The following is a 43,111-nucleotide window of genomic DNA, read 5'->3' as shown; positions in this document are numbered from 1 at the left end:
GGGGTTGGCTAGGGTGGCCTGGAGGGGTGGGCGGCTTCATCGCCCAGTCGCGTAGCGACCAAGGGAGCGTAAGCGACCGCGCTCCGTAATGGGCATCCCGGTTTTTTCGCGTCCGCGAAAAAAAGCCCCGGATGTTGCTCTTAAGACCTTGGGGTCTTGGGTCTTGGGCTGCTGCTGGTCTACGCCTGAGCAAAATCGAAATTTGACAAACGTTACGGTAAAATGATCTGTCCTGCTCTCTGGCGGCAGTAACTTAAAAAAACAATCAAAATGGGCCTGAACAAGCAAGAAATATTGGTTATCGCCGAAACCAACCGGGGAAACTATTCGGTTGAAATTAAATCCGTCAACACGGGACTTTGGCAAGTCGGCATCAAGATCGGGAATCCTGACAGGTATTTCGACGTATTTACCAGTCGTGGCGATTTGAAAACATGGCGCAATCTTGCCGATGCAGTGAACTTTGTCCAAGAGACATGTCCCGACTGCATGAATGTAGACATCTCTGTCCAACACTGGACCTTTTCCCGCAGAAGTTAATCCATGACTGAAATCAACTTTAGTTGCCCTCATTGCGAGCATCATTATTTCGGTGAGACATCAGTTTCTGATGCCGGTAACTTGCATGATGTGCAATGTGAATCATGCGACAACTTGTTGTATTTTTTGATACAAGAGTGCCCTAGGTGTACTGCTGAGACTGTGTTCCGGTGGAAGGTACGGCCCACATGGGAGGCGGTGGCACTGTTGGCTTGCGGTTCTTGTGGCAACTCATTTAATAACCTCGAAGCCCTGGAAGAGGACGATTGATATCCGATAGCCTCATTGATTATCCACATCTAGTCCGATGAAAGTTTTTTCGTAAAACATTATTTTGCCTCCTGGAGGAACCGTACCTATAAAACCTTTTCTGCTCGTTAAGCCAATGCAAAAGAAACTCTACATAGTCTCGTAAGGCAAGACGGCGGATGTGAAAGGATTACCTATGGGTATCATCCGTGACGTCCATGATGTAATGGACACCATTGGGGAATTAGCGTACTGCACAACGGAAATCGAAGCAGCCGTGCTAGTCAAGGACGTGGTAGCTATGCTGGGCGCGCACTGGTTCGTCTACACCACATTGCTGCCTACCGTCTTTGACGAAGTGAACGAAAGCTTTCGATACTTCATCGGTTGCAGCCCCGAACTTTGCAAGTTATACAAGAAGCGTATGTGGATCATGAACGATCCATTTTTCGAGTACGCGAGGTCGAACAGTGCACCGATTTTAGGGTCTAAGATCAAAGTGCAAACCAGCGGGCAAGCAGAAATGATGCGTGCCTCGGCCGACATGGGATTCCTCAGCGGTTTCGTGATACCCACGCATACGTCGATGGGTTCTGGCAAGCGCATGGGTTTGCTGTACGTGGGTTCCGAGGAACCCGAGGATGTCGCGGAGCCGCAGTTCATGCGTAAGCGCGTCCAATACGGCGCACTGGGATCGGAACTTTTATTGTGGTGGAATGCACGCTTACGGCAGCAAGCCATGCGCAAGTATAGCTTGCTTGAAATTGATGTTGAAATGCTATCGCTTTCCCGCAAGGGAAAAGTTGCTTGCGAGATAGCGGCAATCTACGATATAAAGGTCGCTGCTGTTTATAAAAGACTCAACACGATCAAGGAAAAATTCGACGTTGAGAAGATAGATCAAGCGGTCAGACACGCCGAAGCAGAAGGAATACTCGAATAGGTGGGGGTGGCTGCACCAGCCAACGAGACAACGGAAATATTCTATGGCTATGCGCAGCAGGAACATCAAGAACGCAGGGTACTTGTTGGCGTTACTGCCGCAGCTCCTATTTGTCATTGGCGTTCTGATAGGCTTCCCGTGGCTGGCCGTGCTGTTTTTCTTCGCCTTGCTGCCAGTAGTGCGCCTGTTTGTCGGAAACGACGAGTCGCCACCAAATGCGACGCCCTCCCCTCGGTTGCTATTTTTTTTGCGCGGCGTGCCGCGCCTTTACTTCGGGGCCTGGCTGTTTCTCTTACCATGGACTATGTGGATGCTCGGCAGCAGCACCTTCACTCCGCTTGGATACGCCGGGATCGGCGTATCTTTCTGGATAGTGGTGTCGCTCAATACCGCCGTGGCCCATGAACTGAGCCACGCAAGCACGCGCTTGGACCGCACGCTCGGCGTGCTGCTCGATGCGACGGTCGGATACTTCCACTTCCTGGAGGAACACGCCAACCATCATGCCAGGACAGGCCATTACATCGGCGGCGACGCCGCCAAGCCGGGGCTGTCGGTGTACCGCTACGCGGTGATACGCTACGCTCATTCGTTTGTTAACGCTTGGGAGTACGAGACTGGACGATTGAAGCATTTACGTTTGTCCTGGGTGTCCAACCGGCTGCTGTGTCGCCTTTTCATCCCGGCCGCCATAGCGGCGGGATTCTACTACTTCGCCGGCTGGCAAGGATTGGTGTTCTACACGGCTGAAATCGTCGGAGCCGCCTTTTCAATACAGGCGATCACGTACTTGCAGCACTGGGGGTTATCGCAGCGCTACACACCGGAATTGCAGGACTTCGGTTTCGCGTGGGAGGATGGCTGTTGGATGCAAGCATGCGTCACCCTCAACCATGCCTACCATGGCCAACACCACCTGAACCAGCGCCAGCCGTTCTACAAACTCGCTTTGCCGAAGGGGGCGCTCACCCTCCCCGCGTCGTACCCAGTCATGTTTGTATTGGCCCTGTTCCCCCCAGCCTTCGACCGTGTTATGGCGGCACGGCTGAGCAAATGGCGCACCGATTACCAAGCGCAAGAGGAACTGATACATGACAGCGACTGTATCGGTGCGGCGCGTATAGCGCGTCTGCTGCGCAAGGGTTGATATTTTCGCGTCCGCGAAAATCTTGGTGACAAACCGCAGCTGCCTGGCGCGCGGATCTGTCACCAATGTCCCGCAATTATCTAGCGGGTAGTCATTACGCCAATGCTAATAGTCAGTGGCATCCGCATCGAACCGACGTACCAGACATGTTTGCTTATGCCGTTGTGTGCAATTAACCGCTAATGAACATGCATGTTCGATCAGTACACCGGCTTCTTCATCCCCAATACCCGATATACCCTGGAACACAGTCCGAGTAAGCCATACTTGACTACCAGTTGGGGGGCATAGGAATAATTTCTTTGATTTTGACATGATTGCCACTCCGTGATGATGAAGTAGCTACCTTAAAATCACGACTCGACTGAAGGTGAGGAACTTTGCAATTGATTGCAAAGTTCCTCACCGCTCAATCCTCTTCCTGCTCGTCGCCCTTGGGTTGTTCTTTGGTCGTTTCCAAGTCATCGGCGCCGACCTCAATAAGCCGAGTCATCAGTGCTTGGTATGCCATGTCCCGAGGAAGATTATCGCGTTCGTAGATGGAGGCAATCACCTTGATCGGATTGTAGATCAACACATACTGCATATCGCTTGCTAGTCCACCCCGTACATCGATGAAACCCAAAGCCTGTAATTTGCGCATGCGGGCCCGCCAAGTTGCCTCTCCTCGACCACCACTGAAGCCTGATTCAAAAGCCAGCTCTTTATTGGTACGAATCTCGACAAACCCCTCGTCGAATACCCTGCACCACAGTGCCAAGTATGTGCCAAATAACGGCGTACCTTTACCGGCGAGTTGATCCATGATGCGGCCGATGAGACTCATAGTGCGTGGGATAGTGGTGAATCCAACCCTCCCCTTGCGCAACCACAATGAGTCATCCGAAATTTCGGGCCAAAAATTGTTGCGCAAGGCGAGGCGTTTTCCGTCTGCGGACCTTACTTTTTTGTTGTTCAGAGCGACCATATTTACATCCGTAAATGGGCAAAATCGGGAAATTTGCGGTTTTCATGACTAGACCACATCATCACATGTAGTCGGGGAATGCTCTAATGGTACACTATATGATGTAGAAGGTCACTTTATAATCATGGGCTTAGGGCCGAATGCGTACTCTATGTACTCAATGTTTTCCTTGTTATCAATATAGTGCTCCCAGTGAGTCGGACGGGCGTTGACAAAAGGGCGTATTGCGAAACGGGAATACATCGGCGACACTACAAATCGTGGTAGCAAAAAAAAGACCCAACCGGCTCTAACCGGAAGGGTCCAAGGTTTACGCTATGAGTAGTTTCGTCAACAGCGTGACTAATGCAATTGCCACTACAGTGACGAGGTTCAGCTCGAACGCAAACTCACCAAATTTTATCTTCAGTTTCATTTATAAGTCCTCCATTTCTGGGGTTCTTACTGAACGAAACGGCTCCCGTTAAACTTCTCAGGGTACAACGGGGGCCGTTTGGTTCGACACCCCATTCGCATTGTGATGCCTTGCAAAAATTTTCACAAGGCAAATTGTGCTTTGCATACCATAAATATTTGCCACAAGGGGCTTGATTTCTTCAAACCCCTTTGTTTGCTGTTGGTATCGCTTTTTCAAGCGTTGTATTTACACAACGTGGCATAGTCCACTCAAAAAGTGGCCATAGATAGGATGCACATCCTACTGTCGGCCCATGATTGTCACTTCAACAGACACCGTAATCCGCATATGGCCAGTGGCACCAATATCATTTGGTGGCACCAGGTAGTCGCCGGCGTTACGATCGTGTCACCAATCCTCTTCCTATTCCAATTTTTCGCGTCCGCGAAAATCCTTTGTTTTATCAAGTTTTTGGCAACCTAACGCAGCGCATCGGGCGAGACCGGCAAGTTGGCGATGTCAGGGTAGTTTCGCAGCACCGAGCGCCAGTAAGCCGAATCGTAGTGTTTTACCCATCTATAAATATCGGGTCGTCCTCGAAGTGCCGGTAAATTTCACACCGATTCGCTAGGCACCCTTTTTGCCCATGTGGCGAAGCGTCCTGACCTCCGCGTATTCATCATTGTTCATGACCGGCGTATTACTCGCGCCGTGTACGTCATCCACCGCATATTCGCGCTCCAACCAAGCATCGATCACCAGATCGCAAGGCTTTCTCATACTCAACTCTTGCATAGTGGCATTTTTACCAATCTTGCAAATAAAAAAACCTTCCATCGTATATCAGCCTCGGCTGTTCCGCCTAATATTTTGCCCCCTTTGGAGTTGCATAAGTGGCAACCAACAATACAGCACTAGCACGATACGGGCGGAAAAAATACAAATCTAACTTTTTTCAAACAAAATCGCGTTTTGTTTATTTTTTCGTATAAACTACAACAAATTCACGAATTGCCAAGATTATGAACGATCTGCCAAAGCAGCAATACCGGATGACGCGGTTGACCAAGCAATACCTTGCCATCCTCGCCACCGCCATGACAGGCGGTTACGTGGTCACGGTGCACGAAGCGGGAGCGGGTGTATGGGCGGTAGCGGTGCAGTTCGAGGGCCAGGAGACGCAGCAGATCGCGACATCACGCGGGGAGTTGAAGGTGTGGCGGAACTTGATCGGCGCGATCACTTTTGTGCAAGACAACTGCGCAGCGGCAAGCAATGTGTTCATCGAGGTAGGCGGTTGGCGGCTTTGCCGTTTGCCAGTCGCAGAACTGACAGGAGGCTGAAATGGCGGACTACTTGCCACCGAACGATTGCATGCGCTACGCCGCAGCGCCCATCGAGCGTGCTCTGGTGGCCGTGGAATCGTCCTTCAACCCCTATGCCATCGGTGTCGTGGGCGGCCGACTCGACCGCCAGCCGCGCAACAAACAAGAGGCGGTGGCTACAGCGCTAAGCCTCAAATCGCTCGGCTACAACTACAGCATGGGTTGCCGCCAAGTCAATCAGGCCAACCTCGCCAAGTACGGCCTGACGCATGAAACCGTGTTCGACCCGCAGAAAAACGCGCTCGCTGGGTCATCGATTTTTGACGAGTGCCATAACCGGGCCGTCGCCAAGCTGGGCGATGGCATTTCAGCAACCAAGGCCGCGCTGTCCTGCTACTACAGCGGCAACTTCAGTACCGGCCAAGCAAAGGAGGGCAACAAACCTAGCTACGTTGACAAGGTGCTGGCGCACCTCGAACCGGACGGTTTCAAGGCTGTAGTCCAGCCGGTGCCGGTCGCCGCGAAGACTGCGCGGAAAACGCCACCGCAGGGAGGACCAGCGGCAAAACAGTCTGACGCAGTATCGAATCCCGCAGTAAACGAAGGGCCGCGTACCGCGACCTGGGATGTGTTCCAAGAGTTTTAAACCCAACCACTACTTAAAGGTGTTCCCATGAAAAAATATCAATTCGCTATCGCTATGGCCGCAATCACCGTTTCGACCTACGCCAGTGCAGCCGGCGGCCTGACTACCGGCCAGACCGCCATCGAAGATTTCAAGGTTTGGTTCTTTACCATCCTCGGCATTCTGGCGGCGATCTACCTCGGCGCGAAGGGTTCGCAGCTCGCCACGGACAAAATCCAGTGGGGTGACTTCGGCCAATCCGTCATGAAAACCGCCGTGGTCGGAGCTGGCGTCACGCTGGCCGCCTGGGCCTACGCGCTCTGGGCATAAGCATGGAAAGGCCTCCTGAAAAACAAGCGGTGTACCCCTCGTTTAACGCGCTTTCGCGGGTTGCGATGGTGTGGGGCATTCCGCTTGTAGCTCTGATTCTGGTGGCGTTGGCGAGCATGGTTTTAGCCGTCATCGCCGCCGCGATCATCGGGGTAGGGGGCATTTTCTTCGCGGTCGTCGGCGTGCCTGTCCTGCTATTCATCAAGCAGATCAGCGCGAACGACGACCAAGCGCTTCGCATCGCCGTACTTGAATTCCGGTGCCGCTTGTCGCGAAGAAACGCCAAGCTTTTTGGCAATACCTTCACCCTCTCACCTATGCGATTCGGACGGAGAAAACATGTCTACAAGCGCCATCCTAAATAACCAACCGGCAGTGGAAGACCGTCTGCCGAAGATCGAACGGCATGTGAAGCGCCATGTTGTCAGCTACACCGACGACAAGGCGCTGATGGTCATTAAACTGACCGGCATGCCGTTCGAGTCGCTGGCGGACGACGTGATTGTCAACCGCTTCGACACCCGCAACCGCATCCTCGCGTCGATGGGGAAGGAAAAGGGCAACCGGCTCGCGATCTGGACCACCCTGAAGCGGGAGAAAGTCACTTTCGAGAGCAAGTTCAAGTTCAAGTCGGCATTCATGCGCGAGTTCTCCAAGCGCTACCTGAAACGCTTTGATAGCGACAGCTATTACGAGAACAACTTCTATATCTCGCTGCTGTTGAAGCATGACGACATCGAGGAAGGCGTGCAGGAGCTGGAGGAACTGGGGGAGCAGGTCATCAAGGGCTTGAGCGCCTACGATCCCGAATACCTGATCACGTATGAATCCAACAACGTGTTGTTCTCGCATAACTTCGAATTCCTCGGCTCCTTGATTAACGGGTTCAAGGAACAGCAGCCGGTATTTTCCGATCCGGCGCACGAAACCATTCCCAGTTCGTGGCACCACTGGGGCTATGACCTGCAGGAAATTCGTGGCTCCAATGAAACCCGGTACGCGACCAATTACGACTTGAAAGGGTTCCCCGACGAGACCAAGTGGGGCATGTTCGACAAGGTGCTGTCGCTGCCCGCAGAATTCATCCTCACGCAGTCGTTCCAATGCATGGGCGTGGTGCAAGCGCAAAAGGCCATCAACGCCCAAATCAACAAGCTACAGTCGGTCAAGGACAAGGCCACGCACCAGCTCGAAGAATTGCAAACCGCGCTCGGATATCTGAGTTCCGGCGAACTGGCTTTCGGTGAATACCATTGCGCGTTGACGGTGTTCGGCCCGACCAAGACCAAGGCGGTGGATAACGGCACGATGGTGACATCGACCATGCTGGGCGATTGCGGCGCGAAGTTCCTGAAAGCCGCCCTGTCGGCACCGTACACTTATCTGAGCCACGTACCGGGAGCCAAGTACAAACCCCGGCCGATGTTGAAGTCCACGCGCAACCTGGCTGCGGGCTTCGGCATGCACAATTTCTCGACCGGCAAATCGGAAGGCAACCCGATCGGTGATGGCTCGGCGGTCATTCCGCTCCAATCGATATCGTCATCGTTGTACAGCTTCAACTTCCACCACACGAAGGATGGCGAGAACAATTTAGGAGAGAAAATTGCCGGACACACGCTAATCTTGGGCGCGACCGGCGCCGGTAAGACGACCGTCGAAACGACGCTGATTGGCTTCATGGAGCGCTTTGACACCAAGATTTTCGCCTTGGACAAAGACGAGGGCTTGAAGATTTTCATTGCAGCGCTCGGCGGCATCTACTTCTCGCTCAAGGCGGGAGAGAGCACCGGCTTGGCTCCGTTCCAGTTGCCGGACACGCCCGCAAACCGCCAGTTCCTCTACGGTTTGGTGCGTACCTGTGCCGAGGACCAAGACGGCAAGGTCACGGACGAAGAGGGCAACCAGATCAAGGTGGCCGTCGATGCCGTCATGAGTCTCGATATCCAGCATCGCCGTTTCAGCCGCTTGCTGGAAAACATCCCATCTGGTGGCGGCAATTCGCTACCGCAGCGGCTTGCCAAGTGGTGCGAAGCGTCCGATGGTGAGTTTGCATGGGCGCTCGATAACGTCGCCGACAACATGGGCCTCATCAACGAACGCATGGTGGGCTTCGACGTGTCGGACTTCCTGCGGGAGAAATACAAGCCGACCGAACCGGTTCTGGCTTACCTGTTCCACCTCAAGAACATGATGCAGAAGCAGGGCGGGTTGCTCGCCACTGTCATCGAAGAATTCTATGTGCCAGCGTCGTATCCCAGCACGCAAAAAATGATGTTCGATGTGCTCAAAACCGGCCGCAAGCGTGATGAATTTATGGTGATGGCGTCGCAATCGCCCGAAGACGCGATCAACTCGCCAATCTTCGCGGCGATCCGCGACCAGACTCCGACCAAGCTGCTTTTGCCCAATCCATCGGCCGAGTTCGAGAGCTATCAGCGCGTGGGTTTGACCCGCAAGGAATTCGACAAGCTGAAAGCGCTCGATGTCGATTCGCGCACGTTCCTTATTAAGCAGGGAAATCAAAGCTGTTTCGCAAAGCTCGATCTGTATGGCATGGATGACCAGATTTCCGTCCTGTCGAGCAACACCGAGAACATCGCCATCTTCAACGAGATCGTGTCGCGGGTGGGCACCGACCCGGAAGCGTGGATGCCCGAGTTCCAGGCGCAGCGCAAGGGCAAAAAGCAAGCCCTCGAAACTGCGTAACCCAGTCAGGCGACGGGACCGATTATTTTCGCGTCCGCGAAAAAATACCCAGTACCCGCCGCCGTTCACAAATTTTCGCGGACGCGAAAAACCAAAGGAGTCTCAACTATGAAAATTTTTAAACTGGCGAGGGCAGGGGTGGTATTGCTGTTCGCCGCTTCCGCCCCCGCCTTCGCGGGGATACCTGTTTCTGTGCTGATCGATGTACCTGCCATCGCCAATCAAGTCCAGACGATTGCTCAATGGTCCAAGCAGTATCAGCAAATGGTGTCGCAAATTCAGGGGCTGCAAAAGCAGTACAGCGCTATGACAGGTTTGCGCAGCCTCGGGCAAATCATGAACAACCCTGCGCTGCGCAGTTACCTGCCCGAAGAATGGGCCGGTATCTACAGCCAACTGCAAACCGGCTCCTACCCCAGCATCACCGGCCGGGCGAGCACCATTTATTCGAATGAAGGCTTCGATAGCTCCGCTGTCGGTGGCCGCAAGCGTCAGCAAGACGTGATGGTTGCCAACAAGGCGATGACGATGGAAGCCTACAAGGCGACCGAAGCCCGCCTTGCCAACATCAACGCGTTGATGGTGCAAGCCGATGCCCAGCAGGACGCCAAGGGCGCCGCCGATCTGGCAAATCGTATGGCGGCGGAGCAAGCGATGATCCAGAACGAACAGGTCCGCCTGAACCTGCTCGTTCAATTGCAAGCGGCTGAAAAGCAGCTTGCGGATCAACAACGGGCGCGTGAATTCGATACAGCATTCGCGCAATAAGTAGAACCGGGCGGGCGGCGATGCCCGCCCCGCCCGATCAACCTAATAAGCAAGAACGGAGCGGGACACCAGTCCCATCACTATGGCCATCACACCATTTACCTACGTCTATAACTATTTCGACACAGCCGTAACCGCTGTTCTGGTGAGCGGTACGGCGAAAATGATCGCGCTCATAACGCCGCTCGTGACAACCGCTTTCGGCCTGTACGTGCTGCTCATCGTCTATTCGTATATGCGCGGTAACGCCGACATCATCGATGACATGGAGGACTGGTTTTACCGCATGATCGGCTGGGCGGCGATCATCACTTACGGTCTGAATATCGGCACCTATCAGCTGTATGTCGCCCCCTTCGTGATCGGCCTCGGTGACGATCTGGCTTCAGTGGCTAGTCCGCCGGGGTTCAATGCGGCGGCGTCGCTGGACACGATGGCGAACGCCTTCATCAGCGCCTTCATCGATATGTACAACGCCGCAGACGGCATCAAGCAAAGCCTGTTCGCGCTGATGGCGATACTCTGCGTTGCCGTGTTCGGTGGTGTCTTCATGGCTATCGCCATCGCCTACATCATCCTTGCCAAAGTCGCCCTGGGCGTGCTTGTGGCAATCGGCCCGCTGTTTATAGCAGCCGCCTTGTTCCCCGCCACGCGGGATTTGTTCAAGAACTGGACCGCTCAGGTTCTCAACTACTCGTTCTTGGTCCTGCTGTTCGCGTTCGGCGCGCAGATCGAGATAGCGCTGATGACCACGCAGATACCGACCGGGCTGACGATTTCTTCCGTATTCAACATATCGCTGCTGTCGTTCGTGATGATCTTCGTGTCGCTCAACTTCCCGGCAATCGCCGCAGCACTGGCGGGCGGTATTGGCATCTCCACGATGGTGCGCAAGATTCCCGGCTTGCCGAAAATGCCCAGCTTCAAGGGCAAGTCACCGCCAGCGGGCGGAAGCGTAACCCCTAAAGATTCGCCGCAAGGCGGCTCTGTAACCCCTGAGAAAAAGTGAGACCACCATGCAAAAACTATTCGCAATCCTCGCCTGTGTAGTCATTGCTACCGGGTGCAGCAGCTCGCCGCCCAAACCGCCACAGCCGAAAGGCGAATGGACGCCTGTTAATCAACCATCGACGCAAAAGGGGCAATAACCATGCTAGCAGTCTTAAAAAATCTGGGTGCTCGCAAAGCGGGCAATAAAGTGGCACCCCGCGAGGACAAGGGCGCGATGACGATGGACCAGCTAAGCGAGTGGTACTTGGAACAAGCGCTGGCTTTCGAGAAGTCCAAGCGCGTTGCCGAACGCGACTCGAAGAAAATCGCGTGGCGTGTGGCGGCAGGTGCCATGGTGCTGGCCGGTGTCGCCATCGCGGCGGCGGGCGTCAACATGTTCACGCACAAGCCAAATCCTCCGGTGGTATGGATGATAAAGGAAAATGTTGGTGAAATCGTTCAGCTCCGAGCGCTGAGCGACGGCAAAATCTCATTGCCGAAAGCTACCGACCTGTACTACCTGAAGCAGTACATCCACTACCGTGAATCCTACGACTGGCAGACGCTGCAAGACTTCTACAACGCGACGATAGAGCTATCGTCGGCTGAAGAGGGCAAGCGCTACAAGGAATTCATGGACCCGAGCGCCGCGAACGCCAAGTCGCCGGTGAACAAATACAAGAACAATTACCGGGTGATCGCCACAGCCGGCACGATTTCGTGGGTTGGCGATGTGGCGCTCGTTTCCTACGAGAAGAAATTTATCCCGTTGACTGGGCCTGAAAAGCCCCACACCGAATACTTCCAAGCAACTATCGCCCGCGAGTATGAGGATGCGCCGAAGGACGACAAGGACCGTGGCATCAACGTCCCAGGGTTTAAAGTCACCAGCTTTACGCCAGAGCGTGACGTAACGAAAAACTCGGCGATGGATAACGCCGCAGCCGCTGCGGAGGTGGTGCAATGAACCGCCATTTCTTATCAGCGCTGGCCTTTGCACTGGTGGCCGGTCAAGCGGTGGCGGCGTCCCAGGGCGATCCGCGTATCCGCGTTGAGCGGTATGACTTCTTCCGCGTGGTGCCGATCTATACCCGCGTCGGTGAACCCACACTCATCCAGTTCGAGGACGATGAACGGATCGTGGACACGCCGGAAGGGATGATGGGCATGGGCGATGCCAAGGCATGGTCAATCGGCCCTAAGGGCAGCAACATCATGCTCAAGCCCAAGAGCGAGAACCCCGATACCAAGCTGCTGGTGGTGACGACCAAGCGCACCTACGCTTTCGAGATTATCTCGGTTCCAGCCAAGTCCGGCGCGGCTGTGACCAATATCCTGCGCTTCGACTATCCAGATACCGCCCAAAAAGTAGCTGAAGAAGCGGCGCAGCGCGCCAAGCTGGTCAACGAGCGCCTACAAAAAATCGAGGCGGCGGTGATAGCGGCCGGTCCACTGCAAGCGCGCAACCGCAAATATATGAAGCAGGGCGACGAATCGTTAGCGCCAAGCTCAGTCGAGGATGACGGCCGCTTCACTTACATGCGCTTCGATTCGGCGCGGCCGTTGCCCACGGTGTTCAAAGTGCTGCCCGATGGTCAAGAGGCCATGACCAATTTCCACATGGACCCGCAGACGGCCACCCTGATTGTCCACGATGTGGCGGCCAGTTTCGTGCTGCGCTACGGCGCTGCCGTCATGGCAATCCGCAATGACGGCTTTAACCCCGATGGAAAAATTAACGTGCTTGGCACATCCGTGCCAAACGCCGTCCGCATGCAAAAGGACCCTCTATGAACACGATCACCAATACCCCGTCCGATGAGCCTATCGACCGTGACATTCCCGATCTCTCGGTCGGCAAAAAAAAGAACAACGTCACCCGCCTTATCACGGCGGGGGTGCTGTTGTTGGCGATTGTTATCGCCGTGGTCGGACTGTCGATGTTCATGAAGCAGCTTGAAAAAAATAAGCGCGAATCAGTGGCGGAAAAGGCCAAGGCTCGCCCGAAAGCTGCGGCCCTGACATCAGTAGCATCTACCGATATCCGCGCAGCCCAAACGCGTATAGAGAAGCAGGAGCAGGCAGATGAAACGGCTGCCGCCCAAGCCTCGGCGCAGGCTGCTGCGACGTCACCGGCCAAAGGCACACCGGGCCAACTGGCGATGCCAGCCGACGCCATTGGCGTCACGCCGACTGGTGCCAAAGCTGCGGCCGGGGCACGGCAGGGCCAAGGTGCTGGCAACGCCGCACAAGGTGCGCCCAGCTCTGCCGCAACTGGTGGTGCCCCGGCCGCACCACATATGTCGCGGGCACAACGCCAGATGGACGGCGATGTTCTGGTGACAGGAGGAAGCGGCGGCGCCAGCGCGTTGGGCGACGACGGCAGCCGCCGTGCAGCCTCTCCTTCAGCCGCAGCCGGGCCCGTTCGTACCGTTGCTGCAGGGGCGGCAGACGTAGCCCGCAATGGTTTGGACGACAAGGTGAAACCCTCCGCGCTGTTGGCTGGTAAAGCGGGCCAGCGGACGGACTTGACCATGCTGCTGCAACGTGGCACATCGATTCCCTGTGGGGACATTTCCGCGATCAGCAGCGAACAACCGGGAATGGTGATGTGCCTTGTGTCGAACGATGTCTGGTCCTCGGACGGCAAGGTAGTGTTGATCGAAAAAGGCAGCAAGGCCTTTGGCGAGCGGCGCGAGGCTATGTTGCGAGGACAAAAACGTATCGGGGCTGTCTGGACCCGCATCGACACTCCCTACGGTGTCTTCGCCGATGTCAATTCTCTTGCGACCGACCCTCTCGGGCGCGCTGGCATTCCGGCTGACGTGGATAACCATCTGAGTGAACGCTTCGGCGGTGCTATTTTGCTCAGCCTGATTGGCGATGCCGGGCAGGCTTTGGCGAACCGCGCCAATAACGGCGGCGGCACCATCCAGTTCAGCAATACGGCAACGGCTGGGCAAGACCTTGCGACCAAGACCCTGGAAAACACGATCAACATACCGCCGACCGGCTATGTGAATCAGGGTGAGGTCAATACCATTTTTGTGCTGCGCGATATGGATTTCAGGGGGGTATATGAACTCGCCCGTAAGTAACCTGAACGGCAACGCCCAATTGGCGGAAGGCCAGCCGCAGGGCTGTGTTGCCGGCTCCCAGCAACGCGCTGCCCTGGAACTGGCGGCCGACCGTCCACATGTTTTCGCGGACGCGAAAATCGGTACGCTCGCCAAGGCGCGGTCGCCGATTACTCCATCGGAACGCGCACTTGAGTCGAAGGGTAAATTCGACCGTAGCGTGACCGTCAGGGAAAAGCTTAAACAGTGTGGCTTGCAGCGTTTTTTTGACATGCCCGGCATCACCGATGTGCGTGTCAATCAGCCTGGGACGATCATTACCGAATCGTCCGAAGGCTGGAAAGCCTATCCGGTGCCAGAATGCAACCTGCAAATTTTGCGCGAGCTGGCTAACGCCGCCTCGATCTTCAACGGTGGCACTGCACTGGATGAACAGTCGCCCATCAAGAGTGTACGCATGCCCGATGGGCAGCGCGGGCAAATTGTGATTCATCCAGGTTGCGAACGTGACACGGTCGCCATGGTGTTTCGTATAGCTAGCAGCCAGCGTTTCAGTATCGATGACTACGTCCGCACCAACCGTCTCAAGAACTTCCATGACGTTTCCACGTTCAAGGAAGTGCCCGACAACGTGCACCTGCAACCCTTCGAACTTGATCTGTTGTCGGCCAAGAACACCCGCGACATGCGGCGGTTTTTCGAGCTGTGCATCGAGCACAAGTTGAACATTTGTATGTCTGGTGGCGTCGGCAGCGGCAAGACAACGTTCATGAAGGCCCTCGCGGATTTGGTGCCAGCTAATACCTGCATCATCACCATTGAGGACACCCACGAACTCGATTTGCCTCTTCATTGGAACAAGGTGCATCTGTTCTACGGTGACTTCGTTACGCCCAAGCAGCAATTGAAAAATTGCATGCGGATGAAGCCTGACCGCATTTTCTTGACCGAACTACGGGGTGACGAGGCGTTCGACTACATCGCCGCCCTCAATACCGGCCATCCCGGCTCATTGACGACCGCCCATGCCAATGACCCCATCGGGACTTTTCAGCGTATCGCCACGCTTATCAAGCAATCCGAAGTGGGCCTTCGGCTGGACTGGGACCACATCGTGCGCGATGTGACTTGCTCCCTCGATGTCGTCTGCCAGTTCGAACACACCAAGATGACGCAACTCTATTTTGATCCGGTTCGCAAGGCAAAAATGATGAGGGGAGATAAAGATGTCTAACACTCGCAAGTACATGATTATGGCCGCCATCGGGTTGGTGTTCCTCGTTGGCCTGAGCGTGGCCGGGCTGTATGTCGGCGGCCGCTTGTTCGCGCACTTCCAGAAGATCCCGCCCGAGACGGTCACGCTGACGACCCTCCCCGATTACTGGGACGCCTTCCACCACATCCAGAAGGTGAAAAGGGCGCTGGTAGGCGGCATCGCCGCCGCCGTCGCCGTGCCTGTGGTGCCGATTGGTTTGTTCATGTTCATCCTGTTCAGCGGCCCCGCTGTCGCGCTGCACGGCAATCAACGCTGGGCGAACTCGGGGGAGATTCGCCGTTCGGGCCTGACCGGCAAGCCCAGCAGTCAGTGGCCCGCCCTTGTGCTGGCGAAGAAGGGCGGCCAGTTCCTGCTCTATTGGGGTAAGGAGTTTGTGAGCCTCGCGTCGGCGACCCAAGGCGGCAAGGGGGTGGGGTTCGTGATTCCCAACCTGCTGTTCTATGCCCACTCGGTCATCAACCTGGACCTGAAACTTGAGAACTGGCGCATCACGGCCGGTTTCCGCGCTCTGTGGGGTCAGGCTTGCTATCTGTTCGCTCCTGGACAGGAAAACTTCGAGTCGCACCGCTTCAACCCCCTATTTTACGTGCGCGATGAATATGAATACCGCATCAGCGACCTGCAAAATCAGGCGGTGATGTGGTTCCCCATCAAGAGCGAGAAAGACCGCTTCTTTACCGGTAACGCCCAAACCCTGTTCTTGGGCTTGGGCTTGTACATGATGGAGACACCGGACGAAGAATTTACCATGCCGAACCTGCTGCGGCTGGCGACGCCAGCGAGCGGCGAAGGGCTCAGCAAATGGATCGAATCGACCATCCGCGCACGCGAGGACAGCGCAAGCCCGCACCCGCGCCTGTCGGTGGAATGCGTCGATGCGCTGCGCGGTTACTCCACTCTGTCGGAGAAGGCGCAGGGTGACATCCTGGGCACCTTCATGGAGCCGCTGAAAATCTTCCGCGACCCGGTGCTGTCGGCCGCCACCAGCGGCAATGATTTCGATTTGCGCGATGTGCGCCGGAAAAAAATGTCGATCTATATCGGCATGACCGCCGAAGACTTGGTGCGCTACTCGGTGCTGATGAATATTTTCTTCTCGCTGGCGATCAACCTCAACACCAAGACGCTGCCGGAAGACGACCCGACCCTGAAATATCAATGTCTGCTGCTGCTGGACGAATTCACGGCGCTGGGCCGGATCACCATTATCCGCAAGGCGATTGCGATTATGGCGGGCTTCAACATGCGGCTGGCCTTGGTGTACCAAAACAATTCTCAGATCGCCGGGGACGAAGACGGCTACGGCAGGGAAGGGGCGGACACGCTGCTGAGCAACTGCACGACCAAGCTGCTGTACCAGCCCGACGACCTCAAGGACGCGAAGGAATATTCCGAGCTGCTGGGCTACTACACGCTCAGAAACAAGAGCCGGTCGCGCCAGCCGGGCAAGGCCGGACTGGGCACCAACGAGTCGGATCAAAAACGGGCGCTCATGCTGCCGCAGGAGCTGCGCGAGCTTGGCTTCGGCAAGGTCATCGTCCTCAAGAAAAACACCAAGCCCATCTTGGCCGACAAGGTCATTTACTACAACGACCCGGCGTTTGCTGAGCGCATGAATCTGCCGACGCCGAAAGTACCGGTCCTGAGCATCGTCAGGACCGTCCACCGTGATCGGGCCTTGACGCCCGATGAACTTGCAACGACCGACGCCGACGACATCGTCAATAGCAAAGAGATTCTTGACGCTATTGCAGACGCCATCGGCTTCGACTTTGCGGCATTTGAAGCAAAAGCAGCACACGACGAAGAAAACACTATGGCGAGAGCCGCTTAAACGAAGGAGTCACCATGAACAGCATTGAAGTAACACGTAGTGCCAAAGAGGTTGACCAGTTGGTGAAGGATTTCGAGAAGGACCGAGGCCGGAAGGATTTACCGGCGCTGTCCGACGCTCTGATGCAAAACAAACTGGACATCGCTCAAGCGTTGATTGACCGGAAAGCCGATGTGAACGAGTACGCCAAGAAGCCCGCAGGTGAGCGCGGGATGGCTCCGATCCATTTCGCGCAGTCGCCGGAAGCTGTCAAGATGCTGGCGGCCGCTGGCGCGGTGATCGACGCCCCGTACAAGGAAGTCGATCACGCTTGGGGCATGCGCGGCGAAACCAAGCTGCAATCCCTGGCACTGACCGGCCGGGCCAAGGATGTGCCGGTGATTGACGCCTTGCTGCAAGCCGGTGCCGACAGCAACCGCGCCTTTGGCAAGGAGTTCGACTATGGCAAAAATTCGACGCTGGCCGCCAGCGACAGGATCGAGCGCGAGGGTGCCACGATGTCGACGCGGTTGACATTGATCCGCGAGAACACCAAACCGCACACGGTGATGCAGTTGTCCACCAAGGCATCGGACGAGAAGGCGTACACGCTGAGCTATGAAGGTGCCGACTTCCAGAAAATCATGACGGATGCCAGTAAGCTGCAAGCGAACGGCACCGACATTCTGGTGAACGAGAAAGCCAATCCACACGTGGTCCACGCCAAAACCAATCTCGACAAGAACGTCGATATCGGCCGCGTGATCCAGCCCGTCACGGCCCCGGACGGCACCTACGTGAAAGGACTCGGCGAAATGGTACTGCCAAGTTTCTATGACAAGCTGCCCATCGACACCAAGGCTTACGATGCGCGCCAACAGACGGCGGCGAAGCCAGAAGGGCCGCAGGAACCCGCAAAACAGGCCACAAGCGCGCCCAAGGATGTCACCGACACTACCCCGGCCGAGCCGGGCAAAAAGACCGCGTCAGAGGCTTCCAAGCAGCCATTGGCCGCCGACAAGCAGGAGCAGGGCGCAGACAGCGCGTCAGCCGTGGACGAGAAGGGCCGCAAGATCATCCTGACCAAGACCGACTACGCTCTGCCGGAAACGGTGGTGGGTAGCTACAAGGTTCAAAACGGCAAGTTCATGGATAAGTCCACCGACGCGCTGCGCTTTGAAGATCACGGCAAAAAACTTTCGACGCCAGTCGAAGACCGGGTGGTGATTGCCGACATGATCGCGGTGGCGGCCGCCAAAAACTGGGGCACGCTGGAATTGAAGGGGACCGAGAATTTCAAGCAGCTCGCATGGCTGGAAGCCTCGGCGCGCGGTATGGAGACCAAGGGCTACAAGCCAAACGAACGCGACCTGGAACAGCTCGATCATCTGAAACGCGAACGAGGCGTCACCAGCGACAAGCCAGCCCTTGCGGGTGCATCTGACAAGACACTGGGCAACAGCGTTGAGGTCGTCGTAGGGCGCGAGCGCGCCATGCAGGAAGTCGCGGCGGACCAGCCGCAGCAACCGGCTGCTGTGAAAGCCGTACCGAACCCCGCTGTCTCGACCGCAGCAGCACCGGAACCGGTTCTCGACACGGTGCGCGAAGACCGCCAAACCGGCAAGCTGCTGGAACACGGCCCGGCCAAGTATCACTTCAACCCAAAGGAGAACGACAACTATTACGTCAAACTCGAAACCCTCACAGGGGAGAAAGTCATCTGGGGTAAAGACCTCGAACGGGCGATCAGCGACGCGGCAGTCAAGCCCGGCGAAGCTGTCACCTTGTCCCGCAAGGGTAGCGAAGATGTGGTTGTTGACCGCAATAAGCTCGATGAAAAGGGCCATGTCGTCGGCAGGGAACCCATCGAAGCCTACCGCAATAAGTGGGAAGTCAAGCCGGTGGAACTGAAAGTGGATCGCGTACTTTCGGCCGAAGATAAATTGAAGGTGGACGGCATTGCCAAGGTGATGGGCAAGGAGCTGGCCAAGTACGCGCCGAAGGATCGCGAAGCCCTCATCGCCAAGCTAACGGATGGCCTCAACAATGGCACTGTGGATTTGCAGAAGGTGCCGACGCCAAAGGTAGCGGTTCGGTCCATCGATAAACCAGCACCCGAGCAAACGCGTGATCGGGGCGCGAAACAGGAGCAAGCCCGGTCCCGATAATTTCGCGGACGCGAAATATTGGTGACACCGCGGCCGCTACCTGGCGCAGCCGGCGTCACCAACCATCAACCCTTTTTGGAACTTATGACCATGAAACCGAAACGTATCATCGCCGCGCTCGCGGTAGTTGCTTCGACCTTCGCCGTACAGTCGGCCAACGCGCAGGACTTGAGCGCATTGGCCGCGCTTGCGTGTGAGGCCACCTTGTGCCTATCGACGGGACAGCCGCCGACCGAATGCACGCCGTCGCTGAACAAATACTTCAGCATCGCATTTAAACAGCCTTGGAAAACAATACAGGCTCGCGGCAATTTTCTGAAGCTTTGCCCCGATGTTCAGGGGGGGCAAGCCCAGAAGATGGCCGAACAATCCGTGTCGCAGAGTGAACGCGACGAGGCGGGCAAGGATCAAGCGGAACAAGGCGAAGCAGGGGACCCGCAATCGGGCGCGGCAACTGCTCAGCCGCCGAAGGAACAGATTAAGGCCGCGCTCGACTCCCTAACGCCGCTCTATGACGCCCAGGCGCAACAAAGCGTGGCGGCCCGCCAAGTACTGGAAAGCTGCATCGCCCAGCAAGGCGCGATAGAAACCGGCCATTGCCAAGCGGAGAAAGCCGACTTCGACGCCAAGCGTGCGCCCGCCATCACCTTGCGCGCCGAGATAACTCGGCTCGAAACCATGTTGGGCAGCGCCCAATAACCCCTTGGTGACACGATCGCGGCGCCGGCGCGGCGATCGTGTCACCAATCCAACGGCCAAGGACGAACCATGCTCGATAAACTTATAGGTGTGGCTCTCGCCACCCTGATAGCGGCCAAGCCATCAGCGGCGGCCGATTTGACCGTACCGTATCCACCCGCACAAGCGCAGGAACGGATAATCAAGGCTGTGGGCCAGCTTGCGCCCGGCCATCCCGACCACCGCCGCTACCGCATCGCGACCCCTTACGGCGCGGCGCTGTTTCCTCCCGATAGCGATTTCAATGATCGCACTGGCGGCCAGCCGCTGGCGAGTTGGCTTGCTCTGCCGCCAGCACAGCGCCAATATGACGTGCTGATTACGCCTGACGTGGATTTCTACTGGCCCGCTGACGGCATGATGTTCACATGCAAATTCATCGTGCATATCGATCCTGCCGGGGCCGGCGAAGCACGTCTCTCGATATTGCAAGTGGACCCAACGAAGTATCTCGGCAAGAAGTTTCACCCGCTGGGCCGCACTGGCCCCCACTTCTACATGGAGCTGAAACCCGCGCCGCAGTCGCCACAAGCCACGACGGCGCTCCGCACGCTGCTGGCCGCCGTGCTGGACGCGGGAAGTCCGCAACCCACGCAGGAGGCAAAATGAAAGCAGGGGATTCCATCTACTTTTTGATCGACCGCTTCACGGAGGAAATCGGTACGGTCGTCTCGTTCGATGAAATTACCGGCCGCGTGGTGGTGCGCGCCGATGACGATGGCAAGATTTTCAGTGGGTACGAGGATCAAACACGATCTGACGACGACGATTATAGGAGGTGCAAATGGCAACAGTAATCATCGAAGTAACTGATGATGGCAACGGAGGAATTACGAGCAAGTTGTTTGGCGATCTATCAGGCGCATTTTCGGCAGCACGAACAGCGGCGATCTTCGTCAAACAGCAGTTGGACCAGACAGGTGTCACGCCTTGCCCGTATTGTCATGCCGAGGAACTCAAATGTACCGAGTGTGGTGGCACTGGATACGCGCTGCTGGAGCCAGGTGAAGGTGCGCGGCACTTAATGTCCGAGATTGTGCAGGACGCCCAGCAGCTTGCTGCTGGTGATATAAACGCACCTTGATGGCCGCGAAAATCAGGGATGGTGACACCGGCCGCGCACCAGGTCAGCGCCGGCGTCACCAAAAACATCGCTTGCATGCCCCTTCTTTGGTGATTGACCAGTTCCTGCAGGACCGGCCGCGTGTACCCAAAACCTACCGCTCCCGATCCTGTTTCTTGCCCGGTTCATCCTTCATGGAGCCGCGTTCAGGCTTGGGCGAAGCAGGGCGCTTGACTGGCGCGTCTGGTACTGGCGACGGCGCTGCGGGTGGCTGATATTCCCGCCCCAATTTGCGATGGTGGGCTTGCTGTGCGCGCTCCGATGCGATGGTCTGCGCCCTCTGTTCCCTGATTTGCTCCAGCCCCTTGTCTTGGAATGTGACCTTGAGTCCGGCCTCGGCGGCCACTATCGCTGAACGCTCCCTGAATTCCTTCGGTCCCGATACAATCATGATGCTGCCAAATTTCGCTTCGGCCAGCCTCAAACCAGCTTCAACGGCAAAACGGTCGGTCTGCAACATCACCAGCTTGGAACCGCGATCCTCGATGATGGCCCTGCCGCCCAGCGTGTACACCACGTCGCCGTTGATGTGGACACGGAATTTCACATCGCGGCCACGGTAGAAAATGCCGTTTTCCTCACGGTGGCCCTCGGCCGCCGAAATCGATCCGCCCGTGACCGGTTCCCGTGCTGCGGGATACTTCGCCATGCGCCGCAGCTCGGCCAGCGCCGGGCCATGCCCTGTTTCGGCCAGATCGCGAAGGAATTCCCGATATTGTTCTGTCACCGGTTTGGCGAGCTGTTTGCGCTCGATGCGTATGGAGGCTTCCAGATTGCGCTCGGCGGCCACGTAAGTCATTTTCGCAACCGAGTCCTGGGCTTTGCGCTGCATCGGCGCTCCCAGGGCGTTGGTGTGCTTCCTGTGGTCGCGTTCGTGTTTGAGGGCGTCCCGGCGTGATTTCTCGCTGGCGAACTGCTTCGTCCACAGAGCGCGCTGGCCGCCAAGACGCTTGCGCTCGTTCTGGAACTGCCGCCACAGCGCGGACGACGGCGCCAGCCGTGCCCCCCGCACCGGCTCCATGCTCTCCTGTCGGCCGTAGGAGTCGCGCAGGATCGCAGCCGCGTCGTTCCACGACAGGCGCATTTCCCGCGTCAGGAAGTCCGAAACGTTCAATTTGCGGTTGCCGCAGACGATCCGTGCGCTGCCATCGGGCGCTTTGATGACTTCGTACTTGTCCAAGAGGACGCCGTGGGACTGCGACAGGTCCGCCAGCAGTCGGTGGGCGTCGAGGGTCATCCTGATCCGTCGAAACTCCTCGATTTCGTTGCTGACATCGAACTGGTCGCGCTCGCGCAGGTCTCGGCCGTGCTGGCTGAGCCGGGAATCGGTCAAACGCCCGGTCGGCCTTAAGACTCCGCTGCCGCGCTCGCTATCGCGATGCCGTCGCAATCCGTCAGCTCCACCGGATCGTTGGTGGACCAGCTGACGAGGTGCATGATCCGGCAATAACATTTGACCTCCTGGGGAGAAGCCAACCACATCGACGCTGGACAGTGTTCGCAGACCGTTGATGGATCGGGCCGACGCGACTCGTGGATGCGAGAAAGGGTCGTGGCTCCGATCTGCGGCAAACGCGTGTTGGAGTCGAACGAATTGTCGTTCGCGGTATCGTCCTTCGCCTTCGCCCTGGGCTTGCTCTTGGACTTCCCAGCGCCCGCCGTCTGCGCCTTCGGTGCCGGTTCCCCGTGCGGCAACTCCTCGAACTGGGCCATCACTTCCTCCATCGATGGCCCGCTCTCGTCCTGGGCCGCGCTCGCTGGCACCGGGGGAGTTATATTCGTCGCCCCTGCCGTCTCGTCCGCGCTCTGGCTGTTTGAATCCATAGACTTGTTCAAATGGGTTTCGTTTGAATCCTTCTGACTCATGGCGAGGCTCCTTGTATTTAGTATAAAACCTGTTGGCTTGATCGGCTAGAATCTGGTGCTTTCCATCTGCATCAGCTTCCTTATATCGCAGGAATAACTTCGTGTTACCGCTGTTGAGATATTTGACTTCCATCGCTCTGCGCGAAAACCATTCTTCGAGGCCTTGATTGATGGTTGCGTTGTCGGTGCGCTCAGCACCGGCTACCTCATACTTGCAAGTGACTTCGGCCGACAGGGCGGCGCGCTTGTCCGTATCGCTTAGCTCGATGAACTCACGGGAAAAGACAAACTCCTTGAGGTTCACGCCTTTGACGTTGTCGGCAGGTTTGACGTTCAGATACTCATTATCTTTCCCGCTGTTGCGTGTTTTGGTATCACCGAATTCGGTCAATAGCTCCTTGAAGCCCTCATAGCTGGTAATCCCTCTATCGAGTACCGCACCCAATATCTCCTTTTTTAAATCGCGGTTATTGCCCTCAAATTCGTCATCCTTGTAGCGGTTGATCATATCCGATGCATCAGTGAATTCGATACGACGGTTGTTTTTAGGGCTAGCCAGCCCATACTTGTTATTTACATGCTCCTGAAACGCGTCGATGAAGCGTTCGCTATGTTCGACCAGCCCGAACGGATTCAAAGCCCCGCCGCTCAACAAATTTACTTTCGGGATGACGAAATGGATATGTGGCTTACGCTCCACCGTTTCGCCAGTTTTCTGGTTGATGTAACTTTTAATTTTTGGTAAATGCGCCTCGGCATAAAAATTATATTCGTCGCGGCCGTATGCGGCAAATGCAAATTCTTCGAAGTCGCGAACAATATTTTCCATCGCATCGCGGGATATAACATCTTCCTTGAACGATAAGGTTATATGCAAATACTTTTCGGCGTCTGAATCTATGTCGTGGATAAGTTGATCGGTAAAATCAAGGTCGCCCGCCAAAATGACGCGCTCGTCTAGTTCATCACGTGTGAACTCCCGGCCTTGCTTGTGGCCGTTCTCAAGATACTCCTTGATGCCTTCTTTACCGCCACCGATTCTAATCAACATGATTTAAGGCCGATCTCAAATATTTGGCGATGGCTTCCAAGTCCGCGATAGCGTCCCGGCAGAGCGGGGCGGTAAGCTTACCGGCGGCATTGGCTCCATTAAGCACATGGGCAATTTGGTTCATGTTATTGCTGGTCTTATTGAACAGAAACTGCATGCGCTTCTTTTCAAGGCTTGCGGCTGGCTTGGCAACTACGACCGTCTTATTCTTTAGGACAACATCACGCAGAAAATCGGCCCGCTTCATGCCAGACAGGGCGATCTTCTCATTCAACGGAGCCGCTTCGGATTTGGTCAGCTTGAACGAATAGGAATCCGACAGTAGCTCTTTGTGCTTTTGGGGCCGTGCCATGGTGCCTTCCTTAAAACAGTAAAACGCGTCGCGTTATCCGCCAGCGCAGCCTGGGCGATCCCTGCGCCGCAGGCGCTGGGGTTTCAAAGGGGATACCCCTTTGGCACGGATATGATACCAAACTCGAAGAGTTTTGTATTCATATCTGTCGTGCCTTGGCAGAGGCCACCACCGCCAAGGGAAGCTTGCATCTAAGTTGCATTTGGTAGCTTTCGGTTGCACAGCAGAGCATTCCGACATATCATGGTTGCACGGAGGTTGCAAATGGTTGCAAAGACCAGCGCCAGAGGCATAGGGACCACTGGCCCATAAACCTATGAACGGACGTGCAAAACAACATGGACATCAAAGAATTCTTGGATAAGGTCCAGCCGGGCAAGAAGGTTTCCCGACTACAAAAATACACACAGGAAATTCGCGAATTGAAGTCGAAAGGCTATACCGACGATCAAATCCGCCAATGGCTTGCGCAAAACAATGTTGTGGTTTCGCGTGAGGCTGTACGTAGATTCGCAAAGAAGATATCACAGACGCCCGCTACTATGACAGCAGAGGTCAAACAGGACGAAGTTATTGACAAGCCGAATGAATCAAACGCTGAAAAAATTCAACGGCGTTTAGCAGAACAAAAGGCGCAAGCCAGCTCTGCATTATTCAAACATGATAAATCAGGAAAGCAAACGGAATAAACCATGAAAAATACTGTCCATTTCGTATTACAAGGCAAAGGCGGCATCGGCAAAACGCTGGTGTCCTCAGTCATCGCCCAGTACATCAAGGATAAATATCCTGATACCTTGGAATGCTTCGACACCGATCAAGAGAATGCAACCTTGGCGGCGTATAAGGCGCTCAACGTTAAGCCCGTAGATGTAATGAACGAAGATCGAACCATCAATCGGAAAATGTTCGACAAAATGTTGTTGGACATACTTGACGCCAAGGATAAAAACGTTGTCATCGACAATGGCGCAAACACGTTTTCGCCTTTGATGTCCTATTTGATGGAAAATAGTTTTATCAATCTGTTGCAAGAGTCCGGTAAAAAAGTCTACATTCATACCATCATTGGTGGCGGGGACAACTTAAAAGATACGATGTCAGGCTTTGTATCGCTGGCAAAACAAACTTCGTGCCCGATGGTTATTTGGTTGAACGAGAATGCAAGCTGGGGCACTACCGAGAACTTCGTACAATCCGACGTGTTCGTTAAAAACTCGGAAAATGTTGTCGGTGTCGTGCTGCTTCAAGGGCGAAACTCGGATACGTTTGGCGATGATATCAAGCGCATGCAAAAACTGCGCTTGACGTTGAGTGAAGTCCGAGAGAACGAAAACTTCAACGTTCTTGAACGTAGCCGCCTTAACACTGTTATCAGTGACCTGTATAACAAACTCGATGCGGTGGAATGGTAATGGATATTCAAAAGCTGCGGACGGCGATATTCGAGAAAACCGGCGTGCGGGTTGACGCGACGGACCCGATATTTACGTTGGTGGCACTGAATGAGGCGATGCTCGATGAATGCATCGTTTCATTCAAAAGTGTTCAAGACGAAAACAATGCCGAGTTGGACGAACGCATTGGAAAATTGGTCGAACTGCGTAACAGCATGGTTGCCGCATCTAACAATCTCATGGATCGCGCAAACCAAGCGCATAAAGCGGCGGCCTTGAAAGCGGCGACTGACGCAAGAGCCGAGATTATGGAAGCGATGCACGTTGAGGTTAAACAGGCAGTATCGCGAATATCGGCGGCAGCGGACGAACTGGCGGCCGCCAGCGAGCAAGCAAGCGAACAGAGAATGGGACGATGGGTTACCGCAACTGTGCAAGCGGTAATTGGTGGTATCGTTGCAGGAAGCACAGTATTGTTATTCATGCACTATGTGCAATAACTGTTGCACTCAAAGGAAACCATCATGCGCAAAATGCCAATCATCATCATCATCGTTGTCCTGCTGTCATCGGTCGTCGGCTATTTAGCCCTCGACCGGAGCGAAAAAAACGTCGCCCATGAACGCGACAAGTCGTTCGACGCCAGTTTTGCCAAGTAGCGCCAGTTGGTGACAGCCGGCGCGCCTGGCGCAGCTGGCTCTGTCACCAATGTGGAAAAGGAGGGTTGCTATGTCAATACTCAAAACTATAGCGGTCAAAGCTGGTCGGGGCCTGTTATCGGTCCTGTTTATGCGCTGGGCACATATCCCGTTCTTCGGCTTCCTGCTCGTGTTCGTGTGGGTGTGGTGGCTGGCTATCGCGCTCAGCCGGTAAAGTTTCGATCCCTCGGCGTTCCGGGCCAGTCGCATCGGGGCTGGCCGGGGTCAGCCCGGCCAAACCCGCCCCTACATGCTCCTGCGTGACAGGGGGTGCCGTCCTGCGGCGGCATCCCGACATCCGTCGGGACTTGAGCCGCCCCCGTTTGCTTGGCTCGGGCGTCCTGAAAACCGGCTTGCAGTACGTGGTAGGCGAGCGGCTGTGAAGACTGGCGGCGTTCGTGGGGAGCGAGGCGATGTGCTACAATCGGCCCCGTTAAGTCGGGGTCTTTTTGATTCGGCTTACGTTGACTTGATACCCGGTACGCTCTTGCGTGGCCGGGTTTTTTTATGTGGCGGCGGTTTTGTGCTCGTCGGCCGCAATCTGCGCGATTTCGGCGCGGAACTTCGTTACCAGGGCGCTCGGGGCAACCAGCGTCACCACTTCCCATCCTGGAGGCACCAGAAGGCCCGCATGGGCCGTAGCGCGCTGCGCTTCGTGGTATTCCTCCAACCTATTCCAAAACGTTCCTACGGCTCCGTTAACGGCTGCGCGGCTGCAACCGTGCCGCTGCGCGATCACGGCAAGCGTTTCTCCATCGACAAGCGCCGCCCTTGCGGCGGCGGCTCGTTCATCGCTGACGTTTTTTAATAACGGTCGCACTGCATCAAACTCGGCTGCGGTCATGCGCCGAAGTTTCGCTCTTGTCATAATCTACCCTCAAAATCATTGAAGGCGGGACGCTAGCGCCCCGCCCTATTCCGGCTACTTCTTAACTTGGCCTAGTATATCAACCGCGTTGAAGGTTTCTACTTCGATATCTGCACCTTGCAGGAAAGCGATCATGGCGAAAGCGCCCGGCCCTTCTTCGGCAAAGGTATGGTCCCGCAGTCCTTTCATGATGGCTTGGGACAGGGCTTTGCATGCGCGGCCAGCGTTGAAGATCGATTGCAGCCAGTCCTTGACGTTCGCCCGGTCCTCCGGCGCCAGAGTTTCCATGAACACTTTCGGATTAGCTCCGCTTTCGTAGATCAGGCCGTAAGCGTTGGTCAGTATGTCCCACGGTGCGAGCGCCGGGCCGGGGCGCTCGATCTGCTCGGGTGCGTCTGGCTGCGGCGGTATCGGTGCTTCAATTTTCGCGCCCGCGAAAATGTCGCCCGTCTTATCGGCGGCCGTTTCAGCCTTCGCCTTGTCGCCCTTCTCCGCTTTCGGCTTGACCTTAGCCTTGACCTCGTTCACCTTCTTGCGGGTGTCTTCCTTGCCCTTGGACTGTTTCAGACTGTCCACCAGTTCTTTGGCGGCCGCAGGATTGACCTTTTCGATCACCTTCACGCCGTTGATGACGTCCAGATCGGCGCTAATTTTCTCGGTGACGAGGCGTTTTGCTTGTTCCGGCAGCTTGAGCAGGGACAGAATTTGCGACAGCCAAGCGCGGCCTTTATTGTGCTTCTTGAGCACCGCCTCGGTGTTGCCCAGATCGTCCAAATCCTTCTGTATGCGCTTGGCAAGCTCAAACTGCGTCAGGTTCTTGCGCTGAATGTTCTCCTGCATCTGGATGGTGGCAGCCTCGGCATTCGTCATTTTCTTGATGAGGGCCGGAATGTCGATTTTCTGCGCACGTTCGGAGACAAAATAGCGCCGTCCACCTGCCACCAGCTCGAAGGGGGCCGGGCCGTTTTCCATCGGGCGCACCAGCACCGATTGGAATACACCGTGTTCCTCAACGCTCGCTTGCAGCTCGTCTAGCGTGTTTTCATCGTCCTCCATTTCCTCACGAATCTGAGGGCTGACGTAGATGTCCGTCAGCTTGAGGACGGCAACGTTGTACTCGCTCTCGTTGATGATGTCGCCAAATCCAGCGCTCAGCACGTCGCTCATACCGGCGAAAGCATTACCTGTTACTTTCGGGGCCGAAGTCTTGGCCGACAAAGAATTCTTCTTCATTTCAATACTCCCATGTTCGTCAGAACAAAATCACACACCTGTTTCCACTCGGCGGCGGCGTTGCGGTGCCCCTGTCCGTTGGTGTTCTGCCAAACCGGGCGGCGGTTGATGATCGACTTGTGGACGGCCGCATTGCGCGACAACTGCAAAGGCAAGACAGCCTTGCCGAAACTCTCGCGCAATTCTTCCAGCCCCTTCAATTCGTCCTTGCTCTTGGTGTTGATTAAGCTCGGCAGAATGCCCATCAGGCGCAATTGCGGGTTCAGGCCGCCCTTTTTGATGGACTGGATGAACTTCCAAAGCTGGGCCAGCGCGTCCAGCTCGAACAGCCCCATCGATGTCGGGCACAGCACCACATCAGCGGCGGCCATGCTGGCGGTCAGCGGCATGCAGATACGGCCCGGCGTGTCGATGATGCAGAAATCGAAGCCCTTGGCCAGCTTGCGTAAGTTCTTCCTGAACCGTTGCACGTATTCCTCGCCCTTGGTGTCCAGGTCGAACATGCGTGGATCGCGGGCGCGCACGAAAGCGACTTTGTCGGTCAGATATTCGAGCGGCGTTGATGGCAACTCCTCCTCGAACAGCTCGTAAGCCATCAAATTCGTTTGCGTCTCGTCCGCCTTCGGCAAAACCAGTTCAAGGCTGCCTTGAGCATCGAGAGACACAATCAAGACGCTTTTGTCGGCATCGGCGGCCTTGTGCGTCACATTGAACACAATGGCCGTTTTACCGACGCTTTTCTGGTTTGTCACAGCTAGGATACTCATAGGAGCCTCTTAATTTCTGTACGTTGACTGATTAAGCATCATTATCCGGGGGCAATTATAGTCTCGCCCCTCCAATGGCAACACATTTTGCTTGCCATGCTGGGAAAATACCAGCATGGCAAGCGGCCGGTCTAGATCGGAATATCGTTATCGCCCGCTACGCTTTCAGGCTGCGGCGCTGGCCGGGGCCTCTGCTTGCCTCTAGGCGCGGCCGCTGCGGGCGTTGGCTTGGCGGCTGGCGCGGCTGGAGCGCTGGCCGGGGTTTGCTGCTGGGCGTCGCCATACTGTTGACCGGCATCGCGGTTTGCACCAGCCGGGCCACCCAGCATTTGCATTTGCTCCGCGATGATATCTGTTGCGTAGCGTTCCACGCCATCCTTGTCGGTGTATTTTCGCGTTTGCAAGCGGCCTTCCACGTAGACCGACGAACCCTTTTTCAGATATTGGCCGACGATTTCGGCAAGACGGCCGAAGAAGGCGATACGGTGCCACTCGGTCAGCTCCTTCTGCTCGCCGGTATTGCGGTCCTTTTGGTGGTAGCTGGTCGCCACGGCGATATTGGCGATGGCGTCGCCGCTTGGCATGTAGCGGATTTCAGGATCGCGGCCGAGGTTGCCGACGATGATTACTTTGTTGACTGAGGCCATTTTGATACTCCTTAAAAGTGAGGGTTTTCGATGGCCCCGGACTGAACCGGGGCCGGGCACTTAATGAAGACCGAACATTTGATCGAGCTTGTAGAACAAAACAACCACAGTCGGCAGGATGATGATTACTGCCGTCACAAAACCAAGCCAGAAACCTTTGTTCATTTTGCAATCTCCGATTACTTACGTTGACGTGAAACTGATTTTTTGCTGGTGAATCGTTTCGTCCACCATGTAATTATTATAGTCCATGACAACATGTTTGACAACTTGTTTTGGTTGTCATTGATGGCAATAAGGTGCATATTTGTTAATCGATAATCGCAACATGATAGACAATTTAAATAGCCAATATATAGCCGATCCGCGCCCCGCCGCCGCCCTTCCCTGCCGCTGGCCGCCCCCTACCCTGGTACTGCAAGCCGGTTTTAAGGACGCCTGAACCAAGCAAACGGGGGCGGCTCAAGTCCCGACGCATGTCGGGATGCCGCCGCAGGACGGCACCCCCTGTCACGCAGGAGCATGTAGGGGCGGGTTTGGCCGGGCCGACCCCGGCCAGCCCCGATGCGACTGCCCCGGAACGCCGAGGGATCGAAACGCGGGGTGATTGGTGACACGATCGCGGCGCCGGCGAAGGCCTTGTGTCACCAACCGGGTTTTGGTGTCAGCGATCGCGCACCAGGTCCGCGTCGGCGTCACCAAGAAACGCGGCGGTGCGCCTTGCCCGTTTGGTGACTGGCCATCGCCTGCAGGACGGCCGCGGCGTCACCAATACGCGGCTGCGGTGGTTACTTTCTTTGTCGTGCGGGGTTGGCTAGGGTGGCCTGGAGGGGTGGGCGGCTTCATCGCCCAGTCGCGTAGCGACCAAGGGAGCGTAAGCGACCGCGCTCCGTAATGGGCATCCCGGTTTTTTCGCGCACGCGAAAAAAAGCCCCGGATTCTGCCTTTAGGTTTTTAACGCCTTGGCGGCCCGATCAAACGACGGCACCCGCAAAAACCGCAACTGCCCTTCCAGTGCTGGACTTGCGGCGCTATACTGCCGATACTGTACAAAAACACAGTAATTGGATTTAGGAAAATGACCAGCATGCCCCCATTGGAAATTATGGAATCGCCGCCATCCGGCGCGATCCAACCGGCCAGCCTTAACGCGCCCTTCAGCATGCGCCCGCTGGTGCAGCATAAAATTTCCGCCGGATTTCCCTCCCCAGCTGCCGACTACGTGGAAAAAGGGCTGGACCTTAACGCCTTCCTGGTGCAGCACAAGGAAGCCTCATTTTTCTTCATGGTCGTGGGCGATAGTATGTCGGGCATCGGCATCATGGACGGCGATATCGTGCTGGTGGATCGTTCCGTCACGCCTGTTCACGGACACTACGTGCTGGCGGTGATTGATGGCGAGTACACGCTAAAACGGCTCCACAAGCGCCAAGGCGTCATCGAACTGCACCCCGAGAATAAGGCCTATGCACCGATCCGGCTCATCGACGGGCAGGAGCTGCAAATCTGGGGCGTCGTGACTGGCGTCATTCGTAAATACCGGGTCTGATATGCCGAACCCGCACCAACAGCTCTTTGCGCTCGTGGACGTGAACAACATGTATGTCAGTTGCGAGCGGGCCTTCAATCCCAAGCTGCAAGGGCGGCCAGTGGTAGTGCTGTCGAACAATGACGGCTGCGCGGTGGCGCGCTCAAACGAGGTGAAGGCGTTAGGCGTCAAGATGGGCACGCCTTGGTTCCAGATGAAGGATTTGGCCCGACAGCACGGCATCATCGGCCTGAGTTCGAACTACACTTTGTACGGCGATATGAGCAACCGCATTATGACCATTCTGCGGACCTACAGCCCGCATGTAGAGGTGTACTCGATAGACGAGTCGTTCCTATCGCTGAACGGCATGGGTGGGCTGTGGGACAGCCCTACGGCGATGGGGCAGAACATCCGGCAACGCATCCTGCAATGGACGACCCTGCCGGTGTGCGTGGGCGTAGGAGCTTCGAAGACGCAAGCCAAGCTCGCCAACCACATCGCCAAGAAATTCCCGCTGTTCGACAGCGTGTGCGACCTGACATCGATGTCGGCCGCCCGCATGCACTGGTTGTTTGTCCGCATCGACGTAGGCGAGGTGTGGGGCGTCGGCCGCCGCATCGCTGCCAAGCTGGCCGACATGGGTATCCATACGGTGCAGGATCTGAAAGACGCCTCGCCGCGAGATATACGTGCCCGGTTCGGCGTGGTGATGGAGCGCACCTGTCAGGAACTGCGCGGGCTATCCTGCCTTGCGCTGGAAGAGGTTGCGCCGCCGCGCAAGGAAATCGTGTCGTCCAAGTCGTTCGGCACGATGGCGGTAAGCCTCATGGAGCTGGAAGAAGCCGTGTCGACCTACATCGCCAGGGCGGCCGAAAAGCTGCGCGGACAAGCCTCGCGGTGCGGCGCGGTGCATGTGTTCGTGCACACCAATCCATTCAGGGAGCAAGACCCGCAGTACAGCAACGGCTTGACGGTGCCGCTCATCGAGCCGACCGACGACAACCGCATACTGGCGGCCGCCGCGCTGCAAGGGCTGGGTATCATCTACCGCGAAGGCTTTCAGTACAAAAAGGCGGGAGTGATGTTGATGGACCTGCAAGCCAACTCGATCAGTCAAGGCATGCTGTTCGACACCCGGCCGCCCCGCGAGAACTCGGCCCGCGTAATGGCGACGCTCGATGCGCTCAACCAGCGTTTCGGCCGCGATGCATTGCACATCGGTTCGGCCGGTCTGGTGCAGCGCTGGGCGATGAAGGCGGAAAACAAGACGCCGTGCTACACGACGCGTTGGGATGAGCTGCCGAAAGTCTACGCCGTCTGAGCTTGGTGCATAGCCCATACCCGTTTGACTTGGCTGTGGGAACAGCCCGCAAGCCTCGCAGTCTCCGCGATGGTGTGCTTGCCAGCGCGCAGCGCTACGATGCGCTCATGGGTCGTTTGATCGGTTTTGCGGCCCTTGTATTTGCCATCGGACTTCGCCAGTGCGACGCCTTGGCGCTGCCGCTCGCGGCGCTGCTCGTAGTCGTCCCGCGCCATCTGAAGCGCTATCCTCATCAACAAATCCTGAACAGATTCCAGCACGATCTTGGCGACGCCATCTGACGCGGCCGCGATATCCGACAGGTCCACAATGCCCGGCACCGACAGCTTGGCTCCAGTGGCCTTGATCGAGGCGACAAGCTTCTCGGCTTCCTCAAGCGGCAACCGACTGATGCGGTCGATACTTTCCGCGATGACCACATCGCCGGGTCGCAGGTCCGCGATCATGCGCAGCAGCTCGGGCCGGTCGGCCCGAGCGCCTGAAGCCTTTTCCCGGTAGACACCGGCAATGTAGAAACCGGCCGCCGTGGCGGCATCCTCGATAGCTGCCTGCCGCGTTAAGTCTTGCTCGGCGGTGCTCACACGTTGGTAGATGCGTGCAACTTTCATGAAATTTTCATCAGTTTGGGATAGGGGTATTCGGCAACCACATCAGGGCACCATCCAGTTCATTACCGGCGATAGTGGTCCAGCTCTTGCCGTCTTCATCGACAGCAATGCAACCAGGTTGCCAGTGTTCTGGATTGCGGAGTTGGTTAACCCAGCTTTGCACTTCGCCATTCAGTAACACAATAACGCCACCTCGGCCGTTGTAGCCCCACTGGTTGCGCCAGCGCTGCGCTGCCGCTATGTTGTCGATAGTCGGTGCCATTAATGTTCCCTAGTCTTGATTGTCAATAATCCCGTAAGGATTGCCCTTGATGTCGGTTAATCCATCATGCATGGGCGTGCCATCGATATTGGTACTGCCGCCTGCTGGGCCGCCATAGGTAAAATCTTCATCCCAAGGAATTGATTTATACCAAGAGCAAAAACTGGCAAAAATACGGGCAATAAAATCCATTAATTTTCCCCTCGTTATTCTTCCATAGGTCCGATATAGCACTGTCCGAACCGGCTCTTGAATAAAGTAGATAAATATACAATAAGAATGCGGCCAAGTAGGGTATACCTGAATTAGCCATCTACTTAAACCATAGCCAAGAATACCAGCAGCGGTTTTAATTGGCTAGTGATATTTGGGCCACTCTATTTGTCCTTTTTGGGACCGGCGCGGTGTTTCGCCGTGTTTTGGCCGCCGTCATCGGCGGCCGGTGGCTCGGTTTTTGGGGTTGGAGGTGCAGTGGAACAGTCAACTGGCTTAAGCCGCTTTGTGGGGGTGACAGCTACGCGTCCGAATCATCAACCAATTTGATGTCTATGATTTTGTAGCCGAAATATGCCATCTGCGTTTGCTTCGGCGTCTGGTCCGTGCGAAGGATGTCTATGATCTCCGGTTGCTGCTGGCCTTCTTGATGCTGGCGAACGATGTGGCTGGCGGCTTCTTCAAGCGATGGCTGTTCATGCCATTCGAATTCAAGCTCGTGTGATTCACCGGTCTTATCGGTAAATAGGATAGCCCATGTTTGATTTGTCATATTGACCTTTGTTGGTTGTTGATTTTGCATGGTAACGCATGGCCGGTAATGCCAAGCTCTTATTTGTGCTTCGTGTTGACCGCCCAGCACCCGGCCGCAGCCGTCGCTTGGTGACAGCGGCCGCGCACCTGGTCAACGCTGGAGTCATCACGCGCACATGTGAGGCGGCGCGCACGAGGATCGTCGGTCCACCACAGGCCCGTAGAGTGATTGTTTGTTGCCAGCATGACGCCAGAGTCGCGATGACACGCGAACGCGGCGTGATGGCCCGCCAAGCGGGCCGTGTAGCCATCGGCGAGTGAGTTTGACCACCCTCCTGTAGACGATTTTTGCTGACGATGGGTAATCCGAGGCGCTGATAGCGAGGCTGGCACACCAGCCCGGTTGAGCGGTCGGCCGGGCGCGGGTTTTGCGCCGGGCCGAGCGTGATTTATCCGGGTCTTAGCGTCCCGGAGGGATGGCCGTAAGGCCAGGGCGGCTGGGGCGGGGGTATCGCACCGGCCGGGCCGCTTAGACCGAGCGTACAGGTATCGGTGGCGTACCGGTTTTATTGGGGTTGCTTCGCCGCTGTGCGGCGCTGTTGTTGCAGTGGTTGTTGGGGGTCGTCCAGCCCGCTTGCGGGCGGTTTTGCCTCCCATCCGTAAGGATGGGGGCCTATTTTTACTACCCCGCGCTCCTCGTATAACGACTAAAGAAGGTTAAAGGGAAGGCTAAAAAGACTAGGGGCGGCAAAATGGTTCGAAAACACTTGCAAATCAACAACTTGCGTCTCTTCACTGTAAGCTAAACCTACCATGGGAGACTGTTTTTAAGCAGTGCGGGACAGGCTGGAAGTGCGTTTTTCGGCGCTAGGAGCGGCCCAGCTTCCGAACTGTAAGCTATACCTACCGCAATTTTTCTTACCCGTAAGCTATACCTACCGGGCTTTCGCCCTACTGTAAGCCATACCTACCGCGTCACCTGTGGATAAGTCCGCCAAAATCCACAATAAAATGAACCGTAAGCTAAACCTACCGCCACACGTAAGCTAAACCTACGGTGATTTCCGTGGAACTGTAAGCTATACCTCCCTACCCCTTCTACCGTAACCAAAACCTACCGCCATGACCGCCGCGCCGCTGATAGGCCGTTAGTCGGGGTGCTGGCGGCGGTCGGTGGTCAGGGTGCCCAAACAGCCATAGCGCCCCGCACCTGTAACTCAAACCTACCGGGTCGCGAGCATGGCCCTGAACTACGGTTTGCCAGCTGTAAGCCAAACCTACCACCTACCGGCCACGCTTTACCCGTGTTGGTCGGTAGGTGGTCGCGGTAGGTGTGACCAAAACCTACCACGCCGGAACATCCGGCCGATCTGCTGCCGCATATGTAAGTCAAACCTACCGAAGCGTCCAGCCCCGGCGAACTTTGGTGACGCCTCCGATCCGCTGCAGGAGCTGGCCAGTCACCAAGTGTCCAGCCACGTTCGCAAGCCGGTGGTGACAAGCACGCTGCCCAGGTGCCCGGCCGCTGGCACCATTTGGTGACAGAGTGCAGCCGGCGCCGGCGCGATCGAGTCACCACGATCACCTGTAAGCGAAACCTACCGCCTCACGCGGTGGCATTCGCTGGACGGCCGAGGCGTTCTTCGGCCAGTGTGATGCGCTTGTTTGCCGCTTTCACCGTTTTGACGAATTCATGTGACGGTGACAACGAATACACCACATCGAGAATCTTATTGCGGTCGCCGCGTATGACCTTTTTATCGAGTATCAGGATGACATGGGGTATCAGCTCCGCAAAGGCGTCATCCAGCGCCTTGACGGCTAGCCGCGTCGAACCCTCGGCGTAGCCCGTGAACATGGCGCTATCCCGCTTGATGGTCGAGAAGCGCATTTCAAACGCCCGGCCCAGTGACGCGAATGTGAACTTCAAGACGATTTGCCTATGCAGCCAGCGCGCAAGCTGTGCATCGTGCGCCATCATCTTGTGATAGTTGAACTGGCGGTAGGTCAGCTCGTCGATGCTGCGGGTGACGAGCGGATGGAACTGAGCCACCCATTTTGCGTTGGCATCAGCGTTCAAGTCTTCCCGCGTCACCCCGGCCAGCGCGGGGAGGTAGTTGCTCATCGCCACGCCATCACCGATCCCGCTGGTGTCGATGATCTCGATATTGCTCTTTGCCATAATGCGCAAGCTCATCGTGATTTCTTGGTAAGAGCGCGCATGGCCTCGGCGCTTCAATTCCTCGCGCAGCGCGTGCAGCGAAAACGTGACGCCACTGCGGTAATCATCCTTGTCGAAAAATCCCTGCTGCTGGTCCGTCGCGATCTTGCGCAAGGCGTCTTCCACCAGCTCTTCGTTTGCGCTGGGGTAGAAGTCCATTTCCACCATCTCACCGGAAGCGTTCGGCACCTCGATTTTCGCGGGCTGGATCACTGCGCGGAATTTTTTGGTGCGGTAGTGAAAATCATGCTTCAGCAGCTTGAGATTTCCGTCAGCGCTGCGCATCTTGTTCATCGTTTGGCGCGACACCGAATACCTGGGGATACTGTCCCACAGGTCAAACGTGTTGCCCAGTTGTGAGCGTTCGTCGTCGGTATTGACAAGGAAATTCTGGAAAAGACTGAGCTGCGTATTCTCAAACGCTCGCGGCGTCAGCTTCTTGGCGGCGCGGCGCTTCTTTGGCTGTGCCAGCGCCTTGGCCGCCAGCGCGTTTGCCTTGTCGATCAGGGAAGACTCAGCGCCGTCTCCAAGGGCGTCATTTGTCGCGCTGGGCGTTTTGTCGGCATCTTCAATCGCAGTCATCGGTATGTCTCTTTTGTCATTTTCGCGCCCGCGAAAATCGGGCGTTATAGTCGGCTTACGTTGATTTTAATAAACCCGGTTTGCGCTACCCGCTCCCGGTTTGATTTCATAATTTTTGATACGCAATATACCAGACTGCGCAACCGTTCCGGGCCAGTCGCATCGGGGCTGGCCGGGGTCGGCCCGGCCAAACCCGCCCCTACATGCTCCTGCGTGACAGGGGGTGCCGTCCTGCGGCGGCATCCCGACATCCGTCGGGACTTGAGCCGCCCCCGTTTGCTTGGCTCGCACTCCCTACAACCCGGAATTCAGCGGAAGCTATTATGCGTCGTTCTTCGGTACTGCAAGCCGCTTGACGACCTCATCTCGCCCCAACTCCATCGCCTTGCGCACCACTGACTGAAGCGTCGCATCGTTATGTTTTGGCTGTACCTCTATACGCCAGTCGTTTTCCCTATTCACTTTGACGTCCACAGTGAAATAGCGCGCCGTGTTTTTGGTACGCGCATAAACAGTCCAACATGGCACATCCTGGATACGATCTATAAAATGTTCGCAAGATGGTTGGTAATCGACAAAAATTATCTCGGAGTCCTTGCCAGACCAGCGCTCAATCGAGCCGTCTTTTTGAACAATCAACTCTGACCATACAGTGAACTTGCGGGGCACTACTACGTCTTGATATTTGTTGATGTTTTCAACGTCCGCCGCCCATTGACGGGCTTCCTCTTTTCTAGCTGCCCCTATCGCGTATAGGCCATAGAGTATGGCAATCAGACAAACCACACCAGCTACCTTAGACACAAAGGAAAAAGAGTTTTCATCTGGGGCTAGTTGTCGCTTAGCAAAACTGGATTTGCTCATAGTGATACCTTTAATGTGTTGGAATAAATGTGAAGGCAATCAGGGTTTCGATATGGGCTTACCAGCTTGGTTTCCTGAGTTTGCATATCGATCCCCTTATATCGCCAAAAAGATCAATACAGCTTGCGATCGGACAAAACCCGCGCCGCTTCTTGCAAACTGCGGTGGCCGTGCACCAAAACCTGCTCCAGCAGTTCGGACTGGCGGCCCAGCTCGTCATACTCCTTCGCGCGCTGAATGGCGTCACGCGCTTCCTTGATCTTCAGCGGGTCTTTGCCGACGTACTCGCGCACCCGCTTGTCGCCAGCTTGCGAAGGGTGCAGCAGGACGAGGTATTTACCGTCCTTCATATGCTCTCCGGCGTAGATCAACCCGGCCTTCTTCAAGGCGGCCATTTGCGCGGCGATGTCTTTCAGGTCGGTATCAATCTTGCCGATCAGGTCCGGCAGGGTGGCGGCCACGGCGGCCACGGTCGTTACAGTCTTCATAGGCTTGCTCATAATTTTCTCTCTAAGTCGAATGGTGACAGATCCAGCCGCGCCAGGCGCATCGAGTGACACCAATTTTATTTCAAATGCCACGGATTGCTTGGCGGTGTTGGTTCAGTTTGTTCATCAGGTTGGCGAAGTGGTCGACCCGGCGTGCTTCCTCTGCCTGAGCGTACAGGCGGCGGATGCAGCAGATAAGCACCGCCTCGGCATCAGGGCCAGCAGCACCGGCTAAGCGCACCGCCTCAATCAACAACATGACGGGACCGGCGCACGCGGCGACGACTTCATCGCGCCGTTCATCCGTAACGGTGCCGCATGGCAGTGCGATCAGGCATTCGCCTATCATTTGATCGACCTGTGCGAGTGGTGGAACGTGTAAGGTGGTCATGATCGCTTCCTTCCTAGTCTGTGTTGGCCGTGTTGCTGGACGGGCTCAGAAAAACTTGGCGGCGCTCGCCGTGGTCGGTGAGGATAATTCGGCCGTTGGCTTCCGCTTGGCGCAGGTAGTACGACGCCCTAGTAGCCAGCGCGGCCGCTTCGCTCTTAATGCCAAAATTAGCATCAGGATCACGGTTATATTTCTTCATCATTGCCGCCAGCCGCTTGGCTGTAGCTCGGGCGCGCTTCTTGTGTTGATGCGAAAAAAACTTGATATGCGATGTCATGATGTACCCCCTGTTACCGCACGTTCGATTAACTCTCGTCGTCCACCACATCGTATTGCTGGCCGCACTTCGTGCAACCTTCGCGGCGCACGTTGTTGGCGCGGATCGCGAGCAATTCAGTACGGGTGCCGCAGCTGGGGCACAAGGTCAATTCCTCGCCTACGTAGATCGTTGGCACCGGCGCTGCTGCTGACTTCAGATCGTTGGATTTCATCGTGCGCTTCCTGTTGACTTCGATGGGAAGGGCTTGCGCCCTTCCTCTCTTCACTACGTGGCGGCTTACGCGATCAGCTTGCGCATTTCCTCGGCCAGAACCCACAAAGCACGGTTCAACTGGATGTTCTGGGCGATACCGGTTACTGGCCGGGTTTCCATGCGGCGGCCGGTGGCGTTGCGACCACGCACGCCGCCATCGATCATGTGTTCCTGTACGCGGTTGAAGGTGCTCCAGACATCATCGCCTTGGTCCTCAACCCGTTTAGGAGCCAGAATCTGACGCTCGGTGACAGGGGCCGGGGTGACTTGGGTGTCATATTTCAAGGCCAGCGCCGACCGTGCGAAAGCAAGCTGCTGGCCTTGGTTCAACTTCAGCGACTTCATGCCGTCAATCTGGCCATCCACCAGCTCGAAGTCTTTCAACACGCGGAAAGCGCCTTCGATCACGTTGTCAACGATGTTGCCTTTGTGCCGGATGCGAACATCGCTCATGGTGTCGCCCCATACCAGCCCGTTGGCGCAAACGAAGCGGAATTTACCCGCCAGCATTTGATAGCTGCTGGTGCCGTCGTGCGAATTCAACAGAACGATTTCGTTGGCTTCCTTGCTGACGATCTGGCTGACGTGACGCAGACGCACCATGTGTTTCGTGTGTTCGCGCTTCGATTCGTCGCGTGGTTTCGACTGGCACGCCATGAACGGCAAGAAGCCCTCATTACGCAGGCGTTCCAGCACATTGCTGGTCGGAATGTAGGTGTAGCTGCCGGAACGGCTAGCGTGTTTTTCTTCTGCGTAAATCGATGGAACAACGCGCATGATTTGAGCGTCGCTCAGGGGCGATTCCGAACGGATCATCGACAGGGAGCGGGCAAATTTGGAAGCTAACATGGTCATTTCCTTTAGGTTACGTTGACGTTGAGTTTGGTTTTTTTAGCTGGTGAATCGTTTCGTCCACCATGTAACTAGTATAGTCCATGACAACATCTTTGGCAACCATTTTACGTTGTCAATACGAATGATTCGGACACATATATTTCAATCGACATTGACACCTTGATAGCCAATTTAAATAGCCAACATATAGCCGATCCGCGCCCCGCCGCCGCCCTTCCCTGCCGCTGTCCGCCCCCCCCTACCCTGGTACTGCAAGCCGGTTTTCAGGACGCCCGATTCAAGCAAACGGGGGCGGCTCAAGTCCCGACGCATGTCGGGATGCCGCCGCAGGACGGCACCCCCTGTCGCGCAGGAGCATGTAGGGGCGGGTTTGGCCGGGCCGACCCCGGCCAGCCCCGATGCGACTGGCCCGGAACGCCGAGGGATCGAAACGCGGGGTGATTGGTGACACGATCGCGGCGCCGGCGACGGCCTGGTGTCACCAACCGGGTTTTGGTGACAACGATCGCGCACCAGGTCTGTCGGGTGACATAGAAAGTGCAAATTGTGCCAAGTACGTGAAAAGTATCGATGCTGAAAGTACAGGGTTGTGCAAGCGTCATTGCTGGCATACAGTTGGTGCGTTACACCCTTGGCTGTAGCCGATAATAATTTCACCCTTGAGGAACGAGAAAAATGAGCAATCGACAGCTGGAAGAGCGCCACGAAGAAGAGCAAAGCCAACGGTTAGCGAGTCACCTTGGCTTAACGCTTGATGAATTGGATGTACTGGCTCCTGACATCCATACGAACGAAAGTAACGACGGCCTCGTTTACAACTATGTGTTGAATTTTCACAGGGAATCGCCAAGCGAGTTGCTTGCTAAAGTTAAAGGCCTTGGGCAAGGCATGCTTTCAATGCAATTGGAACTGAGCGTACTCGACCAACCTGACGACGAAGAATAAATCGTACCGCTAATGCGGCCGCGTGCCGCCAAAGAAGGAAGCTATGCACCAGTCTTACCGTGAGCAATTAGGGATCGATCCCACCTATGACATCAAGAAGACGGGAGACCGTCGTGACGTCCGAAAGGGGCAGGACGCAGATGTCGAATCGTATGAAGTATTCGACCTGGAGGGTCACTTGGTAGCACAGTATGAAATTTTGGACTCTACGAGCATGTATCCACCGTTTAACAGAACGGTGAGCTATCGCCAGATCGGCGATGCTAATGGCGCTGGTCCCTTGCGGCCGGTGTAAGCGATGCAGCTAAGTAGCTTAAATTTTTCACGATCTGCGGCATAGATTCTGAATTTTTTCAATTTCCGTATCACACCCAATAAGATCATATGACGTAGATGATGAAAAAGCCCATGCAAAACACAGTGGGCTTTTTCACTTTTGGTGTCACCCTAGAAGGTCCGCGCCGGCGTCACCAAGAAACGCGGCGGTGCGCCTTGGCTGTTTGGTGACTGGCCATCGCCTGCAGGACGGCCGCGGTGTCACCAATACGCGGCCGCGGTGGTTACTTTCTTTGTCGTGCTGTCGGGTGACACAAAACATGAAAACTGTGACAACTTAGTGAAAACCGTGTGCCACGTTTGCTGAGAATGTGAGACGTAGCCCGAGCTGTCATAGGCAACCCTCCATGTATGATGGGAAACCGACAACGAAAGGTCTCCCATGTCCGTCCAACCGCCCGAACACACGCCGAAAGTCCGCGAACTCCTCTCGCTGCTGGACGACGACCGAGAAGCGTTGATGGACTACTATAGGTCCGGCCATGCCAACACGAACGGCAAGTTGTACGCCATGGACATGTTTGTTCTCGGTGCAGTAAAGCGGACTCTGAGCGCTAACGCCGCGATGATCCTGATGGTCCAGACTTGGAACCTCGTCACGGCGCGAACCCTGCTGCGCACTCACCTCGACACGGCGCTCAGGTTTTCCGCTGCATGGCTGGTTGATGACCCCGAGAAGTTCGCGCTTGATGTGCTGAGCGGAGCGCAGATCGATCGGACGAGGGACCGGACTGGCGAGCTGATGAAGGACAAGTACCTAATCGGCAAGATGATCGGCAACCACCCGTGGCTTAAGGACGTTTACGACACACTCTCCGGCTACATCCACTTCTCTGGGTCGCACATATCCTCATCGCTGTTTAACGTGCGGGACGATGGCAAATTCTCGTTCAGACTGTCAGAGTACGACCTAAACTTCCCCGAAAGTAGCTGGATTGAGGTTCTGGAGTGCTTCCGCGAGACAACTGGCGAGCTAATACTGCATTTGGGCGGCTATGCAGCGACCAAGAGACTGAACCGGTAGTAACTGGTAGGGCAAGTGCTTGGGAAGTTCCACTTCTATTTAACAAGTAGGTCTTTGAGAAACCTATCCTCGTCCTGAGGGCCGCTTTGGGTTGAAAGCGACCTGTCGATAGGTCATGCCAGCTCGCTGAATTTTTCAGTATTCAAGGCACGTCAGCCGAAAATTTTCACTTTCTCTGTCACTTCGCTGTACCCGGTGTGACAGAAATAGTGAAAAAGCCTTTGCAATCAGCACCTGATTTTTCACTTATTGCGTCACCCGACACGTGCGGGGTTGGCTAGGGTGGCCTGGAGGGGTGGGCGGCTTCATCGCCCAGTCGCGTAGCGACCAAGGGAGCGTA

The 43,111-nt window shown here is 56.0% G+C and carries 48 protein-coding genes; 28 read left to right on the top strand and 20 right to left on the bottom strand.

All coding sequences use genetic code 11. The annotated features are described in order from the left end of the window. Positions 1–36 precede the first annotated feature (36 nt). Positions 37–471 carry a hypothetical protein gene (locus RUGAMON1_RS31735; protein WP_445234262.1) on the bottom strand — a complete coding sequence of 145 codons (435 nt, stop codon included), beginning with the start codon at positions 469–471 and terminating at the stop codon, positions 37–39. A 514-nt stretch (positions 472–985) separates the two neighbouring features. On the opposite strand from RUGAMON1_RS31735, the gene RUGAMON1_RS31730 reads away from it, so the two are divergent. Continuing rightward, on the top strand, positions 986–1,732 hold the full coding sequence (locus RUGAMON1_RS31730; RefSeq protein WP_445234261.1) for an autoinducer binding domain-containing protein: 747 nt from the start codon (positions 986–988) through the stop codon (positions 1,730–1,732). Between the two features lie 43 nt (positions 1,733–1,775). Next, positions 1,776–2,879, top strand: a complete 1,104-nt coding sequence (locus tag RUGAMON1_RS31725) for a fatty acid desaturase (RefSeq protein ID WP_445234260.1) — start codon at positions 1,776–1,778, stop codon at positions 2,877–2,879. Positions 2,880–3,288: 409 nt separating this feature from the next. Here the strand turns inward: RUGAMON1_RS31725 and RUGAMON1_RS31720 are convergent, their stop codons facing one another. Together RUGAMON1_RS31720 and RUGAMON1_RS31715 are read right to left on the bottom strand one after the other, a co-directional pair. Further along, the gene (locus RUGAMON1_RS31720) at positions 3,289–3,846 is read right to left on the bottom strand and encodes a hypothetical protein (protein WP_445234259.1); all 558 of its coding nucleotides are present in this window, start codon (positions 3,844–3,846) and stop codon (positions 3,289–3,291) included. A gap of 1,024 nt (positions 3,847–4,870) precedes the next feature. Next, positions 4,871–5,080 carry a hypothetical protein gene (locus tag RUGAMON1_RS31715; RefSeq protein ID WP_445234258.1) on the bottom strand — a complete coding sequence of 70 codons (210 nt, stop codon included), beginning with the start codon at positions 5,078–5,080 and terminating at the stop codon, positions 4,871–4,873. 185 nt (positions 5,081–5,265) lie between these two features. Between RUGAMON1_RS31715 and RUGAMON1_RS31710 the strand changes: the two genes are divergently transcribed. The 17 genes from RUGAMON1_RS31710 (at position 5,266) to RUGAMON1_RS31630 (ending at position 21,146) form a co-directional block, all read left to right on the top strand. After that, the gene (locus RUGAMON1_RS31710; protein ID WP_445234257.1) at positions 5,266–5,586 is read left to right on the top strand and encodes a hypothetical protein; all 321 of its coding nucleotides are present in this window, start codon (positions 5,266–5,268) and stop codon (positions 5,584–5,586) included. Between the two features lies 1 nt (position 5,587). Beyond that, positions 5,588–6,214, top strand: a complete 627-nt coding sequence (locus RUGAMON1_RS31705; protein WP_445234256.1) for a lytic transglycosylase domain-containing protein — start codon at positions 5,588–5,590, stop codon at positions 6,212–6,214. Between the two features lie 27 nt (positions 6,215–6,241). Then, positions 6,242–6,523, top strand: a complete 282-nt coding sequence (locus RUGAMON1_RS31700) for a hypothetical protein (protein WP_445234255.1) — start codon at positions 6,242–6,244, stop codon at positions 6,521–6,523. A 2-nt stretch (positions 6,524–6,525) separates the two neighbouring features. Beyond that, on the top strand, positions 6,526–6,888 hold the full coding sequence (locus RUGAMON1_RS31695; protein ID WP_445234254.1) for a VirB3 family type IV secretion system protein: 363 nt from the start codon (positions 6,526–6,528) through the stop codon (positions 6,886–6,888). Next, positions 6,863–9,232, top strand: a complete 2,370-nt coding sequence (locus RUGAMON1_RS31690) for a VirB4 family type IV secretion/conjugal transfer ATPase (RefSeq protein ID WP_445234253.1) — start codon at positions 6,863–6,865, stop codon at positions 9,230–9,232. Before RUGAMON1_RS31695 ends, RUGAMON1_RS31690 begins: the two co-directional genes overlap by 26 nt. Positions 9,233–9,340: 108 nt before the next feature. Further along, entirely contained in the window at positions 9,341–10,000 is a 660-nt protein-coding gene (gene virB5 / locus RUGAMON1_RS31685; protein ID WP_445234252.1) for a P-type DNA transfer protein VirB5, read from the top strand. Between the two features lie 82 nt (positions 10,001–10,082). Next, the gene (locus tag RUGAMON1_RS31680) at positions 10,083–11,009 is read left to right on the top strand and encodes a TrbL/VirB6 family protein (protein WP_445234251.1); all 927 of its coding nucleotides are present in this window, start codon (positions 10,083–10,085) and stop codon (positions 11,007–11,009) included. Between the two features lie 141 nt (positions 11,010–11,150). Continuing rightward, entirely contained in the window at positions 11,151–11,957 is an 807-nt protein-coding gene (locus RUGAMON1_RS31675; protein WP_445234250.1) for a VirB8/TrbF family protein, read from the top strand. Beyond that, entirely contained in the window at positions 11,954–12,784 is an 831-nt protein-coding gene (locus RUGAMON1_RS31670; RefSeq protein WP_445234249.1) for a TrbG/VirB9 family P-type conjugative transfer protein, read from the top strand. The genes RUGAMON1_RS31675 and RUGAMON1_RS31670 overlap by 4 nt, the downstream gene beginning before the upstream one ends. Continuing rightward, a complete protein-coding gene (gene virB10, locus RUGAMON1_RS31665) occupies positions 12,781–14,088 on the top strand; it encodes a type IV secretion system protein VirB10 (RefSeq protein ID WP_445234248.1) in 1,308 nt (435 codons plus the stop codon). The genes RUGAMON1_RS31670 and virB10 overlap by 4 nt, the downstream gene beginning before the upstream one ends. Beyond that, entirely contained in the window at positions 14,069–15,301 is a 1,233-nt protein-coding gene (gene virB11, locus RUGAMON1_RS31660) for a P-type DNA transfer ATPase VirB11 (protein WP_445234247.1), read from the top strand. Before virB10 ends, virB11 begins: the two co-directional genes overlap by 20 nt. Beyond that, the gene (locus RUGAMON1_RS31655; RefSeq protein ID WP_445234246.1) at positions 15,294–17,177 is read left to right on the top strand and encodes a type IV secretory system conjugative DNA transfer family protein; all 1,884 of its coding nucleotides are present in this window, start codon (positions 15,294–15,296) and stop codon (positions 17,175–17,177) included. Before virB11 ends, RUGAMON1_RS31655 begins: the two co-directional genes overlap by 8 nt. 14 nt (positions 17,178–17,191) lie before the next feature. Further along, positions 17,192–19,324 (top strand): LPD7 domain-containing protein, encoded by a 2,133-nt coding sequence (locus tag RUGAMON1_RS31650; protein WP_445234245.1) that lies wholly within the window; start codon positions 17,192–17,194, stop codon positions 19,322–19,324. 90 nt (positions 19,325–19,414) lie between these two features. Then, entirely contained in the window at positions 19,415–20,023 is a 609-nt protein-coding gene (locus RUGAMON1_RS31645; protein ID WP_445234244.1) for a TrbM/KikA/MpfK family conjugal transfer protein, read from the top strand. Between the two features lie 69 nt (positions 20,024–20,092). Next, positions 20,093–20,671 (top strand): hypothetical protein, encoded by a 579-nt coding sequence (locus tag RUGAMON1_RS31640; RefSeq protein WP_445234243.1) that lies wholly within the window; start codon positions 20,093–20,095, stop codon positions 20,669–20,671. Next, positions 20,668–20,859: a hypothetical protein gene (locus RUGAMON1_RS31635; RefSeq protein ID WP_445234242.1), complete on the top strand. Its 192-nt coding sequence runs from the start codon at positions 20,668–20,670 to the stop codon at positions 20,857–20,859. The genes RUGAMON1_RS31640 and RUGAMON1_RS31635 overlap by 4 nt, the downstream gene beginning before the upstream one ends. Next, the gene (locus RUGAMON1_RS31630) at positions 20,847–21,146 is read left to right on the top strand and encodes a hypothetical protein (RefSeq protein WP_445234241.1); all 300 of its coding nucleotides are present in this window, start codon (positions 20,847–20,849) and stop codon (positions 21,144–21,146) included. Before RUGAMON1_RS31635 ends, RUGAMON1_RS31630 begins: the two co-directional genes overlap by 13 nt. A 133-nt stretch (positions 21,147–21,279) precedes the next feature. Here RUGAMON1_RS31630 and RUGAMON1_RS31625 read toward each other — a convergent pair whose 3' ends face one another. Both RUGAMON1_RS31625 and RUGAMON1_RS31620 read right to left on the bottom strand, forming a co-directional pair. After that, positions 21,280–24,102, bottom strand: coding sequence for an LPD7 domain-containing protein (locus tag RUGAMON1_RS31625; protein WP_445234240.1), 2,823 nt, complete (start codon positions 24,100–24,102; stop codon positions 21,280–21,282). Further along, positions 24,092–24,454 carry a plasmid mobilization protein gene (locus RUGAMON1_RS31620; RefSeq protein WP_445234239.1) on the bottom strand — a complete coding sequence of 121 codons (363 nt, stop codon included), beginning with the start codon at positions 24,452–24,454 and terminating at the stop codon, positions 24,092–24,094. Before RUGAMON1_RS31620 ends, RUGAMON1_RS31625 begins: the two co-directional genes overlap by 11 nt. Positions 24,455–24,792: 338 nt before the next feature. Here RUGAMON1_RS31620 and RUGAMON1_RS31615 point away from each other — a divergent pair, with 338 nt between their 5' ends. Genes RUGAMON1_RS31615 through RUGAMON1_RS31600 form a run of 4 tightly spaced genes read left to right on the top strand, consistent with a single transcriptional unit; the run spans position 24,793 to position 26,510 of the window. Next, positions 24,793–25,143, top strand: coding sequence for a hypothetical protein (locus RUGAMON1_RS31615; RefSeq protein WP_445234238.1), 351 nt, complete (start codon positions 24,793–24,795; stop codon positions 25,141–25,143). A 3-nt stretch (positions 25,144–25,146) separates the two neighbouring features. Then, positions 25,147–25,869 carry a P-loop NTPase family protein gene (locus RUGAMON1_RS31610; protein ID WP_445234237.1) on the top strand — a complete coding sequence of 241 codons (723 nt, stop codon included), beginning with the start codon at positions 25,147–25,149 and terminating at the stop codon, positions 25,867–25,869. Continuing rightward, positions 25,869–26,351, top strand: a complete 483-nt coding sequence (gene traM, locus RUGAMON1_RS31605) for a conjugal transfer transcriptional regulator TraM (RefSeq protein ID WP_445234236.1) — start codon at positions 25,869–25,871, stop codon at positions 26,349–26,351. The genes RUGAMON1_RS31610 and traM overlap by 1 nt, the downstream gene beginning before the upstream one ends. Before the next feature lie 24 nt (positions 26,352–26,375). Then, positions 26,376–26,510: a hypothetical protein gene (locus tag RUGAMON1_RS31600; protein ID WP_445234235.1), complete on the top strand. Its 135-nt coding sequence runs from the start codon at positions 26,376–26,378 to the stop codon at positions 26,508–26,510. A gap of 544 nt (positions 26,511–27,054) precedes the next feature. Here the strand turns inward: RUGAMON1_RS31600 and RUGAMON1_RS31595 are convergent. From RUGAMON1_RS31595 to ssb, 4 genes are all read right to left on the bottom strand, one after another. Next, on the bottom strand, positions 27,055–27,393 hold the full coding sequence (locus tag RUGAMON1_RS31595; protein ID WP_445234234.1) for a TrfB-related DNA-binding protein: 339 nt from the start codon (positions 27,391–27,393) through the stop codon (positions 27,055–27,057). 78 nt (positions 27,394–27,471) lie between these two features. Then, positions 27,472–28,650 carry a ParB/RepB/Spo0J family partition protein gene (locus tag RUGAMON1_RS31590; RefSeq protein ID WP_445234233.1) on the bottom strand — a complete coding sequence of 393 codons (1,179 nt, stop codon included), beginning with the start codon at positions 28,648–28,650 and terminating at the stop codon, positions 27,472–27,474. Then, entirely contained in the window at positions 28,647–29,417 is a 771-nt protein-coding gene (locus tag RUGAMON1_RS31585; protein ID WP_445234232.1) for a ParA family protein, read from the bottom strand. Before RUGAMON1_RS31585 ends, RUGAMON1_RS31590 begins: the two co-directional genes overlap by 4 nt. Positions 29,418–29,548: 131 nt before the next feature. Next, complete coding sequence (gene ssb, locus RUGAMON1_RS31580) at positions 29,549–30,064, bottom strand: single-stranded DNA-binding protein (RefSeq protein WP_445234231.1); 516 nt, start codon at positions 30,062–30,064, stop codon at positions 29,549–29,551. Positions 30,065–31,142: 1,078 nt separating this feature from the next. Here ssb and RUGAMON1_RS31575 point away from each other — a divergent pair. Together RUGAMON1_RS31575 and RUGAMON1_RS31570 are read left to right on the top strand one after the other, a co-directional pair. Continuing rightward, entirely contained in the window at positions 31,143–31,613 is a 471-nt protein-coding gene (locus tag RUGAMON1_RS31575; protein WP_445234230.1) for a LexA family protein, read from the top strand. Between the two features lies 1 nt (position 31,614). Continuing rightward, the gene (locus RUGAMON1_RS31570; RefSeq protein ID WP_445234229.1) at positions 31,615–32,916 is read left to right on the top strand and encodes a Y-family DNA polymerase; all 1,302 of its coding nucleotides are present in this window, start codon (positions 31,615–31,617) and stop codon (positions 32,914–32,916) included. Here RUGAMON1_RS31570 and RUGAMON1_RS31565 read toward each other — a convergent pair. The 11 genes from RUGAMON1_RS31565 to RUGAMON1_RS31515 all read right to left on the bottom strand — a co-directional run bounded on the left by RUGAMON1_RS31565 (position 32,904) and on the right by RUGAMON1_RS31515 (position 40,460). Further along, positions 32,904–33,524 (bottom strand): recombinase family protein, encoded by a 621-nt coding sequence (locus tag RUGAMON1_RS31565; RefSeq protein WP_445234228.1) that lies wholly within the window; start codon positions 33,522–33,524, stop codon positions 32,904–32,906. The genes RUGAMON1_RS31570 and RUGAMON1_RS31565 overlap by 13 nt on opposite strands. A gap of 10 nt (positions 33,525–33,534) precedes the next feature. Continuing rightward, positions 33,535–33,786, bottom strand: coding sequence for a hypothetical protein (locus tag RUGAMON1_RS31560; protein ID WP_445234227.1), 252 nt, complete (start codon positions 33,784–33,786; stop codon positions 33,535–33,537). 9 nt (positions 33,787–33,795) lie between these two features. Next, positions 33,796–33,978, bottom strand: a complete 183-nt coding sequence (locus RUGAMON1_RS31555) for a hypothetical protein (protein ID WP_445234226.1) — start codon at positions 33,976–33,978, stop codon at positions 33,796–33,798. A 322-nt stretch (positions 33,979–34,300) separates the two neighbouring features. Next, positions 34,301–34,582 carry a hypothetical protein gene (locus RUGAMON1_RS31550; RefSeq protein ID WP_445234225.1) on the bottom strand — a complete coding sequence of 94 codons (282 nt, stop codon included), beginning with the start codon at positions 34,580–34,582 and terminating at the stop codon, positions 34,301–34,303. A gap of 1,557 nt (positions 34,583–36,139) precedes the next feature. Next, positions 36,140–37,336, bottom strand: a complete 1,197-nt coding sequence (locus RUGAMON1_RS31545; protein ID WP_445234224.1) for a hypothetical protein — start codon at positions 37,334–37,336, stop codon at positions 36,140–36,142. Between the two features lie 321 nt (positions 37,337–37,657). Further along, positions 37,658–38,200 carry a hypothetical protein gene (locus RUGAMON1_RS31540; RefSeq protein WP_445234223.1) on the bottom strand — a complete coding sequence of 181 codons (543 nt, stop codon included), beginning with the start codon at positions 38,198–38,200 and terminating at the stop codon, positions 37,658–37,660. A 113-nt stretch (positions 38,201–38,313) separates the two neighbouring features. Next, positions 38,314–38,688: a hypothetical protein gene (locus RUGAMON1_RS31535; RefSeq protein ID WP_445234222.1), complete on the bottom strand. Its 375-nt coding sequence runs from the start codon at positions 38,686–38,688 to the stop codon at positions 38,314–38,316. 82 nt (positions 38,689–38,770) lie between these two features. Then, positions 38,771–39,079 (bottom strand): hypothetical protein, encoded by a 309-nt coding sequence (locus RUGAMON1_RS31530; protein WP_445234221.1) that lies wholly within the window; start codon positions 39,077–39,079, stop codon positions 38,771–38,773. Between the two features lie 13 nt (positions 39,080–39,092). Beyond that, positions 39,093–39,356 (bottom strand): hypothetical protein, encoded by a 264-nt coding sequence (locus RUGAMON1_RS31525; RefSeq protein ID WP_445234220.1) that lies wholly within the window; start codon positions 39,354–39,356, stop codon positions 39,093–39,095. A gap of 28 nt (positions 39,357–39,384) precedes the next feature. Beyond that, positions 39,385–39,570 carry a hypothetical protein gene (locus RUGAMON1_RS31520; protein WP_445234219.1) on the bottom strand — a complete coding sequence of 62 codons (186 nt, stop codon included), beginning with the start codon at positions 39,568–39,570 and terminating at the stop codon, positions 39,385–39,387. 65 nt (positions 39,571–39,635) lie between these two features. After that, positions 39,636–40,460: a DUF932 domain-containing protein gene (locus RUGAMON1_RS31515; RefSeq protein ID WP_445234218.1), complete on the bottom strand. Its 825-nt coding sequence runs from the start codon at positions 40,458–40,460 to the stop codon at positions 39,636–39,638. Between the two features lie 681 nt (positions 40,461–41,141). Between RUGAMON1_RS31515 and RUGAMON1_RS31510 the strand changes: the two genes are divergently transcribed. From RUGAMON1_RS31510 to RUGAMON1_RS31500, 3 genes are all read left to right on the top strand, one after another. Then, positions 41,142–41,411, top strand: coding sequence for a hypothetical protein (locus RUGAMON1_RS31510; protein ID WP_445234217.1), 270 nt, complete (start codon positions 41,142–41,144; stop codon positions 41,409–41,411). 43 nt (positions 41,412–41,454) lie between these two features. Further along, entirely contained in the window at positions 41,455–41,706 is a 252-nt protein-coding gene (locus tag RUGAMON1_RS31505) for a hypothetical protein (RefSeq protein WP_445234216.1), read from the top strand. A gap of 423 nt (positions 41,707–42,129) precedes the next feature. Further along, positions 42,130–42,771 carry a hypothetical protein gene (locus RUGAMON1_RS31500; protein WP_445234215.1) on the top strand — a complete coding sequence of 214 codons (642 nt, stop codon included), beginning with the start codon at positions 42,130–42,132 and terminating at the stop codon, positions 42,769–42,771. Positions 42,772–43,111: the final 340 nt, after the last annotated feature.

Origin of the sequence: Duganella rhizosphaerae (assembly GCF_040364205.1) — a bacterium.
GTDB lineage: Bacteria > Pseudomonadota > Gammaproteobacteria > Burkholderiales > Burkholderiaceae_D > Rugamonas > Rugamonas rhizosphaerae.
Note: the sequence above shows the minus strand (reverse complement) of the source record. Positions and strands in the feature narration are given on the sequence as shown.

Excerpts from the sequence above, each read along its gene's own strand:
- RUGAMON1_RS31730 (WP_445234261.1), top strand. The coding sequence starts at position 986 with ATGGGTATCATCCGTGACGTCCATGATGTAATGGACACCATTGGGGAA.
- RUGAMON1_RS31725 (WP_445234260.1), top strand. The coding sequence starts at position 1,776 with ATGGCTATGCGCAGCAGGAACATCAAGAACGCAGGGTACTTGTTGGCG.
- RUGAMON1_RS31720 (WP_445234259.1), bottom strand. The coding sequence starts at position 3,846 with ATGGTCGCTCTGAACAACAAAAAAGTAAGGTCCGCAGACGGAAAACGC.
- RUGAMON1_RS31715 (WP_445234258.1), bottom strand. The coding sequence starts at position 5,080 with ATGGAAGGTTTTTTTATTTGCAAGATTGGTAAAAATGCCACTATGCAA.
- RUGAMON1_RS31710 (WP_445234257.1), top strand. The coding sequence starts at position 5,266 with ATGAACGATCTGCCAAAGCAGCAATACCGGATGACGCGGTTGACCAAG.
- RUGAMON1_RS31705 (WP_445234256.1), top strand. The coding sequence starts at position 5,588 with ATGGCGGACTACTTGCCACCGAACGATTGCATGCGCTACGCCGCAGCG.
- RUGAMON1_RS31700 (WP_445234255.1), top strand. The coding sequence starts at position 6,242 with ATGAAAAAATATCAATTCGCTATCGCTATGGCCGCAATCACCGTTTCG.
- RUGAMON1_RS31695 (WP_445234254.1), top strand. The coding sequence starts at position 6,526 with ATGGAAAGGCCTCCTGAAAAACAAGCGGTGTACCCCTCGTTTAACGCG.
- RUGAMON1_RS31690 (WP_445234253.1), top strand. The coding sequence starts at position 6,863 with ATGTCTACAAGCGCCATCCTAAATAACCAACCGGCAGTGGAAGACCGT.
- virB5 (WP_445234252.1), top strand. The coding sequence starts at position 9,341 with ATGAAAATTTTTAAACTGGCGAGGGCAGGGGTGGTATTGCTGTTCGCC.
- RUGAMON1_RS31680 (WP_445234251.1), top strand. The coding sequence starts at position 10,083 with ATGGCCATCACACCATTTACCTACGTCTATAACTATTTCGACACAGCC.
- RUGAMON1_RS31675 (WP_445234250.1), top strand. The coding sequence starts at position 11,151 with ATGCTAGCAGTCTTAAAAAATCTGGGTGCTCGCAAAGCGGGCAATAAA.
- RUGAMON1_RS31670 (WP_445234249.1), top strand. The coding sequence starts at position 11,954 with ATGAACCGCCATTTCTTATCAGCGCTGGCCTTTGCACTGGTGGCCGGT.
- virB10 (WP_445234248.1), top strand. The coding sequence starts at position 12,781 with ATGAACACGATCACCAATACCCCGTCCGATGAGCCTATCGACCGTGAC.
- virB11 (WP_445234247.1), top strand. The coding sequence starts at position 14,069 with ATGAACTCGCCCGTAAGTAACCTGAACGGCAACGCCCAATTGGCGGAA.
- RUGAMON1_RS31655 (WP_445234246.1), top strand. The coding sequence starts at position 15,294 with ATGTCTAACACTCGCAAGTACATGATTATGGCCGCCATCGGGTTGGTG.
- RUGAMON1_RS31650 (WP_445234245.1), top strand. The coding sequence starts at position 17,192 with ATGAACAGCATTGAAGTAACACGTAGTGCCAAAGAGGTTGACCAGTTG.
- RUGAMON1_RS31645 (WP_445234244.1), top strand. The coding sequence starts at position 19,415 with ATGAAACCGAAACGTATCATCGCCGCGCTCGCGGTAGTTGCTTCGACC.
- RUGAMON1_RS31640 (WP_445234243.1), top strand. The coding sequence starts at position 20,093 with ATGCTCGATAAACTTATAGGTGTGGCTCTCGCCACCCTGATAGCGGCC.
- RUGAMON1_RS31635 (WP_445234242.1), top strand. The coding sequence starts at position 20,668 with ATGAAAGCAGGGGATTCCATCTACTTTTTGATCGACCGCTTCACGGAG.
- RUGAMON1_RS31630 (WP_445234241.1), top strand. The coding sequence starts at position 20,847 with ATGGCAACAGTAATCATCGAAGTAACTGATGATGGCAACGGAGGAATT.
- RUGAMON1_RS31625 (WP_445234240.1), bottom strand. The coding sequence starts at position 24,102 with ATGTTGATTAGAATCGGTGGCGGTAAAGAAGGCATCAAGGAGTATCTT.
- RUGAMON1_RS31620 (WP_445234239.1), bottom strand. The coding sequence starts at position 24,454 with ATGGCACGGCCCCAAAAGCACAAAGAGCTACTGTCGGATTCCTATTCG.
- RUGAMON1_RS31615 (WP_445234238.1), top strand. The coding sequence starts at position 24,793 with ATGGACATCAAAGAATTCTTGGATAAGGTCCAGCCGGGCAAGAAGGTT.
- RUGAMON1_RS31610 (WP_445234237.1), top strand. The coding sequence starts at position 25,147 with ATGAAAAATACTGTCCATTTCGTATTACAAGGCAAAGGCGGCATCGGC.
- traM (WP_445234236.1), top strand. The coding sequence starts at position 25,869 with ATGGATATTCAAAAGCTGCGGACGGCGATATTCGAGAAAACCGGCGTG.
- RUGAMON1_RS31600 (WP_445234235.1), top strand. The coding sequence starts at position 26,376 with ATGCGCAAAATGCCAATCATCATCATCATCGTTGTCCTGCTGTCATCG.
- RUGAMON1_RS31595 (WP_445234234.1), bottom strand. The coding sequence starts at position 27,393 with ATGACCGCAGCCGAGTTTGATGCAGTGCGACCGTTATTAAAAAACGTC.
- RUGAMON1_RS31590 (WP_445234233.1), bottom strand. The coding sequence starts at position 28,650 with ATGAAGAAGAATTCTTTGTCGGCCAAGACTTCGGCCCCGAAAGTAACA.
- RUGAMON1_RS31585 (WP_445234232.1), bottom strand. The coding sequence starts at position 29,417 with ATGAGTATCCTAGCTGTGACAAACCAGAAAAGCGTCGGTAAAACGGCC.
- ssb (WP_445234231.1), bottom strand. The coding sequence starts at position 30,064 with ATGGCCTCAGTCAACAAAGTAATCATCGTCGGCAACCTCGGCCGCGAT.
- RUGAMON1_RS31575 (WP_445234230.1), top strand. The coding sequence starts at position 31,143 with ATGACCAGCATGCCCCCATTGGAAATTATGGAATCGCCGCCATCCGGC.
- RUGAMON1_RS31570 (WP_445234229.1), top strand. The coding sequence starts at position 31,615 with ATGCCGAACCCGCACCAACAGCTCTTTGCGCTCGTGGACGTGAACAAC.
- RUGAMON1_RS31565 (WP_445234228.1), bottom strand. The coding sequence starts at position 33,524 with ATGAAAGTTGCACGCATCTACCAACGTGTGAGCACCGCCGAGCAAGAC.
- RUGAMON1_RS31560 (WP_445234227.1), bottom strand. The coding sequence starts at position 33,786 with ATGGCACCGACTATCGACAACATAGCGGCAGCGCAGCGCTGGCGCAAC.
- RUGAMON1_RS31555 (WP_445234226.1), bottom strand. The coding sequence starts at position 33,978 with ATGGATTTTATTGCCCGTATTTTTGCCAGTTTTTGCTCTTGGTATAAA.
- RUGAMON1_RS31550 (WP_445234225.1), bottom strand. The coding sequence starts at position 34,582 with ATGCAAAATCAACAACCAACAAAGGTCAATATGACAAATCAAACATGG.
- RUGAMON1_RS31545 (WP_445234224.1), bottom strand. The coding sequence starts at position 37,336 with ATGACTGCGATTGAAGATGCCGACAAAACGCCCAGCGCGACAAATGAC.
- RUGAMON1_RS31540 (WP_445234223.1), bottom strand. The coding sequence starts at position 38,200 with ATGAGCAAATCCAGTTTTGCTAAGCGACAACTAGCCCCAGATGAAAAC.
- RUGAMON1_RS31535 (WP_445234222.1), bottom strand. The coding sequence starts at position 38,688 with ATGAAGACTGTAACGACCGTGGCCGCCGTGGCCGCCACCCTGCCGGAC.
- RUGAMON1_RS31530 (WP_445234221.1), bottom strand. The coding sequence starts at position 39,079 with ATGACCACCTTACACGTTCCACCACTCGCACAGGTCGATCAAATGATA.
- RUGAMON1_RS31525 (WP_445234220.1), bottom strand. The coding sequence starts at position 39,356 with ATGACATCGCATATCAAGTTTTTTTCGCATCAACACAAGAAGCGCGCC.
- RUGAMON1_RS31520 (WP_445234219.1), bottom strand. The coding sequence starts at position 39,570 with ATGAAATCCAACGATCTGAAGTCAGCAGCAGCGCCGGTGCCAACGATC.
- RUGAMON1_RS31515 (WP_445234218.1), bottom strand. The coding sequence starts at position 40,460 with ATGTTAGCTTCCAAATTTGCCCGCTCCCTGTCGATGATCCGTTCGGAA.
- RUGAMON1_RS31510 (WP_445234217.1), top strand. The coding sequence starts at position 41,142 with ATGAGCAATCGACAGCTGGAAGAGCGCCACGAAGAAGAGCAAAGCCAA.
- RUGAMON1_RS31505 (WP_445234216.1), top strand. The coding sequence starts at position 41,455 with ATGCACCAGTCTTACCGTGAGCAATTAGGGATCGATCCCACCTATGAC.
- RUGAMON1_RS31500 (WP_445234215.1), top strand. The coding sequence starts at position 42,130 with ATGTCCGTCCAACCGCCCGAACACACGCCGAAAGTCCGCGAACTCCTC.